General features: G+C 40.0%; 52 protein-coding genes and 1 pseudogene (2 of these 53 running past the window's edge). 29 read left to right on the forward strand and 24 right to left on the reverse strand.

Annotated features, from left to right (window positions below; translation table 11 throughout):
* Window positions 1-925: the 5' portion of an AMP-binding protein gene (locus Q0976_RS09505; RefSeq protein WP_299493323.1), read on the reverse strand. The gene continues 719 nt to the left of window position 1, outside the view; 925 of the gene's 1644 nt are visible here — the first part of the coding sequence; the start codon lies at window positions 923-925; the stop codon falls past the left edge of the window.
* 93 nt (window positions 926-1018) lie between these two features.
* Complete coding sequence (locus tag Q0976_RS09510) at window positions 1019-1612, reverse strand: LysE family translocator (protein ID WP_299493325.1); 594 nt, start codon at window positions 1610-1612, stop codon at window positions 1019-1021.
* A 101-nt stretch (window positions 1613-1713) separates the two neighbouring features.
* On the opposite strand from Q0976_RS09510, the gene Q0976_RS09515 reads away from it, so the two are divergent.
* Together Q0976_RS09515 and Q0976_RS09520 are read left to right on the forward strand one after the other, a co-directional pair.
* Window positions 1714-2166 carry an Lrp/AsnC family transcriptional regulator gene (locus tag Q0976_RS09515; RefSeq protein ID WP_299493327.1) on the forward strand — a complete coding sequence of 151 codons (453 nt, stop codon included), beginning with the start codon at window positions 1714-1716 and terminating at the stop codon, window positions 2164-2166.
* Window positions 2167-2451: 285 nt separating this feature from the next.
* Window positions 2452-2784, forward strand: coding sequence for a PAAR-like domain-containing protein (locus tag Q0976_RS09520; protein WP_299493329.1), 333 nt, complete (start codon window positions 2452-2454; stop codon window positions 2782-2784).
* Between the two features lie 54 nt (window positions 2785-2838).
* Here the strand turns inward: Q0976_RS09520 and Q0976_RS09525 are convergent, their stop codons facing one another.
* Window positions 2839-5034, reverse strand: coding sequence for a multicopper oxidase domain-containing protein (locus Q0976_RS09525; RefSeq protein WP_299493331.1), 2196 nt, complete (start codon window positions 5032-5034; stop codon window positions 2839-2841).
* A gap of 431 nt (window positions 5035-5465) precedes the next feature.
* Between Q0976_RS09525 and Q0976_RS09530 the strand changes: the two genes are divergently transcribed.
* The 3 genes from Q0976_RS09530 to Q0976_RS09540 all read left to right on the forward strand — a co-directional run bounded on the left by Q0976_RS09530 (window position 5466) and on the right by Q0976_RS09540 (window position 9526).
* Complete coding sequence (locus Q0976_RS09530) at window positions 5466-7124, forward strand: hypothetical protein (protein WP_299493333.1); 1659 nt, start codon at window positions 5466-5468, stop codon at window positions 7122-7124.
* A 257-nt stretch (window positions 7125-7381) separates the two neighbouring features.
* Window positions 7382-9010, forward strand: coding sequence for a hypothetical protein (locus Q0976_RS09535; protein WP_299493334.1), 1629 nt, complete (start codon window positions 7382-7384; stop codon window positions 9008-9010).
* An 81-nt stretch (window positions 9011-9091) separates the two neighbouring features.
* Window positions 9092-9526 carry a secondary thiamine-phosphate synthase enzyme YjbQ gene (locus Q0976_RS09540; RefSeq protein ID WP_299493336.1) on the forward strand — a complete coding sequence of 145 codons (435 nt, stop codon included), beginning with the start codon at window positions 9092-9094 and terminating at the stop codon, window positions 9524-9526.
* Window positions 9527-9751: 225 nt separating this feature from the next.
* Here the strand turns inward: Q0976_RS09540 and Q0976_RS09545 are convergent, their stop codons facing one another.
* From Q0976_RS09545 to Q0976_RS09560, 4 genes are read right to left on the reverse strand one after another with little or no spacing between them, the layout of a single operon-like run.
* On the reverse strand, window positions 9752-10066 hold the full coding sequence (locus Q0976_RS09545; RefSeq protein WP_299493338.1) for a metalloregulator ArsR/SmtB family transcription factor: 315 nt from the start codon (window positions 10064-10066) through the stop codon (window positions 9752-9754).
* An 8-nt stretch (window positions 10067-10074) separates the two neighbouring features.
* Window positions 10075-10506 (reverse strand): YeeE/YedE family protein, encoded by a 432-nt coding sequence (locus tag Q0976_RS09550; RefSeq protein WP_299493340.1) that lies wholly within the window; start codon window positions 10504-10506, stop codon window positions 10075-10077.
* 3 nt (window positions 10507-10509) lie between these two features.
* Entirely contained in the window at window positions 10510-10926 is a 417-nt protein-coding gene (locus Q0976_RS09555; RefSeq protein WP_299493343.1) for a YeeE/YedE family protein, read from the reverse strand.
* An 8-nt stretch (window positions 10927-10934) separates the two neighbouring features.
* Complete coding sequence (locus Q0976_RS09560) at window positions 10935-11795, reverse strand: MBL fold metallo-hydrolase (protein ID WP_299493345.1); 861 nt, start codon at window positions 11793-11795, stop codon at window positions 10935-10937.
* A 179-nt stretch (window positions 11796-11974) separates the two neighbouring features.
* On the opposite strand from Q0976_RS09560, the gene Q0976_RS09565 reads away from it, so the two are divergent.
* Genes Q0976_RS09565 through Q0976_RS09575 form a run of 3 tightly spaced genes read left to right on the forward strand, consistent with a single transcriptional unit; the run spans window position 11975 to window position 14946 of the window.
* On the forward strand, window positions 11975-12751 hold the full coding sequence (locus Q0976_RS09565) for an alpha/beta hydrolase (protein WP_299493347.1): 777 nt from the start codon (window positions 11975-11977) through the stop codon (window positions 12749-12751).
* Window positions 12752-12809: 58 nt separating this feature from the next.
* The gene (locus tag Q0976_RS09570) at window positions 12810-13904 is read left to right on the forward strand and encodes a hypothetical protein (protein ID WP_299493349.1); all 1095 of its coding nucleotides are present in this window, start codon (window positions 12810-12812) and stop codon (window positions 13902-13904) included.
* Window positions 13897-14946, forward strand: a complete 1050-nt coding sequence (locus tag Q0976_RS09575) for an FUSC family protein (RefSeq protein ID WP_299493350.1) — start codon at window positions 13897-13899, stop codon at window positions 14944-14946. The genes Q0976_RS09570 and Q0976_RS09575 overlap by 8 nt, the downstream gene beginning before the upstream one ends.
* 100 nt (window positions 14947-15046) lie before the next feature.
* On the opposite strand, the gene uvrA is transcribed toward Q0976_RS09575, so the two are convergent.
* Window positions 15047-17881: an excinuclease ABC subunit UvrA gene (uvrA, locus tag Q0976_RS09580; RefSeq protein ID WP_299493352.1), complete on the reverse strand. Its 2835-nt coding sequence runs from the start codon at window positions 17879-17881 to the stop codon at window positions 15047-15049.
* A 348-nt stretch (window positions 17882-18229) separates the two neighbouring features.
* Between uvrA and Q0976_RS09585 the strand changes: the two genes are divergently transcribed.
* From Q0976_RS09585 to Q0976_RS09595, 3 genes are all read left to right on the forward strand, one after another.
* Window positions 18230-18709 (forward strand): hemerythrin domain-containing protein, encoded by a 480-nt coding sequence (locus Q0976_RS09585; protein ID WP_299493354.1) that lies wholly within the window; start codon window positions 18230-18232, stop codon window positions 18707-18709.
* A 399-nt stretch (window positions 18710-19108) separates the two neighbouring features.
* Entirely contained in the window at window positions 19109-21475 is a 2367-nt protein-coding gene (locus tag Q0976_RS09590; protein ID WP_299493356.1) for a phosphoketolase family protein, read from the forward strand.
* 92 nt (window positions 21476-21567) lie between these two features.
* Window positions 21568-22056 carry a hemerythrin domain-containing protein gene (locus tag Q0976_RS09595; protein WP_299493358.1) on the forward strand — a complete coding sequence of 163 codons (489 nt, stop codon included), beginning with the start codon at window positions 21568-21570 and terminating at the stop codon, window positions 22054-22056.
* A gap of 49 nt (window positions 22057-22105) precedes the next feature.
* Here Q0976_RS09595 and Q0976_RS09600 read toward each other — a convergent pair whose 3' ends face one another.
* Window positions 22106-22456 (reverse strand): hypothetical protein, encoded by a 351-nt coding sequence (locus Q0976_RS09600; RefSeq protein WP_299493360.1) that lies wholly within the window; start codon window positions 22454-22456, stop codon window positions 22106-22108.
* Between the two features lie 260 nt (window positions 22457-22716).
* On the opposite strand from Q0976_RS09600, the gene Q0976_RS09605 reads away from it, so the two are divergent.
* Together Q0976_RS09605 and Q0976_RS09610 are read left to right on the forward strand one after the other, a co-directional pair.
* A complete protein-coding gene (locus Q0976_RS09605) occupies window positions 22717-23061 on the forward strand; it encodes a hypothetical protein (RefSeq protein WP_299493362.1) in 345 nt (114 codons plus the stop codon).
* A 156-nt stretch (window positions 23062-23217) separates the two neighbouring features.
* The gene (locus tag Q0976_RS09610; RefSeq protein ID WP_299493364.1) at window positions 23218-24750 is read left to right on the forward strand and encodes a DKNYY domain-containing protein; all 1533 of its coding nucleotides are present in this window, start codon (window positions 23218-23220) and stop codon (window positions 24748-24750) included.
* Between the two features lie 50 nt (window positions 24751-24800).
* On the opposite strand, the gene trmH is transcribed toward Q0976_RS09610, so the two are convergent.
* The 5 genes from trmH to gmk all read right to left on the reverse strand — a co-directional run bounded on the left by trmH (window position 24801) and on the right by gmk (window position 29081).
* Window positions 24801-25496, reverse strand: coding sequence for a tRNA (guanosine(18)-2'-O)-methyltransferase TrmH (gene trmH / locus Q0976_RS09615; protein ID WP_299493366.1), 696 nt, complete (start codon window positions 25494-25496; stop codon window positions 24801-24803).
* 90 nt (window positions 25497-25586) lie between these two features.
* Window positions 25587-25970, reverse strand: a complete 384-nt coding sequence (locus Q0976_RS09620; RefSeq protein ID WP_299493368.1) for a RidA family protein — start codon at window positions 25968-25970, stop codon at window positions 25587-25589.
* A 22-nt stretch (window positions 25971-25992) separates the two neighbouring features.
* Window positions 25993-28098, reverse strand: coding sequence for a bifunctional GTP diphosphokinase/guanosine-3',5'-bis pyrophosphate 3'-pyrophosphohydrolase (gene spoT, locus Q0976_RS09625; protein ID WP_299493370.1), 2106 nt, complete (start codon window positions 28096-28098; stop codon window positions 25993-25995).
* 13 nt (window positions 28099-28111) lie between these two features.
* Entirely contained in the window at window positions 28112-28396 is a 285-nt protein-coding gene (rpoZ, locus tag Q0976_RS09630; protein ID WP_299008236.1) for a DNA-directed RNA polymerase subunit omega, read from the reverse strand.
* 61 nt (window positions 28397-28457) lie between these two features.
* On the reverse strand, window positions 28458-29081 hold the full coding sequence (gmk, locus tag Q0976_RS09635; protein WP_299493372.1) for a guanylate kinase: 624 nt from the start codon (window positions 29079-29081) through the stop codon (window positions 28458-28460).
* Between the two features lie 613 nt (window positions 29082-29694).
* On the opposite strand from gmk, the gene Q0976_RS09640 reads away from it, so the two are divergent.
* The 4 genes from Q0976_RS09640 (at window position 29695) to Q0976_RS09655 (ending at window position 33426) form a co-directional block, all read left to right on the forward strand.
* On the forward strand, window positions 29695-31023 hold the full coding sequence (locus tag Q0976_RS09640; RefSeq protein ID WP_299493374.1) for a hypothetical protein: 1329 nt from the start codon (window positions 29695-29697) through the stop codon (window positions 31021-31023).
* 66 nt (window positions 31024-31089) lie between these two features.
* Entirely contained in the window at window positions 31090-32190 is a 1101-nt protein-coding gene (locus Q0976_RS09645) for an aminoglycoside phosphotransferase family protein (protein WP_299493444.1), read from the forward strand.
* A gap of 69 nt (window positions 32191-32259) precedes the next feature.
* Entirely contained in the window at window positions 32260-33078 is an 819-nt protein-coding gene (locus tag Q0976_RS09650) for a class I SAM-dependent methyltransferase (protein WP_299493376.1), read from the forward strand.
* Between the two features lie 9 nt (window positions 33079-33087).
* A complete protein-coding gene (locus Q0976_RS09655) occupies window positions 33088-33426 on the forward strand; it encodes a hypothetical protein (protein WP_299493378.1) in 339 nt (112 codons plus the stop codon).
* 29 nt (window positions 33427-33455) lie between these two features.
* On the opposite strand, the gene Q0976_RS09660 is transcribed toward Q0976_RS09655, so the two are convergent.
* The gene (locus Q0976_RS09660) at window positions 33456-34400 is read right to left on the reverse strand and encodes a hypothetical protein (protein ID WP_299493380.1); all 945 of its coding nucleotides are present in this window, start codon (window positions 34398-34400) and stop codon (window positions 33456-33458) included.
* Between the two features lie 300 nt (window positions 34401-34700).
* On the opposite strand from Q0976_RS09660, the gene Q0976_RS09665 reads away from it, so the two are divergent.
* Genes Q0976_RS09665 through Q0976_RS09675 form a run of 3 tightly spaced genes read left to right on the forward strand, consistent with a single transcriptional unit; the run spans window position 34701 to window position 36233 of the window.
* Complete coding sequence (locus Q0976_RS09665) at window positions 34701-35168, forward strand: hypothetical protein (protein ID WP_299493382.1); 468 nt, start codon at window positions 34701-34703, stop codon at window positions 35166-35168.
* 15 nt (window positions 35169-35183) lie between these two features.
* The gene (locus Q0976_RS09670; RefSeq protein ID WP_299493384.1) at window positions 35184-35606 is read left to right on the forward strand and encodes a hypothetical protein; all 423 of its coding nucleotides are present in this window, start codon (window positions 35184-35186) and stop codon (window positions 35604-35606) included.
* A 60-nt stretch (window positions 35607-35666) separates the two neighbouring features.
* Entirely contained in the window at window positions 35667-36233 is a 567-nt protein-coding gene (locus tag Q0976_RS09675) for a methyltransferase (RefSeq protein ID WP_299493386.1), read from the forward strand.
* A gap of 31 nt (window positions 36234-36264) precedes the next feature.
* Here Q0976_RS09675 and Q0976_RS09680 read toward each other — a convergent pair whose 3' ends face one another.
* Window positions 36265-36876, reverse strand: a complete 612-nt coding sequence (locus Q0976_RS09680) for a TetR/AcrR family transcriptional regulator (protein WP_299493388.1) — start codon at window positions 36874-36876, stop codon at window positions 36265-36267.
* Window positions 36877-37144: 268 nt separating this feature from the next.
* Between Q0976_RS09680 and Q0976_RS09685 the strand changes: the two genes are divergently transcribed.
* From Q0976_RS09685 to Q0976_RS09695, 3 genes are all read left to right on the forward strand, one after another.
* Window positions 37145-38392 carry an efflux RND transporter periplasmic adaptor subunit gene (locus Q0976_RS09685; RefSeq protein WP_299493390.1) on the forward strand — a complete coding sequence of 416 codons (1248 nt, stop codon included), beginning with the start codon at window positions 37145-37147 and terminating at the stop codon, window positions 38390-38392.
* A 13-nt stretch (window positions 38393-38405) separates the two neighbouring features.
* Complete coding sequence (locus tag Q0976_RS09690) at window positions 38406-41555, forward strand: multidrug efflux RND transporter permease subunit (protein ID WP_299493391.1); 3150 nt, start codon at window positions 38406-38408, stop codon at window positions 41553-41555.
* A gap of 160 nt (window positions 41556-41715) precedes the next feature.
* Entirely contained in the window at window positions 41716-42033 is a 318-nt protein-coding gene (locus Q0976_RS09695) for a hypothetical protein (RefSeq protein ID WP_299493393.1), read from the forward strand.
* 44 nt (window positions 42034-42077) lie between these two features.
* Here Q0976_RS09695 and Q0976_RS09700 read toward each other — a convergent pair whose 3' ends face one another.
* Both Q0976_RS09700 and Q0976_RS09705 read right to left on the reverse strand, forming a co-directional pair.
* Window positions 42078-43118, reverse strand: coding sequence for an HNH endonuclease signature motif containing protein (locus tag Q0976_RS09700; protein ID WP_299493395.1), 1041 nt, complete (start codon window positions 43116-43118; stop codon window positions 42078-42080).
* 272 nt (window positions 43119-43390) lie between these two features.
* Entirely contained in the window at window positions 43391-44365 is a 975-nt protein-coding gene (locus Q0976_RS09705) for a hypothetical protein (protein ID WP_299493397.1), read from the reverse strand.
* 869 nt (window positions 44366-45234) lie between these two features.
* Between Q0976_RS09705 and Q0976_RS09710 the strand changes: the two genes are divergently transcribed.
* Together Q0976_RS09710 and Q0976_RS09715 are read left to right on the forward strand one after the other, a co-directional pair.
* Entirely contained in the window at window positions 45235-45534 is a 300-nt protein-coding gene (locus Q0976_RS09710; RefSeq protein WP_299493399.1) for an XRE family transcriptional regulator, read from the forward strand.
* Window positions 45531-46823, forward strand: coding sequence for a type II toxin-antitoxin system HipA family toxin (locus tag Q0976_RS09715; RefSeq protein WP_299493401.1), 1293 nt, complete (start codon window positions 45531-45533; stop codon window positions 46821-46823). The genes Q0976_RS09710 and Q0976_RS09715 overlap by 4 nt, the downstream gene beginning before the upstream one ends.
* Window positions 46824-46840: 17 nt before the next feature.
* Here Q0976_RS09715 and Q0976_RS09720 read toward each other — a convergent pair whose 3' ends face one another.
* The gene (locus tag Q0976_RS09720; protein WP_299493403.1) at window positions 46841-47386 is read right to left on the reverse strand and encodes an HNH endonuclease signature motif containing protein; all 546 of its coding nucleotides are present in this window, start codon (window positions 47384-47386) and stop codon (window positions 46841-46843) included.
* Window positions 47387-47667: 281 nt separating this feature from the next.
* Window positions 47668-50862, reverse strand: coding sequence for a DEAD/DEAH box helicase (locus Q0976_RS09725; RefSeq protein ID WP_299493404.1), 3195 nt, complete (start codon window positions 50860-50862; stop codon window positions 47668-47670).
* A 706-nt stretch (window positions 50863-51568) separates the two neighbouring features.
* Between Q0976_RS09725 and Q0976_RS09730 the strand changes: the two genes are divergently transcribed.
* The gene (locus Q0976_RS09730; RefSeq protein ID WP_299493406.1) at window positions 51569-51760 is read left to right on the forward strand and encodes a hypothetical protein; all 192 of its coding nucleotides are present in this window, start codon (window positions 51569-51571) and stop codon (window positions 51758-51760) included.
* Window positions 51761-51874: 114 nt separating this feature from the next.
* Here the strand turns inward: Q0976_RS09730 and Q0976_RS09735 are convergent, their stop codons facing one another.
* From Q0976_RS09735 to Q0976_RS09750, 4 genes are all read right to left on the reverse strand, one after another.
* The gene (locus Q0976_RS09735) at window positions 51875-52570 is read right to left on the reverse strand and encodes a hypothetical protein (protein WP_299493408.1); all 696 of its coding nucleotides are present in this window, start codon (window positions 52568-52570) and stop codon (window positions 51875-51877) included.
* Between the two features lie 22 nt (window positions 52571-52592).
* A complete protein-coding gene (locus Q0976_RS09740) occupies window positions 52593-53267 on the reverse strand; it encodes a hypothetical protein (protein WP_299493410.1) in 675 nt (224 codons plus the stop codon).
* Window positions 53268-53461: 194 nt separating this feature from the next.
* Window positions 53462-53740 (reverse strand): hypothetical protein, encoded by a 279-nt coding sequence (locus Q0976_RS09745; RefSeq protein ID WP_299493412.1) that lies wholly within the window; start codon window positions 53738-53740, stop codon window positions 53462-53464.
* 1 nt (window position 53741) lies between these two features.
* Window positions 53742-55931: a hypothetical protein gene (locus Q0976_RS09750; RefSeq protein WP_299493414.1), complete on the reverse strand. Its 2190-nt coding sequence runs from the start codon at window positions 55929-55931 to the stop codon at window positions 53742-53744.
* Window positions 55932-56154: 223 nt separating this feature from the next.
* On the opposite strand from Q0976_RS09750, the pseudogene Q0976_RS09755 reads away from it, so the two are divergent.
* The 3 genes and pseudogenes from Q0976_RS09755 to Q0976_RS09765 form a co-directional block, all read left to right on the forward strand.
* Window positions 56155-56360: pseudogene (locus Q0976_RS09755) on the forward strand (IS30 family transposase); the annotation flags it as partial.
* 13 nt (window positions 56361-56373) lie between these two features.
* Complete coding sequence (locus Q0976_RS09760) at window positions 56374-56778, forward strand: DarT ssDNA thymidine ADP-ribosyltransferase family protein (protein WP_299493416.1); 405 nt, start codon at window positions 56374-56376, stop codon at window positions 56776-56778.
* 8 nt (window positions 56779-56786) lie between these two features.
* On the forward strand, window positions 56787-57671 hold the 5' portion of the coding sequence (locus Q0976_RS09765) for a macro domain-containing protein (RefSeq protein ID WP_299493418.1). Its footprint extends 189 nt past the window's final position; the window shows 885 of its 1074 coding nt (coding positions 1-885); its start codon is at window positions 56787-56789; the stop codon falls past the right edge of the window.

The following is a 57671-nucleotide window of genomic DNA, read 5'->3' on the forward strand; positions in this document are numbered from 1 at the left end:
CCGATCCAGAGCCAAACACTTTTGCATTATTTAGCCCTAAGCCTTTTTTTATTTTATTTTTTATTAATGTGCTAACAATGGGGATTTTCAATAAAAGATTGAGTTTACTTGCCCCAATTTTGTCAATAATATTTTTTTGAAATAGGCTCCATAATCGAGGTACAGAAAAGAACAAGGTAGGAGAGGCGCGTTTAACATCATCAACAAAGGTGTCTAAGTTTTCAACAAAGGCGACACTGGCGCCGGAGTAAAAAGAAGCACCCTCAATAATGACGCGCTCGGTGATGTGAGCTAGAGGAAGATAAGAAATCAGCCTATCACTTTTATCGAGAGTCACTTTCTTCACTGCCGCTTCTGCCGTCCAAGAATAGCTAGAGAAAGGATGGATCACTCCTTTTGCTTTTCCTGTGGAACCAGAAGTATAAACAATACTCATAATCGTATCACTGGCTGGCAGTGGGATATCTTTTAGGGGTTGCCCTAAAGTTAATAATTGTGGCCATTGATATTGGGCTGGCATTGTTTCATAAGGCATTGCTAGCCGGAGTATATCACCACTAACCCCAACTTCTTGCTCTGGCCAATTATCGAGTTTCCCAATCATAATAGCTTTAGCGTCGCTGTGCTCTAGTGTATATCGAATGGTATCAGCGTTGGCGGTTGGATAAATAGGGACACTCACATAACCTGCATACATGAGTGTCAAATCAGTGATAAACCATTCTGCACAGTTTTTTGACAAAATGGCGACTTTATCCCCAGGGACTAGGCCAAGATGACGTAATCCCCCTGCCAGTTGCTGTACTTGGTCATAAACCTCTTTCCAAGTAAATTCTTTGTATTGGCCATTTATAGGTTGTTTTAAGTAGACTTGGTCTCCTTGAGTGGCGACCCAGTGCTCGAGCATTTCAATAGGACTTTTCATTAGTGCCCAACTCCGTTTGCTATATTATCCTTAGTCTTTAATCCAGTATGGACACTTTTGTTATTGAAGACAAATAGTTTTGTTAATGACTTTTTAATCAAATAACAGTGGATAAATCGAAGCGATCAGTAACCCTGCCATGATGATATTGAACAGGCGTAGCCGAGCTGGGTTAGACAATACCTGACGAGATTGCCGACCGACTAAGGTCCAAAAGCTCACGGAAGGTAAGTTAACGAGGGCAAAAATGACCGCACAAAGTAAAATCGATTGAACACTGTGAGAAGGGGTATAGGCGCTCATGGCCGTGAGTGCCATGGTCCATGCTTTAGGGTTAACCCATTGAAAGCTAGCTGCTTGTAGAAAGGAAAGCGGTTGAGTTTGCTGCTGATTGTCTTTGTCTACCGATGTGGTTGCAATTTTATAGGCTAAATACACTAAGTATGTAATGCTCACCGTTTTTAATATTGAATAACTCATAGGATAAAGATCGAAAATCTGTATGAGTCCCACGCCCACTAAAAAGACCATAAAGCTAAAACCTAGCCCAATACCTAGCATATGAGGAATGGTTCTAGAAAAACCAAAATTAGCGCCCGAAGATGCCAGCATGATGTTATTAGGCCCTGGCGTAATGGTAGAAACGAAGGCAAAAGTAATGAGTGCGCCGATAAGGTGGTAATCCATATGTGATCTCTTTTTATGTGTTTTATAATATTGCAATTATAATTCTTAATTGGAGGTGTTATCTTGTTTTATAATCCTAATAATGACTATATGAACAATATATGATGAAATTAGACAAAATAAACGCAAGAATATTGCAAGAGTTGAAGTTGGATGGAAGAGTGAGCAATGCAGAGCTTGCTGTTCGAGTCGGGCTTTCTCCATCGGCATGTTTAAGGCGAGTACAGGAATTGGAGCGCTTGGGTGTGATCACGGGGTATAAAGCCGTTTTGGATCAATCTGCTTTGGGGGTGGGGTGTATTGCATATATTGCTGTTGGTCTAAGCGATCATAGTAAAGCGGCGCAGCAAGCTTTTGAAGTGGCCATTACACGATCGAGTGAGGTTATAGAGTGTCATAATATCACAGGATCTTATGAATACTTATTGCGGGTCGAGACGAAAGATTTAGCGACCTATAAGATATTTCATACCGAAACCTTAGGCACATTACCTCAAGTTAATGAAATTACAACCTATGTCGTTATGGACTCTCCTAAGGATGAACGGGCTTGAGATGAGAGACACTTCATCTTTTATATTTTCGCTTCTTTTCATTTCTTGAAATCCTGATGAGTTCACTAGTGATAAGGTTCATTCGTGGTCTGTATCTTGTCGTTTCATGCTTTAAATATCTTAATATACGGGAATGTTTTCGTTAAATGTGAAGCGTGTACCACATCGACTTTTATTATACGAAGCTGTGAGATGGTCATATTGATTTAGCTATATGTACGCGAATACGACATTAGGTGGAAGAAACTATGCTTATCCAGATACTTGCTACACTTTAGGGGAACGGTGACTGCTGCTGTTCTGTATCCTAATATATCTGAAGGCACAATGTGCGATGCTTCAACATCAACGACTACAGTGTTAATTGATGGTGGCCTTTCGGTTACTCAAATATCCAGTATTACCTTAAGTACAGGAGACAGTAGTGGAGTATTGGGTGGCGTTGCTTCGGGTCAAATGATGGGGTCTACCAGTTTCACTTTGGGCTGTACTGCTGTCATGGTGGGAGGGATGCCAGTGCAAAGGCTTACGAGCACGACGGCACCAAATGGCACATCACCTAAGTGTGTGGGGGTGACATTGGTATCTTCACAATATAAAGTGAGGGTATTAAAGTGAATAGTCTCTCGTTCGATATCACATAATGCTTGTGACATCGAACAAGAGATATGTTTAAAATCGGACAGAAATACCTGCTCCACCATAATAATCTGAGTCATAATTAACGGTAAAACTAATGCGGCGTGTCAGCCAATAATTTAACCCCACTCCCCAGCTAGTATAGGCATAGGAGTCATACTCAAATTCAGTGGTTAAACTTAACCTATCAGTAATTTGAAAGGGCTTACTGAGTTGAGTGCGAAGATTGCCACGATGATCAACCCAGTTTAAGCTATCAATATCGAAAGGCAGTAAATAATAGAAACCCAGTACGCCTCTATTTCTATGGGGATCCATGTCAGTATCTGCGTCAAATCCAGCATATAAAGAAAAGAAACGGTTAAAGTAGCGGTAGTAACCGACGCTAAAATCGTATTCATCATCCCAGTTGTATTGCCAGTTTAATGCGACATTATTGCGAGAATTGGTTGTCATTAATACTCCTTCGGTCATTTGACTAAAAAAGCCTGCATCTGACCATGTATACCAAGGATCTTCATAAGCTTTATCACGTTGTGCCATGACATCTGGAGCGACTTCAGTGCCTTCATAATGGACGATACGTTCCATGCCTGACACCATGTGATAGAGGTTGTGACAATGAAAAAACCAGTCTTTTTCTTCATTGGCGGCAAATTCTATGATAGTGGTATGCATAGGGGCGACATCAACTGTATGTTTGAGGGTAGAGTAGTCTCCTTGTTCTGTGACAACTCGAAAGAAGTGTCCGTGGAGATGTAAAGGATGGCGCATCATGGTTTTGTTAGTCATGATGAAGCGAACATTTTCGCCTTTTTTGATGGCAATGATGGCGTCTTCAGCCAAGGTTTTATTATTGAACGTCCAAAGGTAGCGATCCATATCTCCCGTTAAATCAAGCTTTATTTCTCGCCAAGGGCGATTTTTTGGTAATTTTGTTTTATCTATCGCTCTTAATTTGCTGTAAGGAGCAGCAGGTCGCTTATCGAGTGTGCCGCCCGTAAATTGATTTTTCATTATGTCGCTTTTGTCTGCCATGCCTTTCATTTTTGTGTTGGGCATGTTTGTTTTCATGTTTGCCATGCTATTGGCACCCATTTCGGTATTATTGATGTTTGAAGGGGTCTTTATTGTTGTAGTAGGGCTTTTTTGGGGCATACTTTTCATGGCAATCATAGCATTAGTCATATCAACACTGAGCTGGTAAATATCGGGCTGAGGGATATCTGTCGCTGGATATTGTTGACTATTAAGATCGCCTATCCAAGTGGAAGTATAGCCAGTGCCGTCAAAAGAGGTGGCACGAAATTCATACTGTCCATTTTGTGGGATTTTAACGAGGAAGTCATAGCTTTCAGCTGTTGCTATCAATAATCGTTCAAGATTCGTTGGTGTGATGTCAAGTCCATCTGCTGCAATAACCTTAAGGGGCCCACCAGCATAATTGAGGTAAAAATAGGAAGAGGTACTGGTATTGGTGACTCTTAAACGTAATAATTCTCCCGGTTTACCTTTAACTTGCCAATGGGGTTGTCCATTGGTGATAAATGCATCGTAGCCTACATCGGACAAGTCTGCATCGAGTACATTATAAAAGTTTCTTTTAATTAAGTTGCCAAAACTATTGCTTTTTATGGCTCCAGTGATTGTCTGTACTTGATTTTTTTTCAATGTAAAATAAGGACTATTACGTTTTAGACTGCGTAAGTTATGGCTCGGTATTTCATCATTCCAGTCACCAATACTAAGTACGACATCTCTAGGAGCATCTTCTGTTACGGTTTTTGGATGGATAACAATAGTGCCTTTAAGGCCATATTGTTCTTGTAATTTGAAATGTGAGTGATACCAGTAAGTGCCTGTTTGAATAAGGGGGAAACGGTAAACTTCTGTTTTTCCTGGTAGTACAGGTAAAGTGGTGACATAGGGCACTCCATCAACTGCATTGGGTACAAGTAAACCATGCCAGTGAACGGTGGCGGGGACAGATAATGTGTTGGTGACTTCCATTACTGCAATATCACCTTCTGTGAATTCTAAGGTTGGACCGGGCATTTGGCCATTGATGGTAATCGCTTGAATTTCTTGTCCGGTGACATTGACTGGACCTTTGGCGATATTTAATTGGTAGCGTACTTCTTTTGCTTGAGCAAAAAAAATAGAAAACAATAAAACAAGTGAAGATAAAATAAAGAAGCGATTGAGACTGTTCCTTAATTTTGGTGTCATTGTTCATTCCTTGAGACATGTATATGAGGGCGTGCAAGCCTTTTAAGCATAAGAATAGAAAATGCTTTTTGCGAATATTCACGATTAAATAACCTGAACTTCTTTGGCGTCGTCGGCTTGGGTTCCTGACGTCGCTCTACCTTTACCTTCCCTGGTGTCGTCGGCTTGGGTTCCTGACGTTGCGCTATTTTTTATCTACTTCTCAGCGTGATAAAAACACATTTATTTCGAATGTTATTTAACCACGAAAGATAAACAGGCCTAGTAAATGTGTTTTCCTTGTTATTTTAAGTCAGAACACCTGTATACGACTTTAGAATATCTAAGTGATTTTTATGACAATTGAATTAAATTGTGGAAGCAATTAAATGAGCATTTTATAAAATTTTAATCTTATTGGATTAAATCAAAGTAAATGTCGAGGTAGGATAATGGAAGGCTTACAGCTTGGGGGGGCTTCAGCAACGAGTCGCTGGAATACACATTATATTAGCACAGAAGAAATCGCTCATGTGAATAATGTTCGCTTTGGTGAGAAGCTTTGGGATTGGCTATGTGATGCGGTTTGTGGGACCCATAGAGCTGAAGCCAAGGAGTATATTCGACAACTTGATGCACTTGAAAATAAACCGTCTTCTGAAACAAGCAGTGAAAAAAGAGTGCTTTTCTTCAAGCTATCTAACTTAACCTCAAATGATTATATTAATATTGACCGCTCAAACGGAGAATTGAAATATCAAATAGGGTATTTTAAAGGTAATGTTAAAGATTATCAGGTACTCAAAACTTGGACTCGCCCTAAACTTGATAGTAATGAATTATTAGCGCAAGCATCTAAAGCTAAAGGGTTACAAGACAGGTTAGTGAAAGCGTTTGATGTGCAGATACAAAGCCAAGGCAAACCTACTCTTAGGGCTGTGCCTGTTTATATGGCCCATCGTTATGCTTCAAGTGAATTATCTCCTCCTTTGCATGCGTATATTATGGCGGGAGAGCCGGGTTCTAAGCATGCGCAACTTTTTGGTGAAAAAAATGACATGACTCGCTCTAAGGTTGAGCTGAGTGATACGTTTATGACTGAGTTATCAAAAGCAAAATATGTGACGAAAAGCAGCGATGGAACGAAAATGAAAGTGTTTTTTGAGGAACCAATCCTTAAAGCCGTTTCTGCATTAAAAGGCGAAAATTATGCTTTTCTTGATGGGTTTGTGGATGCCATTAAGAGAGAACTGAATAAATTTGATGCAGAAATGAAACTGACAGAGTCACATCGCATTGGATTAGGTTATCTTGCGGCAAAATGTAATGGGCAACAGGGATTTTATAATATGGATCCTCGTAAAGGTTTTACCCATAATGAGGATATGCGTTACTTTGAGCAGCAAAAAGGCCCAGTTAAACAACAGCCTGTTAAATTGACGACAATACAAGAAATCACTCGAGAACAGCGGATTTATCAGGATTACTTAAATGAGAAACTGGGGCTTAATGGGTTAGAGCAACAGCCTAGCGGTGTCAAAATGACCAAAGAGCAACAACAATATGCTCAAGTTATTAATCAGTTAAAGAGAAATAATGGTGAACATGTCATTGCCAAACATGCCCAGAAAATGGAACTAAAAGATCTGGTTCATGAAAAGCATATGCTAACGGAGCCTGAGAGAAAAGCACTAAAAGATCGCACTATGGTGGTTTATACGGCTTTACCGACTAATAGCCCATTTGAATCAAACTGTAATCGAACTGCGGCAACTTACCTTCAAGCGGCAATTAACAGAGAGAAAGGTTTGCCGATAGATGTTTATCAGGAAGTTAAATCAGGTACTCGATGGGCATTAGCGGGCAATACACGAAGACATATCCATAATCCATTGCAAAGTCAAAAAGTGACCAAGGATAGCATTGGCGAGCAGGAATTTCTTGAAATTCAGCAGCGTCATCCACATGTTATACCGCAAGATGAGCAATCAATGGTGTTGGGTAAGAAGCAAGTGGAAGATTTTAAATCACAAAATAGTCAATATACTGGCTATAGCCGATTAAGAGCCGTTGTGAATTCATTATCGAATTTTTTTACTAGTCAGTCTTAATATTAAACATTTTAAGGCAGAAACTATATACATTCATTTTAAAATAATGAGAGTTAGATAGCATTAAAAATTGAATATGTATCATGATGAATTAGATAAAAAATTGCTATGATCCCTGAGCTCTTAATTAGGATTACTTTCTTTAAATTGACAAAGGGAATGTTATTTTTACGACAGTTTGTTTTGTTTTTAGGAAGAAATTACAAGCTTAATCGATTAAGTTTGTAATTTCTTTAATTTAAACATAGGGCAGGAAAATGGCGGGTATTCAGCTAGGGGGAGGAGAGGTAACCCATAATACTTGGGATAAAAACTACATTAGCGCAGCAGAAATTTCTCATATAAATAATATGACGAAGACTGAGAAGATCTGGGATTGGTTGTGTGATACTGTTTGTGGTACCCACAGAGCTGAAGCGAAAGAGTATATCAGACAATTAGATGTGCTGAGCAGTGATGACAATACGCCGGATATGGTTGGATTAAAGAAAGATATTTTTGCTAAGTTAGCAGCTTTAACTTCAAATGACTTTACTAGAACACTGCATTCAAAAGACCAAATTGAATATCAAATAGGCTATTTTAAGGGGCCTGCTAGCACTCACAAAGTTATCAGCACTTGGAATAGACCTGCTTTAGATGAATACCAATGTGAAACTCAAAAATTACAAGCTGAATTTTTAAAACAAAAGTTAGTAAAATCTTTTAATGAGCAGATGAAAGGCATTGTAGAAGCAGGGCAGTCCCAAATTATAGATGGAAAAGAAAAAGTTCAATTAGATAAGGAATTGAATGCTGCCCGTAGTTTAGTTAAGCCCGTTCCTGTCTATATCGCGCATAGTCATTGTTTTGGTAAGTTGTTACCGCCATTGCATGCGTATATTATGACGGGAGAACCTGGCTCTCAAAATGCTAGGCTGTATGGAGAAAGAAACGATTTAACTCGTTCTAAGGTAGAACTTAACGATACCTTTATAAATGAATTGTCAAAAGCAAAATATGTGACCAAAAGCAGCGATGGAACGAAAATGAAAGTGCCTTTTGAGGAACCGATCCGTCAAGCTATTTTGGCATTAAAAGGCCAAAATTATGCTTTTCTTGATGGGTTTGTAGAGGCCGTTAAAACTGAGCTTAAAAGGGCAGGCGATGAAAATTTATTGACTGAATCTCACCGTAGAGGTTTAGGGTATGTTGCCGTTAAATGTAATGAACAACCAGGTTTCTATAATACGGATTCATGTAAAGGCCGTGATTATAATGAAGATATACATAATTTTGAGCATCGAAAAGGCCCAGTGAAACAGCAACCTGTTAAACTGACAACGCTACAGGAAGTCACTCGTGAGCAGCGAGTTTATCAGGATTATCTAGATGAAAAGTTAGGGCTTAATGGGTTAGAGCAAACGAAAGCCAGTATTCTTACAAAAGCAGGCCAAACAGTGTTATCTGAACCTGAGAAAAAAGACTTAAAAGCACAGACTATGGTAGCTTACTCAGTGTTACCGTCTGATAGCGCCATGGAAGCAAATTGTAATCGTATGGCTGGAACGTATTTAGAAGCGGCTATTAATAGAGAAAAAGGCTTACCCTTAGATATATATCAAGAAGTTCAATCGGGTACAAAATGGGCTTTAGGGGTGAATACGCGTAGTCATATCCATAATCCATTGCAAAGTCAAAAAGTGACCAAAGATAGTATTGGCGAGCAGGAATTTCTTGAAATTCAGCAGCGTCATCCACATGTTATATCGAAAGATGAGCAATCAATGGTGTTGGGTAAGAAGCAAGTAAAAGATCTTGAATTGCAAAATAGTCAAGATACTGGCTATAGCCGATTAAGAGCCGTTGTGAATTCATTATCGAATTTTTTTACTAGTCAGTCTTAATATCATTTAATATTGCCTGCCTGTTGCAGGCGATATTTTTATGCTTGAGGTATCATGGGGTAACTTGACTAATTATATTGTATGGAAGATATAATTGTGTGGATCCAAAAAGAAATAAACATAAAAGCAAAAAAAAGAGGTTTCCATCTTATTACTGAGGATATTCTCTCAGCATTACCTGAACTCAAGCAATTGAATATTGGAGTATTACACCTTTTTATTAAACACACTTCAGCTTCTATTGCACTTAATGAGAATGCCGATCCAAGTGTGCGTCATGACTTGGAAAAACACTTTAATGTGCTTGCGCCTGAAAATGCGTCTTATTATAAGCATACGTTTGAAGGGCCTGATGATATGCCTGCGCATATTAAATCAACCTTGATTGGAGTGAGCCAAAGTATACCGGTGAAAAGTGGCTCTTTGAATATGGGGATCTGGCAAGGTATTTACCTTTGTGAGCATAGAGATAGGGGCTCATCAAGAACGTTAGTGTTGACATTAAATGGTGAATAATAGATTAACCCGAATTTGGGATAATACGGGTATAGATTAAATTTTATTAACCAGCAATATCTTAACTTTATGGTTTTGTTGTTATTTATTTCACTTTTTGCTAAATGCCCATATTCTTGTCGATATCAAGGTGGGGTTTAGTGCTTAATAGCCCACTATGAGCAGAAAACACAATACAGATAGAGAGCAAAATAGCGATATTTAATGACGCTGCTTAACCCGAGTTCAGGTAGATTCTTCACAGAAGATCTCATGAAGAAGATCGATGACTTTAATTATATTCTTATCACCGAGTTGATAATGTATCGTTTGTGCTTCTCGTCGGGTTTTGACATATTTTTCTCTTCGAAGCCAAGCTAAATGTTGAGATAATGTCGACTGCGCTATGGGGATCCGTTTATTGAGTTCGGAAACTGATAGCTCATTTTCTTGAAGTAAGCAAAGGATCATTAATCGGTATTTATTACTCAATGCCTTCATGAGAATTTCTGCTTTGGTCGCGTTTGCTTCCAATTCTGCTAATGACAAGGTGGAATTCATTTCTTTGCTTACGTGTTAAATTTTGATGAAAGCATACTAGCATATTTGGGAATGTTCATTCCAATGAGCATCATTAATATAAATACCAAAACTTTAGGTGAGCCACCAGTGAGGTTAACCAGTGCAGGTCCTGGGCAGATCCCTGATATTCCCCAACCAATACCAAATATTATTGCGCCCAATATAAGGGAGAGATCAATAGTGATTTTATTAGGAAAGCGAAAGGTGTCAGTGAATTTAGGTGAGGTCTGCCTTTTGATGATTTTATGATAAACAGGAATAAAAAGGGCGAGTGCAGAAAACATGACAAGGGCTAAGCTGGGATCCCAAAACCCTGTAATATCCAAAAAATTAAGGACTTTATTAGGGGCAACCATTTGTGAAATGGTTAGTCCCATGCCGAATAAAAGACCACATATGAGTGCAATAAATCGTGTCATTAGTTAACTCACCCATTTTAAAATAAAGACAGTTATCATTGCCGTTATCATAAAAATGCTGGTGGCAATAATAGAGCGAATAGATAGGCGGCCAATGCCGCATATGCCATGTCCACTGGTGCATCCAGAACCTAACTGAGTGCCTAGGCCGACCAGAAAACCACCGATTGCTATGGCTTCCCAACTTAGATCTATTTGTGTTGGTAAGTGAAACCCCAATATAGCCGAAAAAAATGGGCTGATAATCAGACCTATAATAAAAAAAATGCGCCAATATTCTTTAGATAAAGACACGCTAAAGCTGCCATATAAAATGCCTGATACGCCTGTTATTCTGCCATTAAAATAAAGTAAAGCTAATGCGGAGACGGACAGGGTTAGCCCACCTAGAATTGCACTCAGCCAGGTTAATTGTTCCATGATGACCTCTAAAGCAGATTGGTATTAAAAGGAGGAGTTGAAAAAATGCTGTTATCAACAGGCCATAAACCCGCTTGAATATTAAAGGGCAATGCTGGGTATAAAAGTTTTGGCGGCATTAAATGTGTATCTCTAGAATGGCGTAATTGTACAAAATGATCCTTTGATGTTTCTTGGCGAATATGAATATTGGACATTTTACTTTCCTTCACACTGGCTTGATAACTGAGTGGACGATTATTCGGTTGATAATCGTGGCACATCCATAATTGGGTGTGTTCTGGTAGAGCGTAAAGACGTTGTATACTTGTGAATAATATTTTGGCGCAACCACCATGAAAATCACAACGAGCTGAACCGCTGTCTGGCATAAAGAGGGTATCGCCAATAAAGGCATTATTATCGATTAAATAAGTCACGCTATCTTGAGTATGTCCAGGAGTTTCCATAACTGTAATTTCTGTTTGTCCAAGAGTGAGTCTATCATTATCTTGCAGTAGTCGATCAAATTGGTGAGTTACAGTGGGTGAGCGTTGATTGGGAACATATTGCTGGTTAAATAGTGTTTGAGTGTTGATGACGCCTTGACTCATTATAATGCTCCCCCCTAACAGGCTTTTAATATATTGGGCGGCAGTAAGGTGATCAGCATGAGTATGGGTTTCAGCTATCCATTTTACTGATAATTTTTTTTGTTGAATGAAGTCAATTTGTTTATCTGCAAACAGAGTGTGTATTGTTTTTGATGGTTTATCAAAATCAAGCACACTGTCGATAACAATCGCTTCAAGAGACACTTTATCGTAAATAATATAACTGATAGTACAAGATAATGGATGAAAAAAAGGTGTGATGATAATGGATGACATAGTATATTCCTTTATTTAATATCTGATAATCGTATATTAACGATATACGATTATCAAGTGTTTTTACGTTAATGTATTTGAGAGAAGACTGACTTTGACTTTTTACTAGTGATCCTAAGATAACAAATATAGGATATGAGCTTCAAAGACTTGAAATTTACTTTATGGAAAGAATGATAATGTCAATAGGAATAGAAGTATTAGGCAGTGGTCCAGTCGTCATTTTATTACACAGTTCTTTAAGTTCAAAAGACCAGTGGAAAAACTTAGTGAAGCAGCTTTCAGCAGGTTTTACATGTGTGAATGTGGACTTGCAAGGATATGGTAGTGAAGCCAATAAGGCTGTCCATTCACCGTATACATTACAATGTGAAGTCGAACGTATTCAACTTTTCTTACAGCAGCAAGCATTATCTGGTCCCTATTACCTCGTTGGGCATTCCTTTGGTGGGGCGGTAGCACTGCGCTTTGCTGATGCACTAAAACAGCAAGTTAAAGCCTTATGTGTCTTTGAACCTGTTGCTTTTCATTTATTAGATGAGGCGCATCAAAATCGCCAGCAAGTCTCAGAGCTGGCTGTAAGAATGAATAATGTAACCGCTATTGAAGCGGCGGCTTTATTTACGAATTATTGGAATGGAGAGGGCTATTTTGCAGCTCTACCTAAGCAGATACAGCAAGGTTTGGCGGGAATGATGCCAAAAGTGGCGCTAGACTTTGAGGCTATTATTAATGAACCAAAAACAGTATCTGATTATGCGGCCAGTATTTCCGCTAATGTGCTATTAATCACAGGTCAGAAAAGCCGAAGTGCAGCCAAAGCTGTGGTGGACGTCATTGAAGGGCATGTACATCATGTGACTAAAATTGAAGTTAATGGCGGGCATATGGCGCCATTAATGCAGTCGAGCTTAGTGAATCCTTTGATTATGGACTATTTATATTCTAATCAGTAATTTTATCAGTCATTGATAACCCATTTATTAAGTTGCAATAATAAAGAGGAAGGTTTGTTTGATTAATGTATTGAGTCAACATGGTAAGCTTGCGATACGTTTTTGGTACTCTCAAAGACAAAATGCGTTTATTCAATCAATTAAAACCTTAGTCATTATTGTATGTGCTTGGTTTCTGCTTGGAGAATATAATCAAAATGCCCAGCTCATTGGCACGTTTGTCGCGGGATTTTTGTCGTTAGTACGTTTTGGCCGCGGTAGAAAGCAACAGTTTTTAACGATTTTTTTCACGGCGATTGCCATGATAGCTAGCAGCGGTTTAGCATTGCAATTTTATCAAATACCTTGGTTAAGTAATGGGGTATTTGTTGTGTTGGTTTTTATTGCATTTTACCTCAGGCGTTTTGGCGGTCGGTTTTTCATGCCTCCATTATTTGTACTCATGTTGTATATTGTGGTATTGCTTTTACCTCGTCCGCCAATATTGAATTTGTGGGAAGGCATTTTAATGGCTACGGGCATTGTTCTTTTTTTCACTTTTTTAATTATACCTATTGATGATCGTAGGCAATTAAATACCAACACACAATTATTATTTAAATTGTCCTCTGAAACGCTGCATTCTTTTTTGGTTATGCCACGTAAAGAAACAATACAGGAAGAAAAACAACGATTAATACCTAAAAAAACGTTTATATCAACATTTGAGATACAGCATAAAAGCTTTATCAGAGGGGCTTTGCAGTTAAGAAAAGACAATACTCGGCTGGTCAATGAGTGTTTATTTTTAGATAACGATCCGGCATTAGAAAGGTTGTATGATTTTCACTATCGTATGACAAAGACGTTTGGCATGCTGTTTGAAAGTTGCCAGCAATTAATAGCGAGTGAAGAATTAAACCTTCAAACACAAGAAGACATCTTGAGAGTTGCGAATGCTTTATTCTTAGTATTAACGTTATCTAAGATAAATCATATGCAAGTGACTTTGGTACATATGCAGCAGTTTAAGCGTGAATATGCGTATTTTAGCCAATATCCTTTTGAGATTGATTTAACCCATCCAGTGTCCATTCATATTTTTAATTTTTCTTTAAGTATAAAGAGGTTAATTGAAAATTTTGACTTGTGGGAGGAAAATATTGATGCATAATGCGACTCGTCAAGCTTTTCAAGCCTCTATTGCGGTATTATTGACACTTATTATTGCACATGGCTTTTCGCTGGAAAGGGGGATTTGGGCGACGTTAACGGCGATTTTATTAGTGTCGAGTACGTTTGGTGAGAGTATAAAAAAAGCCAAAGAACGGGTTAGTATGACTTTGGTTGGTGGAGCGCTGGGTACTGTTATTGTATTGTATTTTTTACCTTTATTTCCAAAAGAAAATGCATTTTTATTAGTCATATTTTTGTTTACAACCATTCTTGCAATGGTATATTTTCTGCCTCGTTCTTATGCTTGGGCGAGCTTCTTTATTACACTATTTGTTGTTTTTTTATTTTCTATATTAACGGGTTGGAGTTTGTCGTTATTAGCGGTTAGAGCTTATGATACCTTAATTGGCGCATTAGTGGCTGTACTTGTATCAGGTTTGATCCTTCCAAACCGCAGTCATGTGGATGTACAAGCTCACTATTTAACGATGCTAAAGCAACTTGATGGCTTTATTGATGATATTTTCTATGCTGTCGCATCGTCAGATCCGCAATATATGTGTCAACTTATGGGATGGCATCAGAAATTATACCCCAGTTGGGAAGCATTAAAAAACAAGCAGTTGTTTAATGAATTTGAATTAACTTTTTCTAGACATAAGCGTCAACAGCTTAGAACTTATCAATTTGGATTTGATTTATTATTTCATTACTTGACAAATATTTTGGCACTGCTTGAAAAAGAACCGAGTCCATTATGTGCAAAATTTGAAAAAGAATTATTACAATTTCAAGGAGTGATAAAAGAGAATTCAGAATTACTCTCTAAGCTAATGGCAGGTGAAATAACAGGAGAAGTGGAATATGAAGCTCACTCTTTAGATGTCATTCGATTACAAATGCGTCAGAAAATAGCCATGTTATATAAAGATAACCCTATGCCAGATTACGCTGAAATTGAGCATTTCTATAGCTTAATTTATTATTTACGCAAAGTGAATCAATTGCTGACTGATTTGATTGATAGTACGCATCGTTAAGATTTTGACGCCCAGTGCTTTCTAAAGAAAACGGAGGTCAACGGTTTAGCCGTATGGCTAAACCGTTAGGATATACTGTTAATAGTTACGAAAGTAATGGTTACGCAAGCAATGGTTTTAAAAAACGAGCTGTGTGTGACGTGGGGTGCTCAGCCACTTCTTCGGGGGTGCCACAGGCTAAAATCGTGCCGCCACCATCACCGCCTTCAGGACCTAGATCAATAATCCAATCCGCTGTTTTTATGACATCAAGGTTATGTTCGATAACCACTATGGTATTACCATGGGATTTCAAGCGATGTAATACGTCCAATAACATTTGAATATCGGCAAAATGCAGGCCGGTTGTGGGCTCATCTAAAATGTATAAGGTTTTTCCGGTATCCCGTTTTGACAGTTCTTTGGCCAATTTAACCCTTTGTGCTTCTCCACCAGAAAGTGTCGTCGCACTTTGCCCTAGACGAATATAAGACAAACCAACATCCATCAAGGTTTGTAATTTTCGAGCAACAGCTGGAATGGCATCAAAGAAAGGGCGGGCTTCTTCGACGGTCATTTGCAGCACTTCATGAATGTTTTTACCTTTGAACTTCACATCTAAGGTTTCACGGTTATACCGTTTGCCTTTACAGGTATCGCATGGGACATACACGTCAGGCAAAAAGTGCATTTCGACTTTAATTAATCCGTCGCCTTGGCAAGCTTCGCAGCGGCCGCCTTTTACGTTGAAAGAAAAACGACCGGGTTGATAGCCTCGAGTCCTGGATTCTTGTGTTGCGGCAAAAATTTCACGGATAGGCGTGAATATTCCTGTGTATGTGGCAGGATTAGAGCGGGGTGTGCGGCCTATGGGGCTTTGATCTATGTCGACCACTTTGTCGCAATGATCCATACCAGTAATACTTTTATAAGGCGAAGGTTCATCAACGGTGGCGCCATTTAATTGAATATGAGCAATCTTATAAAAAGTGTCGTTGATTAGGGTCGATTTTCCTGATCCTGATACACCAGTAATACAGGTAAATAGGCCCACAGGGATCGTTAAGTCGACATTCTTGAGGTTATTTCCAGTGGCACCATTGAGCTCAATCAGTTTTTCTGGATTGTATATGACTCGTTCTGAGTCAATATGGATAGTTTTACTACCCGATAAATATTGCCCTGTGATAGAGTCTTTCGATGTGAGAATATCGCTAAGTGTGCCTTCACTGATGACTTCGCCGCCATGAACGCCCGCACCGGGACCGATATCAATGACATGATCGGCCATACGAATAGCATCTTCATCATGCTCAACCACAATAACGGTGTTACCCAGATCCCGTAAATGCAGTAAGGTTTTCAATAATCGTTCATTATCTCGCTGATGCAGTCCAATTGAGGGCTCATCTAAGACATACATGACGCCGACTAAGCCTGCACCAATTTGGCTGGCAAGGCGTATTCTTTGGGCTTCACCGCCAGATAAGGTTTCTGCTGAGCGAGATAAGCTTAAATAATTTAATCCCACATTCACTAAGAAGCCTAAACGATCGCGAATTTCTTTTAATATTTTATCGGCAATTTGTGCACGTTGCCCGTGTAATGTGAGCTTGTCAAAGTAGGCCATTGCTTCACCAATGGACCATTGGTTAAGCTTAGGTAAATTTAAATCTTCAATAAAGACATTACGGGCTTCTTCACGTAAGCGTGAGCCGTCACAGGTTTGGCAGGCCTGAGTATTAATGAATTTGTTAAGCTCATCGCGAACAGAGTTTGATTCTGTTTCACGATAACGCCTATCCATATTGTTCAAAATGCCTTCAAAAGGGTGATTGCGCACAACGACATCGCCTCTATCATTAATATACTTAAACGCGATGCTTTGCTTCCCTGAGCCATAAAGGATAATTTTTTGGGTAGGTTTATCTAGTTGCTCAAAGGGTTTTTCAATATCAAACTCATAGTGCTCAGCTAACGATGTGAGCATTTGGAAATAATAAAAATTGCGTCTATCCCACCCCCGTATTGCACCGCCAGCTAAAGATAATTCGCTGTTGGTGATGACACGGTCAGGATCAAAGAATTGCTGTACTCCTAAGCCATCGCAAGTTTGGCAAGCGCCTGCTGGATTATTAAAAGAAAAGACTCTAGGCTCGAGTTCAGCCATGGAATAGCCACATGTAGGGCAAGCGAAATTGGCTGAAAATACCTGTTCATTATTGTCTGCTTTATCATTCACATCCATACTGGTGACCACCGCGAGGCCACCGGATAATTCTAATGTGGTTTCAACCGATTCAGCGAGTCGTTGCCCGATATCGTCGCGGACCTTGAAGCGATCAACCACCACTTCAATGGTGTGTTTAATGTGTAGATCCAATGTTGGTGGATCGGATAAATCACAGACTTCACCATCAATACGTGCTCGTATATAGCCTTGAGCGGCGAGACTATCGAGTAATTTTACATGTTCGCCTTTTCGATTATTCACCACAGGTGCCAACAACATCTGTCGGCTACCCTCAGGTAAAGTCAATATTTTATCGACAATTTGGCTCACGGTTTGAGCGGCAAGAGGTAAACCATGGGTGGGACAACGAGGCTCTCCGACTCGAGCAAATAATAACCTTAAATAGTCATAAATCTCGGTGATGGTGCCGACAGTCGAGCGAGGGTTATGGGAGGTTGATTTTTGTTCAATGGAAATAGCTGGGCTCAATCCTTCGATATGATCCACATCGGGCTTTTCCATGAGACTTAAAAATTGGCGTGCATAGGCCGATAATGACTCAACATACCGTCTTTGTCCTTCGGCGTAAAGCGTATCAAATGCCAGAGATGATTTACCTGAACCCGAAAGCCCTGTGATCACGATGAGTTTGTCTCTTGGTATGGTCAGGTTGATATTTTTGAGATTGTGAGTTCGCGCCCCACGTACTTCAATATTGTCCATCAATCTCTCTGGCTCCGCCGTAAAAAAAGAGACTGATTATGCCACAGTCATAGTTCAGCGCAAAATTATACCTATCCATAAAAATTTACACTGAGTGTTTTGGCATCATTGAGATATTTCAATGAGGGAGCTTATTTCAAGGGAGCATAAAATGAATTGATTGCTGTTCATTGTTTTATTTAGTGGATAATGGTTTTTAATCGGCTATAGGCAGAAGAGAATGTTTTTTTATGCTAACAGTGATATACCGCACAGAACTTAATACTATTTTAAATTAAAGTTTATCTAATTAGTGTGCTTAGCTCATCATTTTAAGTGGTCGATTAAGATCTATTTGAGAGGGGAAATATGCATCCATTATTGCAAGAGCTTTATGATTATCATCATGGTGCATCTCAGATCATTGATGAGCTTTCTAATTTACTTATTCAAGTGAAGCATAAACCCTTATCAGTGCCAGATATACAGCCAATATTTAACTTACTTGCTATTTTACATTCCGATGAAGAGCAATTGCATCATCAAAATGAAGAGTTAATTCGCCAGCAATTGGTGGCAACGGATCTCCCTTTACACCCTCGAATACAGGATTTAGAAAATGATCATCACGGTTTTGATCGTATTGCCGATCATCTTAAGTTGCTGGTGGATTCTGAGTTAAGCCTTAGGGAAATGGCAGCCATAATCGATGATTATATTCGAAAATATTATGATCATATTGATGGAGAAGAGAATATTTTCTTCCCTATGGCGAATAAATATTTAACGGATAAAGATTGGGAAATGATCCAACAACGTTGGCAGACCAATGAAATGATAACAGAATAAATATCTGAACTGGGTTACATATCTTCCAATTTGGATTATATAGTTGACAATGAGGGTAGAACCTTGCCTTGAACTCGATAAATCTATCTACTTAGATTTTGATTTGTTTAATCAATAATTTGAGAGTTAGTCATCCTTAATTTACTGCCCATAAAGTTATCCCACCTATTTAAAATACATTTAAAATTCTGTTTTTAATGGTTTTTTTGTTTTTGCGGTTCAATGCCATTCAACTATACTTTTATCCTGTTTAACTATTTTTATAAAGTCAGAGATTGAGCACATTTTTATTAAAAAAAGCACAATATAGTGATTGTATAGTTCCCCATTGGTTGAATTTAATACCTGCAATTAATAGGGATCAGTCTATTCTTTTTTCGTGAGGTTATGGTGAAAATTATGATTGAAGTTCAAGATATCATTGCGCTAAAAAAATATGTTCGAGTTACTAATTTTTTAGCTACGTCGCAAATCTACTTAAAACAGAATGTATTACATAAACGCCCTTTGACTCATGCTGATATTAAACCTAGATTATTAGGTCATTGGGGAACCTGTCCTGGGATCAATTTTGTTTATGCCAACATCAATCGCCTTATTGTAAAATCTAAGCATGATTTTATTTATTTAGTCGGGCCTGGACACGGTTTTCCAGCCATTCAGGCTAATCTCTTTCTTGAGGGATCCTTAAGTCACTTTTATCCGGAAAAAATTCCCTACAACGAAAAAGGCGTAGAAGATATTTGTAAAAAGTTTTCAGCAGCCTATGGTTATCCATCACATGCTAACCCTGAAGCACCCGGGCAAATTTTAGAAGGTGGAGAACTGGGATATTCCTTATCTGTGGCGTGGGGAGCTGTGCTTGATAACCCAGAGTTGATTGCTGCAGTGTTAATTGGCGATGGGGAGTCTGAAACGGGACCGCTGGCAGCATCTTGGTATGCCAACCGATTGGTGTCGCCCAAGACTAATGGTGCAGTATTGCCTATTGTGCATATTAATGGCTATAAAATTTCAGGTCCTACTCGTATGGGAAGGATGAGCCATGAAGAGTTAACCTATGAATTTAAAGGGCTAGGCTACCATCCCATCATTGTTGATGATGGGGATGAAGAAGATGTCTTTGTGCAAATGGCCCAGGCTATGGATATGGCTTATGACATGATAAAAGACATTCAAACAAGGGCTAGAAATGGTGAAGATGTCGTCAAGCCTAAGTGGCCTGTTATTTTAATGCGCACGGCAAAAGGTTGGACAGGAGTGGAGAGTTATGATGGTGAAAAATTAGTTGGAAATTGTGAGTCTCATCAAGTGATAGTGGGAAAGTGTGCCAGCGATAAAGGACACTTGGACGCATTAGATCAGTGGCTAGCCAGTTATAAAATTAAAGAATTGTATGAAATTGATGCGCAAGGAAAGCTTATTTTTGATGATGATGTTCGCTCTTTACTGCCTCCCAATACACTGGCTTGTGGTCAACAGCGGCTGAGTTATGGTGGGGAAATCGTCAGGGCATTAGCCAAACCGCCACTTGAATTGCTGGCATACGGTCCTGAAACACCACGAGGTCAGCGTGGACGTTCGATGAATAAAATGGGGGAGTGGATGCGAGAAGCGTTTAAGCTGAATCGTAATCAGACAAACTTAAGAATATTCAGCCCAGATGAAACTTACTCAAACCAATTACAAGCGGTGTTTGAAGAAACCAATCGTGCTTGGCAGTGGCCGATTGAAGCTTGGGATAAAGATATGTCTCGAGAGGGGAGAGTGATTGAATTGCTGTCTGAGAATTTGCTGTTTGGTATGTTACATGGATATACGGTGACAGGACGGCATGCTATTTTCCCCACTTATGAGTCTTTTTCTCAAGTGGTATCATCGATGGCCGATCAATATTGTAAATATGTTTATGCCAGTAAAGGTGTACCGTTTCGAAAACCTATTCCTGCGTGTAATGTAGTACTTTCTTCTTTATTAGAGCGACAAGATCACAATGGTTATTCACATCAAAACCCTTCTTTTTTAGGTGCCATGTTAGAAAAACACCCTAAAATTATTTCAGCTTATTTACCTGCCGATGGTAACAGTACCTTAGTGTACACAGAGAGGGCTTTTGAAGGGCGAGACAAGCTTAATATTTTGGTGGCGGGCAAAAAAGACTTACCCCAATGGTTAACGTTAGCCGAAGCGCGTAAACAAGCGGAAAATGGCATCATGATTTGGGATTTTGCGTCAGATAATCATCCCGATATTGTTTTGGCTGCCTGTGGTGACTATGTCACGCAAGAATCAATGGCGGCACTTGTGCTGATAAGACAGCTTTTACCTCGAGTGAATATTCGTTTTGTATCCGTCACAGAGCTCACCAGTAGCGGATTAGGCAGTATTGAATTTCAGGAAAAACCTTGGTTAATGGATGAGATTTTCACTCAAGATAAAGGGGTGGTGTTTAATTATCACGGTTATCCAAATACCATCAAGAAACTGGTTTTTGATTACAGTGGCGCTAAACGCTTTAGAATTAAAGGTTATGAAGAAGAAGGCTCCACCACGACCCCCTTTGATATGGGAGTCAGGAATGCGACGTCTCGTTATCATCTGGTCATTGATATGGCGTATAAATTGTTTCAGCAGTCAGTGATCGATGAAATGCAGCATATTGAAATCACCACCGACATGCTACAAGCTTTGGTTGATCATCGCGCTTATATTAAAGAGAACGGTGTCGATCCTGCCAGTATAGAGAATTGGGTGTGGAGCCGTTGAGTTTATTAATATGCAGATCAGCGGCGGCTAAATAACGGTTTTGAGCTAAACTGGGAGAAAGTTCATTGCTATCATTCATTGAGGTGATAGCAATGGCGCCTTTATTGTTAGGAGAGAATATGCACCCCTTACTTGAAGAGCTTTATGCCTACCATCATAATGCATCGATGATCATCGATGAAGTGAAAATCTTATTGATGCAGTTAACAAAAAATACTTCTCCTTTAAAAGAAAATGAAGATTTATTTCGTTTATTGTCAGTATTACATGATGAAAAAGAGCGCTTACACCATCAAAACGAGGAGTTGATCCGCAAGCGATTAGTGGCTACGGATGTCGCGATACATCCTCGAATTTTAGATTTAGAACGTGATCATGATAGTTTCTATAAAATAGCGGATCATTTAAAATTGTTAGTGGATTCAGAGTTGAGCAGAGCTGAGATCCTAGCCATTATTGAAGATTATATTCGAAAATATTATGATCATATTGATAGCGAAGAAAATATTTTCTTTCCCATGGCGGATAAGCATTTAACTGAACAAGACTGGCAAGAAATTGAAAGTCAGTGGCAAGGTTAATCACGACTGACTTTCTAAATTTGTCAATGTATACCCGTGAAAGGTTAATTTATGGCTGAGGCTTATCCATTGGCATAGGCATATTTTTCTTCATCACTTCTTGGAGTTTTTCCTTCGTGATAGCAGGGTTAGCATTTTGCAAACAAGTCAGCATTGCAGCTTTGTTGGGTTTGTTTCCAGGAGAGACAGGTCTGGCTTCTTGCATACACATTTCCAATTGATCTGATGTCACATCTAACTCTAAGCTCATTTTTGCGAGCGGGAGCTTAGGTGGCATTGGAGCATCTGTTTCAGCTGCAATGGCATGATTGAAAAAAATAAAGCTAATGATAAACGCCATAATCAAAAAGGCACTAATAAATAAACTACTAACAATGAGGGGGGATGAGCGATTAGACATAATACATTCCTTTAGCAAGATAATTCCTTTATTAAGCATATTCTAATTTATAAAAATCGCACTTTTTATGTAGAAAAAAGTATAGCAATACTAAAGGCTATTACTTATTGATTATTATTTAATACGATAATTCAATCACTTTTGTTATTCTTATACTAGGGTCAGTTATAATATCCGTGCTTGTTGCAATAGAATGAGTAATAAAGCATTGAGTATTAATTATATAAAAGTATAAAAGGGTTAAAAGAAGAATGATAAAAATGAAAACAACCATACTGGCTATCAGTATGGGATTGAGCGCACTCTTTAGCGCTGCCAGTTTTGCCTCTTTTCACTGCGATGTATCTTTAAACCGTATACTGGTTTATAAAGACGGCAAAGTGAATGTGTGGCATTCTGGAAGGGGGGATTATACCAATATTTGCAATTTAAAAACGGAGAATAATGGCGTATCCATTGCCACCTGCGCTATGTGGACCAGCATGCTGCAATCCATCAAGAAAGACAATGGTAAAGCGATTTTTTATTATGCAGGGGATGGGAGTTGTGCCACGTTACCGACTTACAGTTCCAGTCCAACACCTGAATATATCGGTGCAATTTAGTTTTTAATTGTAACTCAGTTTGAGTGGGATACCTTTTTCTCACTCGTATCAGTTTGTCTCATCATACAGATATTTACTCAATTGATTTTATTCTATAAAATCGCCAACCTTTGTTTTAGCGTGTTTTCTACAACACCTTTATTTGGATTTTTTATTATGGATATGCCATTGCGCATGATTCACCTTGCTAAATTATTGATTGTGCTGTTTGTTGTTATACTAACGGGTTGTGCTAGGCCGAATACTTATCAGATAACTGAAAAAGAGGTGAATTGGTTAGCGCCCAAGTACATATTTACAGGTAGCGGGCTTCAAGAACGTGCATCGGCTAAACGTTTATTCGATGCGAATGTCGAACAGTTTCAATCATTAATGGGTAAATTATACGGTAAGGATGACAGGTACGTTTATTATCGAGGGTATCCGGTTGCCTTTGCCGATGTTTCAAGTTTTACGGCATTATCAAAAAACTATGGCATTGATAATAAGCGGGTATTTTTCAAGGGGAAGCCTTTGTTGGGGGCAAATCCGAAACAGTTTAAGGTGATTAAAGATAGCAGTTCTTCTTCATATGCTATCAGCGGTGATAAAGGTTATTTTGAGTCTACTCAGTTTGATCTCTGTGAGCCTAATAGCTTTAGATTATTGAAATCATCTAAGTGGGCAAGAGATAATGCTTGTGTATATTACAAAAATAAAGCGTGGGTTATAAACAATCCGGTCAGTTTTAAACTTTTCGATTTTACTTATGCTGTTGATGATGAGTATATTTACTATGAAAATAAGCGAGTTAAGCCTCAGGATATAGGATCTTTTGAGCAAATAAATCATTATTATGCGAAAGATAAACATGATGTGTATTATCAAGGGAAAAAAGTGATAGGTGCGGATCCTAGTAGTTTTAAGACTGTAGGCTATTTCATTCTTGGAAAAGGTAAAGACGCACAATATTGTTTTTTAGATGGGAAAAGAAATGATTGTAATACGCCTAGTAAAAAAACATGGTTAAGTGAACAACGTACTGAGAAAGAAATTAATCAGCAAGCTGAAAAGTTAGCAATGGGCTGGATTGAAAAAGATCAACTAAATAAGAATGAAAAAGGCGCTAAACGGCTTCAAACAACTGCATTTATAGTTAATCAGTTAGAAAAAAATATCCATACGCCAGCTAAAAAATTGCATATTAATAATATTCCTGAAAAATATGCTTTTGTATTGCTAGAAGCAGCCGGGTTATTTCCCAATAAACTGACCTATATTGTGAGGAAAAATACAGGCGAACAAGTCAGTGTTGAGATTTTTAAATCTGATTTTAGAGGGGTAATGACAGAAGTTAGGGATCAAGATATGCGGCTTAAACAAGGGGTTTATTCGTCATCTAGACGTTGGGCACCTGTTTTGTATCAACCTGTTAACTGCGAATTTGCATTAGGTTCTTGTATTGAAAGAAAGGTAAATACCTATTTTACCACTGGAGAAGAGAAGGTTAACCAATTTGAAGTCACCTACAAAAATGGTGTTTGGCAGTATCATAGACAACTTGATGAAGAACGTTGGCAAGATGAATATCGCATTTATGATCAATATGGCTTTATTGTGTATGAGGCAGAATTTTCAAATGATGAATTACGCCATGAATATATTCGTGAAGGCTTTGTACCCCCAGAAGTCAGTGTAGCATTGCAGTAATACATGCTTAACGAAGGCAAACAATAAGCCGTTTGTCTTTGTTGATGAGCTTAGACCTCTTCCGCACTTGGCGCTCGCATGGCTTGCCACCAAGCCTCGTCAGCGACAATTTGCCCTTGATTGTCGATGGCAGGATAAGGCAGGTTTTTACGCTTGCAGGCTTTAGCGTAAATGGGGTGGCCTTGTTCAAAGAGTTTTATCTGACAATAGTCATGACTGAGTTTGCACTCTCCATACATGCCTGCTACTTGGCGTTGGCGCTGGGCTTCATACATGACCAGTGCAGCGGCAACTGACACATTGAGCGATTGCACCATGCCTTGCATGGGAATAATAATATGTTGATCGGCGCTTTCAATGCCCTCTTGGCTCACACCGTCACGCTCGTTTCCCAGTAATACAACCGTTGGGCGAGTATAATCAATCTCTCTAAAGTCTATCGCTGTATTCGAGAAGTTGGTGGCTAAAATTTGCATGCCTTTGTTGCGAAAGGCACTGACGGCCTCATCCATATGATGGTGTTTTACGGTTTTAACCCATTGCTGGCTGCCAGATGCCGTATTGCCAGAGACGCGCATTTCAATGTCAGGCCAAACCGCATGGATTTCATGAATGCCAACGGCGTCAGCGGTACGGATCACCGCCGCAATATTATTGCACTTATGAACCTTGTCTAAGCAAAGAGTAAGATCAGGCTGGCGATTATTGAGCATGGTATTGATGCGATTGAAGCGTTCTGGACTCATGATTTATTATAGTATTCTTGTTGTGAAAGTCGGTGATACAAAAAGAGCGCCTTAGCGCCCTTGTTTTATGGTACTTGAAGATAACAGAGATTAAAGCTCCATTATGCCATCCATTTCAACCAGTGAATCTTTTGGCAGTTGCTTGACACCAATGGCAGCGCGAGCGGGGAAAGGTTGTTTAAAATATTGCCCCATGATTTCGTTAACGGTAGCAAAATGACTTAAGTCAGTTAAAAAGATATTGAGTTTTACAATATCGCTCAGTTGACCACCAGCGGCTTGGCATACTGCAGTTAGGTTTTCAAACACTTGCACCACTTGAGGGGCAAATTCTTCACTGACCATTTGCATGGTGTCAGGCACGAGTGGGATCTGCCCCGATAAATACACAGTACTGCCCACTTTGACGGCTTGAGAATAGGTGCCAATTGCTTGAGGGGCTTTATCCGTTGCAATAATAGTTTTTTCTGCCATGACGTTCTCTCTAAAAAGTTGATTATCGATTTCGTGAAGTACGCAAAACTTCAGGGAGCACCCGAATTCTGCGCATGACATTTGCTAAATGAATACGATCTTTCACTGAAACACGTAAATTAATTAAAAATACGCGACCATCCCGCTCTTCAGTGCTGAGATTATGAATGTTCGACCCTTCAGCGGCAACAATCGAGGTGATTTTGGCTAACGCACCTTGATGATTAACAATTTCAATACGCAGATTAGCTTGGTATTCTTCACCGTCACCAGTATCCCATTCAACCGCAATGTATTTATTGGGTTCGTCCTGATAACCGCGAATATTGGCACAGCTTTCCATGTGGATGACGAGCCCTTTTCCTGGGCTGACATGGGCAATGACCGCATCACCGGGAATAGGGCGGCAACAGTTGGCAAACGTCACCAGCATGCCTTCGGCGCCGCGAATAGACATAGTATGGGTATCTTTGTCTTTTGCATCTTCGATGTGCGCGCCAATGAGACGTTGGGCAATCACAATGCTCATGGCATTACCTAAACCGATATCGGCGAGTAGTGTCTCTAGAGACTCATGTTTGGTATCGGTGAGCACTTGATCTATTTGCTCTTGAGGAATGCAATCTAGGCTATGCTCACCCAGTGCGTGATTGAGTAAACGCTTGCCTAAGGTCACCGCATCATCGGCTTTGAGGTTTTTCAATAAATGACGAATTTTAGCGCGGGCTTTACCTGTGACGACAAAATTAAGCCAAGCGGCGTTGGGTCTGACCCCTTTTGCCGTAATGATCTCGACGGTTTGCCCTGAAATAAGTGGCTGACTTAATGGATAAGCTTGGCGGTTGACGCGAGCGCCAACACAGGTATTGCCCACATCGGTATGTACTTCATAGGCAAAATCGACAGCGGTGGCACCAACAGGCAGTTCTAAAATACGGCCTTCAGGGGTGAAGACATAAATTTCTTCAGGAAAGAGTTCTGTTTTAACGTTTTCAACAAATTCAAATGACGTGCTGGCACTTTGTTGTAGTTCTAATAAGCTTTGCATCCACTTACGAGCACGAAGCTGGGTTGTCGTGCCTTGCTCTTGAGCGCCACCTTTTTTATAAAGCCAGTGTGCTGCCACCCCTTTATCGGCCATTTGGTCCATATCTTCGGTACGAATTTGTATTTCAACAGGTACGCCTAATGGACCAAAAAGTGAGGTATGTAATGACTGGTAACCGTTGGCTTTAGGAATGGCAATATAATCTTTAAAACGGCCGGGCCTAGGTTTATATAAGCCATGCATAGCGCCCATCACGCGATAGCAAGTATCGATGGAATCTACAATAATACGAAAAGCATAAATATCCATGACCTCTTGGAATTGTAGCTCTTTGTTTTTCATTTTATTGTAGATGGAATAGAGGTTTTTCTCGCGGCCTTTGACTTTACCAATAAGTTGCGTGTCTTCTAAGCGAGTACCAATGGCTCCTTCAATGCTAGCAATGAGCTCATTGCGATTGCCCCTTGCCGCTTTAACGACTTCTTTGAGTACGCGATGGCGCATGGGGTAATAAGCTTGAAAGCCTAAATCTTCCAATTCAGTCTTGATATTGTGAATACCGAGACGGTTGGCGATGGGGGCGTAAATCTCTAAGGTTTCGCGAGCAATTCGGCGTCGCTTATCGGGACGTAAGGCCCCTAAGGTGCGCATATTGTGCGTTCTATCGGCGAGCTTAATCAGAATGACACGAATATCTTGTGTCATGGCCATCATCATTTTGCGAAAGTTTTCGGCTTGAGCCTCTTTCTTATCGCGAAATTTAAGCTTATCGAGTTTCGATACTCCTTCGACTAATTCAGCAACGGCGTCACCAAAAAGCTCAGCGAGTTCTTCTCGCGTAACAGGTGTGTCTTCAATGGTATCGTGGAGTAAAGCGGCCATCAGCGTCTCATGATCGAGACGCATCTCAGCCAGTATGCGGGCAACCGCAACGGGATGGGTAATATAAGGTTCGCCACTCGTGCGCATCTGACCTTCATGGGCAGCATGTGCTACCTTGTAGGCCTTTATGAGTAATTCTAGCTGCTCTTGCTCTAAATAAGCGGAAGCAGACTCCCTAAGACCTTCAAACAGATACAAGTGGCACTACTCCTTATATGATATGGCTACGACCTTCAGCAATGGCAGCCACAGCAGCAATTTCAGCCGCTTCACGTTCACGAACGGTTTGGCGTTCAGCAGCATCCAATGTATCTGCTGTAACAAGGCCTAATTCGATTTCACGTAAAGCAATAACCGTAGGCTTATCGTTCTCTTCATCAACCATAGGGTCTTTACCCTGAACGGCGATTTGGCGAGCACGACGCGCTGCAACTAGGATCATGTCAAAACGGTTGCCGATTTGTTCTACGGCGTCTTCTACAGTTACGCGAGCCATGTGATGAAACTCCAATGTGTTATCGATTGAAAAAATGACGCAGAATTGTACACTATGCGAGCTACTCTGCCAACAGATCTTTAAGCATACCATCATGTGCATGAATTTGGCTAGTCGCCGTAAGCCTTTGGCTGTGAATAATGGCCAATAAATCCTGTTGTGCGGTAATAAAGTTGTCATTGATGATGACATAATCATATTCATCATAATGGGACATTTCTGATACGGCTTGTGCCATGCGACTGCTAATGACCTCAGCGCTATCCTGTCCACGTCCGGTTAAGCGGCGTTCGAGTTCGCTTTTTGATGGGGGTAAGATGAACACGCCAATGGCGTCGGGCATGATTTTTTTGACTTGTTGTGCCCCTTGCCAATCAATATCTAAAAAGACATCAATACCTTGATTTAATGTATTTTCAATTGCAATCCTAGACGTCCCGTAAAAATTGCCGAACACTTCAGCCCATTCAAAAAAGGCGCCTTCTTCGATCAGTGACTTAAAATCATCAGGGGCTACAAAATGATAGTGCGTGCCATCCACTTCACCTTGCCGAGGTTGGCGGGTGGTGTGAGACACTGAGACCTGCATATCGGTTGGCTGATTTTCCAGTAAAGCAGAGATAAGCGATGATTTACCTGCGCCACTGGGGGCTGAGACAATAAATAAATTTCCGCGAGCGGTCATTGAAGAATACCTGATAATGAAAACCTGAATATGATCTGAGCAGTATAATATGGGTGAGACTTTGAATGCTATACCTACTTTTATGACACTGTTTTTTTACTGTTAAAGCAGAAAACAGTTTGGTTACTAATTGTCGCTAACTTGTTACTGAAGCATTTTAAAATCGGACCATGCATAAACAGAGGTAAAACAATATGAATTTCTGGAGAAAAATAACGATGGCACCTGACTTTTTGGGTTTTATTCGCTAGGCTATTTCCGCCGGAAGTGTATTTCCCCTGTTACGGAAGGAGCACTTCCGTATCTATACCCGTGATACTTCAAGCTGCAGGATTCAGTTGGAATGAAAAGTCTTTTAGACAAGGCATTAAACATCGAGCCTAGTCATTCTAAGTTGATGTTGAATAACACAGTATAAAAGGCTTTTAAACCAGTCCTTTGGAAGTGTGTAAAATCACCTACTTCTGCGTTGTATTATCTTAAAAGGCCATAGCATTTCGGTAATAATACGCCTTGAATTAGGCACTTTTACACACTCTGAAAACATGCATCTTGGAGTATCACGGGTATATAATAATTAATAAGCCTATTTTTAGAGTGAGTGAATAACATTATGCAGTTTATCTCTCTTTGGTGTGTGAAAGGTTATGATAATGGTGTAAGAAGTGCAGTTATTACTGGGAGTATTTACTGTATTATTTTGTTGTTGAGTTTATTATTAGGACCAACAGCTTGGTTATTTTTTTTCGGTGTTTTATTGACGCCTATTTTACTATTGACTCATCGGCGTCGTTTACGAGATAGCGATTATCCAGGGCAATGGATTTGGCTTCCTTTATTGCCTTTTATTGGTGTCATCGCCACGCTTGTTACCAGTGACAATACGGTTTTATTGCTGGTTTTTATCAGTATAGCCGTTGGAATGATGTTATATTTCTCAAGCTTAAAAGCGAATAGAAAACGTGTGTATACTCAAGGGTATGCTGGGCGAAGTATTCAATTACATAGAGGAAACACGGGATTGAGTCAAAACCATAGAAGTAAAAAGCGCGTTGAGCCGACGCTTTCATCTGAGGTTAATCAGCCTTATCAAAGTGAGCAAAGTCAAGACAGCCCTTCTCATTCTTCTTCGCCGCAAGAGATAACAGCAACACAAGCGTTATCCATTCCTTCTGATGACATTAATTCAGCGAAAATAACGGAGCCTGTAGAATCTTCGCTTTTGCAACAGTCTGCCATAGAAAACCATGATGCCGCGGATCAAGGTGAAACATCAGCAGCAAATCAATGTTTCAATTCTGATGGACATGAGCAACGAGAGAGTTGTACACCTGCTGATGAAAGTGCCACTCAACAGACAAAGTGGTCTCGTAAATGGCCATTTATTAGTCAAGATTTACTCAGTAGGCTGAGAGTTAACCTCAATGAAATTAAAGATAAAATTCAAAAAAGCGATCGAAAAGTCATCATTTATGCGTCAAGCGTATTTGTATTGGCTTTGATGCTTGTATTCTGGTTAAGTATTAATCGTGATGGCAGTGCAGAGCTCACGCAAGCCAGTGCGTCATTGCCTGAGCCATTGGTTGAGCGTCATGAAGCGAAGTTACCAGACGGTTTTAGTTTAGTTTTTGAAAATAATATTCTTATTATGCGCTGGTTAGGTGAAGTACAAGATCCACAAGAATTATGGTCATTGGCGCAAGCGAAAGGGGATAAAACCTGTGCTGAACTCACTTTTAATAATGGGGTTAAGTATCGGCCTTTAAGTGTGGTTATTAAGCCCGATACCGCCATAGAAGCGCGTTTTTCCCCGTTAGATAATGCAGCCATTATTACCGATGTCGCAAAGCGCGGGAGCGTCAGTTTATGTGGTTATCAATTCAGTTTAAAAGGCAGTTTAGCCGTACTGGGAAAAAATCCAATCTTTGGGGACTATTTATAAAAAGGTGAGTCTGTCTTAGCAATAACAATAACAATAACAATAACAAGGATAAGCATGGATACGGGGGTGACCCATTTTATTAAGCAAGATGTGTTGCCTCATTTTGGCCTTCAGTGGTTAGAATGGGGCGATGAATTGACCTTGTCCCCATTGGGAAATGGGCATATCAATGACACTTTTTTGGTCAAATGGCCTCAAGGGGCAATGGTATTGCAAAGAATCAATACTCATGTGTTTACTTGTCCCAAAAGCGTGATGGATAATCTTCATCTTATTTACCACAATTTAGTGGAGCAGCCCCAAGCGCATTCAAGTCTACACACTCGTTATCAGCTTAATGTTGCTCGTCCATTAATGACCCAATCTGAACAATCGATGTTAGATTTGGAAGACAAGGGTGTTTGGCGTGGCATGGAATACTTAGAGAATAGTTACTGTATAGAAGAAGTGGAGACCCCTAAACAAGCGGAAATTGCAGCGCAAGCTTTTGCACATTTTAGCCGTCATTTAATGACGGTGACACCCAATAAGATGCAAGAGGTGATCCCTGATTTTCATCATTTAGCCTTGAGATTGGAGCAATTAACACAGACAGTTGAAGCTGATCCTTATAACAGACTGCAATATTGCCGACCTTGGGTTGAATTTGTTAAGGAGCAATCGGGTTTTGTTGATGAAGTGAATGCTGTTTTACCTACTTTGCCCCAACGAATTTGCCATAATGACACAAAAATTAATAATTTACTTTTTAATAAGCAAGATATGACAGCGATGGCGGTTATCGATCTTGATACGTGTATGTCAGGTTATTTGTTGTATGACTTTGGTGATATGGTGCGAGCCTTTTGCTCTACCGTACCAGAGGACTCCGCTGATCTTCATTTGTTAGATGTGAGTGAACCCATTTTTGCGGCGCTTTGTAAAGGTTACTTGTCAGAGTTAGGGGCCGATATTTCTGCAAGAGAAAAGCAAAGTCTATGGCTGGGAGCGAGACTAATGTGTTTTATGCTGGGAGTGCGTTTTTTAACAGATTATCTAGTAGGCGATCGCTATTTTACCGTTCACCGTGCAGCACATAACTTACAAAGAGCTGCCAATCAATTAACATTTTATAAGAAACTCCTTAAACAAGAAGCGCATTTTATTCGATATCTGTCTGATACGTAAATGCTGGGATTGATCTTATCACTTTCATCGGAGTAGCATGATGGCTCTACATGAATTGTGGGCGGTGATATGAATAACTTTAATCAGAGTAGTCATGACTATCAATTAAATGCAATTGGGCAGCAGCGTGCTTTTGATAAGACATTTTCTTTACTTAAACAGAAAGTCACATTACATTCATCTGTGATGGATCTTGGCTGTGGTCCTGGCACTTTTACTCGCCAACTGGCGGATATGACGAATGCAAGTGTCATCGGACTCGATATTTCTTCTAAAATGATTGAAAAAGCCAATCAAACTCACCAAAAATCGAATTTATCGTTTAAGCAGCAAGATATAGAAACACTGGATCTTCATCATCAGTACGATGTTATTTTCGCCAATTCATCGCTTTACTACATTAGAAATCGTATCACGAGTTATGAAAAAATTGCCGCCGCATTAACCGAAAAAGGGGCCTTTATTGCACAAATGGCCTATGGTCCTGATTTCACTTCATGTTTTGCTAAAGCCTTAAACGGTGTACTCATGACCCATAAGGAGATAAGGCAGGTAATGAGGCATTATCAAGCCGATATCTTTTTTTATAATGATGAAACGCAATTAACAAGAGATTTTTTATTGGCCGGACTGAATCTCGTGTCATTGGAGGCTGAAAACCAAGCGTTAATATTGAGTGTCGATGAGACAATGCAGCAATATGATTCCAATGTTTTTTTAAGTATTTTAAATCCCCTAAATTATACCGATCCGAGTTTGATTACCGCAGATTTTTGTCAGCAATTTCGCTCATTGATGCGTACTGAATTTGAAAAAATGACCGATGAAGCAGGCAAGTTGACTGTGGTGTATCCCAGAATGTATATCGTAGCAGAAAGAATGGGTTAAAAAGGAAAAATGATCACAGTGAAAACCTGCCAGTCTTTATCAATATTGCGCTTGCCAAGTATGGCGTTGACCACTTTATTCTTACTTGCGGGATGTGCATCGGATCCCCATGAGGCTGACGCGCCCAAGCTTGGCTCCGGTGCCAGTTTTATGCAAATTGCTTGTATCGATTTTACCGATACGGATAAAGCGAAAATAGAAGCCGATCTGCAAAAGTATCAAAATTGGACCCAAATTTATGCTGTCGACGATGTGACCTTAAATGATGCCATACCGAAAGATGCCAATTTGAACAGTCTTCCATCTCAAGGTATGGTTTGCTTTGAAAAGCCGGAGGAAGTTGATTAGTGGCTTAACAAGGAAGAACCACTGAATATTCAAACAAATTGAATATGAGAATTGTGTTGAAGCGCCACCTTTTGATTTATCTCATCGGCAAAAGGTTGTGATAGTTGATTGTCTTTAGCGTACCAATTAATCATTTGTGTAGCATGGGTTCCCCAGTGATTTTCTAAATCAGTTCTTGGCATCAGAGGCATAATGGTTTGTCGTAGTGCGATATCTTGATCGCCAACAAAATCAAATATTTTCATTTGATTAGCGACCCACTCTTGCACAAGTTTAGGTTCTTGACTGAACTTTATGAGTGTTTCAGGCGATAGAAGATTGAAGTTTAATCTATCTAAATTACCTGAGCGAATGCCTGTTGCTTTAAAATCAGATGCTGTGACTGTTTGTGGGGTTAATTTTTTATTTGGATCTCTTTGAACATATTCAATATGTTTTATGGCATCTTCTGGTGGAAGCTTGCTTAAGTCTTTCGATAAAAATTTGGCGCCATTGGTCAGTGGCTGTTTTTTTATCTCTTCCATTTCCGTTTGATAATTACCAAGTGAAAATGTGCTATTAAATAGATTTTGTTTTTCATTATCGATGAGTTTGATGTTGAGTTCAAAGACGTCAGAGTCAATAATGGGGAGTTCTTGTTGTAATAGCTTCCGATCAAAATGACAGCTGACTTCCAGATTGTCTCGGTATTTTGGCTGCAATGCGTTTCTAAGTGTGGTTAATGCGTCAATTTTTTCAAGTAACTGCTTGCTGGTCAATGGTGTACCACTATCATGAGTCAATGTATACAATGACTCAAAAGCTTTATCTATATGCGTAATTTCTAACCAATCTGTGATTTTAGCAAATATTGTTCTCGCAGCTTTTGCCTCATCTAGCGACGTAGCCTGACTTATTTTACTTAAGCTGTCCTCATCAATATTAGCGTTAAAAGCATTCCAATCATGTGTTTTAATCGTAAGTGCATCTGTCATGTCTAAGAACCTTCATTGAATGAGTGACAGTATTGTTACTCTCAGTTATTTTGATGGCTATCAAAAAAAGCCCTTTTTATCATTTTTGTGTCTTTGTTTTGAGAATACTGTTTTACAGAGCGAATAGATTAATGTGGTTTGCTGCTCTTATTGTTAATAATTCCTCTCGACTAAAGTCGAGTGTGTTTTTTAGAAGTTTGTGATTAATCTGATAGCCCTATGTGGTCGTTTTTGCAACAATAACACTATCGTAAAAGGTGGGGTTGATCGCTAAACAAGGGTATATGAACAGGTTAATGCATGATAGATTTTAGAGATAAATGGTTAAAAGGGCTTAAAATTAGCGGAACTGATCAATTTTTCACGTTTGATGAAAAGGGGATTTGTCAGCTGGCGCTCAATGATGACATGCTTATTACGCTATTTAAACCTGAAGCGGGTTATCAAGTCACGATTTTTGGCCAATTTCATGTGGGAGAGCTGTCACCTTCTATGCAACAAAGTATGCTTATTGCCAATAGAAATAACGCAATTAATTCGACACCTATTATTTCACTGTCTGAAAATGCGAATGCGTTAGAAGTACACCTAGTACTCAATCAGCAAGAACTCAAACTCAAGCCCATTGTGAGTCTTGAAAAAGTCATTAAGTCGCTTAAGCACTGGCGAGAACAGATTCAAAATGAAGTTGGGACACCACAGCGTCTTCAGCAAAATCAAGTCAATAAAAAACAGCAATCCACATCGAATCATATCCACTTTATTTAATTAAGAGAGAGTATTATGTCTGGTATTATGTCCAGTATTATGCCTGATGTAGGTATTAATACTTCCACATCAATGGTTAACTTTTTAGCTGAAGAACAGCAAAAATTAACAGAGACCTTGATCCAAGGAATTTTAGAAGGTATTCCTGATAGTGAATACATTCGGGAACTTAAACAAGCTGCTGTAGCTGAATATATTCAAAAAAGTCAGCAGGTTTCATCTGAATTAACCAGTTTATCGTCAACAACCTATGATTTTTTTGCAACGAAAAGCAATACGGATGGCCATTTAGCTGATTCAAAGTCAACCTATGGAAAAGACATTAAATCCTCACCAAAGCAAGACAGCGAAGAATGGCGTGGGAGAATGCAAAACTTACAGGGAGTGAGAAGTGAAGTCGGTGAAGTGACAGGCGTACAAGATAATAATCGCTTCTAATACCGTTTTTAGGTACATTGGCCACTTCAGCTTGATGTGAAAATTGATGGAAGAGATCTCTTGAATCTATTTGAAGTGGTGTGTTTGTTCCTCACCTTATTGATCGGCATTAGTATTATCATCTCGACATTAAGGACGGGGATTTCACCTATGCCCAGTAGTTATAGAGTGCGTAAAGCGATGCTTGAACAGCTAGATATGACAGCGCAGGTGAGTCATGTGGCCGACTTAGGCTCGGGGTGGGGGCATTTAGGAATAGCGGTCGCTAAAGCGCATCCACATATTCAGGTTATTGGGTTTGAGGTCTCTTTTTTTCCTTGGCTCGTGTCAGTTTTATGGGCCAAATGTGAGGGTTTGAGTAATGTGACCTTTAAGCGACAGAATTTTTTATTGGCGGATCTGCCGGTATTTCAGGTTTATTATTGCTATTTATTTCCTAAAGGCATGCAAAGTCTGTCCCGAGTGCTGCAGCAACAAAAGTTAGCTGAGTTAACAGAAGGAGGCAGTATTGTAATGCCGCCGCGCCATTTGATCAGTAATACTTTTGCGTTACCGGATCATCATCCCAGAAGTATGACGACGATGACCGATATGTATCGCACTAAGGTTTATACCTATCATTTATAGTGATAAAGCAGATGAGCGCTTATCAAGGCATTTAAGATTGCTCAAAAACCTTCAACACCACTTGGGCCACTTTGTCTAATTCCTCTTTGCTGGCACCATTAGTTACTTGCACGGCCATACCTTGTAAGACGGTGACGAGGTATTTTGCTAAAACGCATGGATTGATGTCGTCGGGTAAATCACCTTCTTGATGGGCCCGCACAAATCGTTGATAGAGCTTTTCTTCATTTTCGCGGCGTCGTTGAATGAGTGCTTCTTTGACACTGGCACCCGCTTCACTACAGGCCAAGGCACTTTGTACGATAATGCAGCCTTGAGGATGATCGGTATTGGTTAAGCTCATCGCTGCGCCTTTGAGCATGAATAAGGCGACTTCATAGGCTGTTTCTTGCTCCAGAGCGGGTAGAAAATACCCACATGGGCGTTGCTCATACAGCTCAATTGCTTTTAAAAACAGTTGTTCTTTATTACCAAAAGCTGAGTACAAGCTGGGTTTGTTAATGCCCATTGCCTGGGTTAAATCAGCTAGCGAGGCCCCTTCATAGCCTTTACGCCAAAAAACATCTAATGCTTTTTCTAATGCTTGTTCTAGATCAAAGGCGCGAGGACGGCCGACTGACTGACCATTACACATGGGTGACATATTGTATTCCTCATTTTGGGTCGCATAGGACGCATTCATTGTCATTTAAGAATATGCGGCCATTGCATATTAATTTGCCCGATTGTCCATTCGTTTTTGGCGATTTTGCTTATTTTATCACATAAAAAAGATATTTTCATACCAATCAGTACAAAAAATGTTGACAGAAATTAAAAAATCTTTATATTTACCGATCGGTACATAAACATATTATTCATCTTTGAATTATCTCAGTTCAAGGGGAGAGGATACATTTAGGGGCTTTGTCATGAGTAAACAATACACTGTGAGACTTTTTATTTTGAGCAGCATTACAGCTTTAGTGTTAACTGCTTGTGGCGGCTCTGAAGTGGCAGCACCTGCAGCCGCCGCGATGCCAGCGCCCACTGTTGATGTAGCTAATGTGGTCTCACAACGGATCACCGAGTGGGATGAATTCACGGGGCGTTTACAGGCTCCTCAAACGGTTCAGCTCATGCCGAGAGTATCGGGTTATATTCAAAAAGTGAATTTTAAAGAAGGCGCATTAGTCAGCGAAGGTGAATTATTATTTCAAATCGATGCTGCACCTTTTAAAACAGAAGTGTTACGCCTGCAGGCACAGTTGAAGAGTGCGAAAGCGGCGAAAAAACTGGCTGATAGCGAGTATGCCAGAGCTGATAAATTGTTTAAAAAACAAGCCGTATCTGAAGAAACTCTAGAAGCGCGTTTGGCGACTAAGCATCAAGCTGAAGCGAGCGTTAATTCACAGCAAGCAGCATTGAATCGCGCGCAGTTAGATTTAGCCTATACGCAAATTAACGCGCCTATTACCGGTCGAGTTTCTTATGCACAAGTGACAGCCGGTAACTATGTGACCGCTGGGCAGAGTGAGCTGACGCGTATCGTGTCCACCGAAAAAATGTATGCGTACTTTGATGTGGATGAGCAAAGTTATTTAGGTTACACCCAATTGATGAATAAAGCCCGTTTAAAGGGCGAGCAAACCCAAGGCAGTCAAGTGTATATGGCGTTGGCAAATGATAAAAGTTATCGTCATTTAGGGCATATTGATTTTGTCGATAATGCCGTTAATCCTCAAACTGGCACCATACGTTTGCGTGCCACATTTAATAATGACGATCAAAGCTTATTACCGGGCTTATTTGCTCGTATTAAGTTAATGAGTGGTGATGCTTATCAAGGGGTACTTATTGACGAAAAAGCCATTGGAACGGATTTAAATAATAAATTTGTCTTAGTGGTTAACGATGAGCAGACACTGGAATATCGTCCTGTTGTTTTAGGCGAGAAAATCAATGGACTGCGTATTGTTAGTCGAGGCTTAGCAGCAAAAGATAACATTGTTGTAAATGGCTTGCAGCGTGTTAGACCCAGCATGAAAGTCACGCCAAATAAAGTCGAAATGGCCACACAAGCACAGTTAACTCAATTACAGCGTGAGCAACAATTTTTTGATGCAAATAGTGACGATGCGCTCACAGTTAATACGGCTTCACAACAAAATCGCGGATAAAAGGAGCGGTTGAATGTTTTCGCAATTTTTTATTAAAAGGCCGATTTTTGCGGCCGTGATCTCAATGATTTTTGTGATCACAGGCATGATTGCTGTTTGGCAATTACCCATTACAGAATACCCAGAAGTGGTGCCACCTACTGTTGTCGTGACGGCAAATTATCCCGGTGCGAACCCGAAAGTGATTGCCGATACCGTTGCATCACCACTTGAGCAAGAAATTAATGGAGTAGAAGACATGTTATACATGTCTTCTCAGGCCACCTCTGATGGGGTCATGACACTCACGATTACCTTTGCCATTGGTACCGATGTCGATAGAGCGCAAACACAAGTACAAAGTCGTGTAGATAGAGCGAAGCCGCGTTTACCGCAAGAAGTACAGCGTTTGGGGATCATCACAGAAAAGTCGTCTCCCGATCTCACCATGGTGGTACATTTAACCTCACCAGACGATCGCTATGATATGCTGTATTTGTCTAATTATGCTGCGCTTAATGTCAAAGATGAGTTAGCCCGTATTGAAGGGGTGGGTGCGGTGCGTTTATTTGGGGCTGGAGAATACAGTTTACGTATTTGGCTTGATCCTAATAAAGTGTCGGCTTTAGGTTTATCTCCAACACAAATTATTAGTGCTGTTCGTGAGCAAAACCAGCAAGCGGCTGCAGGAAGCTTGGGCTCTCAACCTAGTGGTGACGCTGATTTCCAATTGCTCATAAACGTCAAAGGGCGTTTAACGACAGTGGAAGAATTTGAAGATATTATTATTCAAGTGGGTCAGCAAGGTGAGGTGACTCGCTTAAAAGATGTGGCAAGAGTTGAGTTAGGCGCATCCAGTTATTCATTACGTTCATTATTGGATAATAAAGATGCCGTTGCTATCCCGATTTTTCAGGCATCAGGCTCTAATGCTATTCAAATATCAGATGATGTGCGCTTGCGAATGGCGCAGTTATCTGAAAACTTTCCCGAAGGTTTAAGTTACTCGATTGTTTACGATCCTACCGTATTCGTTCGGGATTCTATCAAAGCGGTCGTGAAAACATTGCTTGAAGCGGTATTGCTGGTGGTATTAGTGGTGGTGCTGTTTCTACAAACATGGCGCGCCTCGATCATTCCATTAGTGGCAGTACCTGTGTCTTTAATTGGTACTTTTACTTTCATGTACCTATTGGGCTTTTCGCTCAATGCCTTATCTTTATTTGGGCTGGTGCTGGCCATTGGTATTGTGGTTGATGATGCCATTGTGGTGGTGGAAAACGTTGAGCGTAATATTGCCGATGGTTTATCGCCGATTGCCGCCACGCAAAAGGCAATGAAGGAAGTGACTGGGCCGATTGTAGCAACGACATTAGTGTTAGCGGCGGTGTTTATTCCTACCGCATTTATGTCTGGGCTCACAGGGCAGTTTTATAAGCAGTTTGCACTGACCATTACGATTTCGACCTTCATCTCTGCGATTAACTCATTAACTTTGAGTCCTGCATTGTCGGCATTGCTGTTAAAAGGCCGTAATGAGAAAAAAGACATTTTGACACGAGGCATGGATAAAGTCTTTGGTGCTTGGCTATTTACTCCGTTTAACCGTTTCTTTAACCGCGCATCTAACGGTTATGTTTGGTTGGTGAAAAAAGTCATCCGTTTAGGCGCGATTTTTGGTGTGCTGTACATCGGGCTTGTGGGGGTTGCCGGATTACAATTTAACTCAACGCCAACAGGTTATGTACCCGGACAGGATAAGCAGTATTTGATTGCGTTTGCGCAGCTGCCAGATGCCGCCTCGCTGGATAGAACTGAAGCGGTCATTAAAGAAATGTCACGCATTGCCATGGCTCACCCAGGTGTGGCTAATTCGGTCGCGTTTCCTGGCTTGAGCATTAATGGCTTCACCAATAGCCCCAATAGTGGGATTGTGTTTACGCCATTGAAAGACTTTGCCGATCGCACCGATCCCAGTATGTCAGCGAATGCCATTGCAGCGGATTTAAATCGTCAGTTTGCCGGTATTCAAGATGCCTTTATTGCCATTTTTCCGCCTCCACCGGTACAAGGTTTAGGGACGATTGGCGGCTTTAGATTGCAAATTGAAGACCGTGCTAATTTGGGCTACGAAGCATTATATAAAGTCACCATGCAAGTCATGCAAAAAGCGTGGGCCGCACCTGAGTTAACGGGGGTTTTCTCCAGCTACCAAGTGAATGTGCCTCAGCTTGATTTGGATGTGGATCGCACTAAAGCTAAGCAGCAAGGTGTGTCACTCAATGAAGTGTTTCAGACACTACAAGCGTATATGGGATCGACTTATGTCAATGATTTTAATCAGTTTGGCCGAACCTATCAGGTGAATATTCAGGCGGATGAAGCATTCCGTCAAAGTCCGGAGCAAATTAGCCAACTAAAAGTGCCTAATAACCAAGGTGACATGGTGCCACTGGGATCATTTGTGACCGTCAGTAATATTGCAGGGCCCGATCGTGTCATGCATTACAATGGTTTTACCACAGCCGAGTTAAACGGTGGTCCAGCACCAGGTTACAGCTCAGGTGAGGCTCAGGCAGCCATTGAGAAAATCTTAGCTGACACCTTACCAAATGGCATGACTTATGAGTGGACTGAGCTGACATATCAGCAAATATTGGCTGGCAACACAGGTTTGATTGTGTTCCCACTGGTTATTTTACTCGTCTTTATGGTGCTTGCTGCGCAATATGAGAGTTTATCTCTACCGTTAGCCATTATTTTAATCATTCCAATGACCTTATTATCGGCGATAAGCGGTGTCTTGATCTATGGGGGAGATAATAATATTTTCACCCAAATAGGCTTGATTGTACTGGTAGGCTTAGCGACTAAAAATGCAATTTTGATTGTTGAATTTGCGAAAGAGAGGCAAGATGAAGGTGCTACTGCCATGGAAGCCATATTAGATGCGGCACGCTTACGATTACGCCCGATTTTAATGACATCCATTGCCTTTATTATGGGAGTTGTGCCTATGGTCTTCTCAACAGGTGCAGGAGCTGAAATGCGCCAAGCGATAGGGGTTGCGGTGTTTGCTGGTATGATAGGCGTGACAGTATTTGGTTTATTGCTGACGCCACTGTTTTACTTTTTTTTAGCCAGAAGAGGTGAAAAGAGAGTGCAAAAAAGCATTAGCCAGTAACTGGAAAAGCTCTACTCTATTGACTCAATGTTTCTTGTGAGTTCTTCAAAAAATGCGCCTTTAAAGGCGCATTTTTTTATGGGTATTAGCTATCACTCAATTTGGTGAGTCGTTGACAATTCTACTATGCTTAATTTGAGTGATAATAAAGGAGCCCATTATGTATGTTCCCGATATTGATAAAGTAAAAGAGAAAATGACAAAACTCGCGTCATCAGGTGTATTAGCCCAATGGGAGCTGCCTTATGAGAATTTATTAACGCGATTATCGGCGGCTATTTTTTTTGCAGAGGTGTCTGATGAGAGTCAGTTAGAGGCGTTGTCTGCTGATTTTTCTGACTATGAAGACTTTTTGGTGCAAGTTAATCACAAAAAAGAGGATGCGAATACGCTGTCAAGAATGAGTTATCGAATCACTTTTAGTCAAGAAGAGATCGATAGTTATCGAGAAAAATCTGCTGCAGAAAATAACGAATAAAGAACAGAACTCACATTCAGCTTGTGTGAGTTCTGTTATTTGAATTAGTCATGGTAAAACGTATTCGTTTCAATAAACTTATTATTATGTTCTTGAATGTAGCGTTTAAAACGTTCTAGTGAGTCAAAGTCTAAATGAGCGGTACTGAGCATGGTCTCTTTTTCTATGCCTAAGCCTTTCAATTGCATCGGATCGATGTTGGCGGAGACTTCAAGAATATAGCGGCCATTTTTGGGGCTAAAAGTGGCTAAATGATTACTGAATAATTGGCTCACATGGGCACACAGCATGAGACCGTTTGCACCATCAAGCTTTTCTTCTTCACTACAAAGCTCCCAAGATTTAATGTGGGTGGCTGTGAGCATACAGGCGATATCCACTAATGTGACGGCACAATGTTCAGATTGCCATAAATCAATGACGTTACGCCTAAAAATACCTTGTCCAATTCTGTTATTCACCGCCTCAATTTTGTCATTAACGGTGTGTGATGTTTCCAAAATATGGGTTAAATCAAAAGAGAGATCATCTTCAAGTAAATGCTCTTCTTTAAAGTCGGGATCGACTAAATCCATCAGTACATATCGATGGTTAGCATAGTGATGACTAATATCTTTAGGTTCTTTAAACCAGATTAAATCTTTTGGTTTAAATTTGATATTAAATATCGATAAGGCCGGTGTTTCTTTTAATGGGACAGTGTTGATATTTAATTCATTAAGCTGGCCCTGCATTTCGTCTAGCCAACCTTCAGCTTGGTAAGTATCCAATGTGGCTTGAGCATCTTTTTCGGCTAAGCACTGTACTCTTTTGATGTAGCCGACGCAAAGCTTGCGATTATCTTTTAACGTGTATAACCAAATATTCCATTTATTACCTTTTAATCGATTATTTTGGGTATCGATAGCGGGTAAAAAGGCATATTTGAAGCCGTCAATCTGTTTGCTTTGCTCGCCTAACCATTCTTCAAAACTGTAACCCTGGTTATTCTCAAGGCTTTCTTTATCTTGGCTTTTTCCTTCCATGCCAGAAGGGAATGCCCAATGATGGCTATTCCAGCAAATGCGCGTAATTTTATTATCCATATTAAGCTTATCCTTCTCGCTGTTTATTCATACCCATAATTTTAAAAATGAGTTTTAAAAATGAGTATTGCTTTCCTCATACTGCTGCTTTTATAAGCTAAAGGCAAAGCCTAATTGATAATGGTTAAAGGTGCGAGTGAATTTTGATTTTTTTTAGCAGAAGGGATCGAGAGGATAGGGGGAATAACATAGCAGTCAAAGTAAAAGGATGATACTGATATACCCGTGATACTTTGACTGTATCGCAATTTATGCTTTGATGGGAAACAAGATTATTTAGCTTTTGCTGTCTCTTTGCTTGTTTCTACTTTGTCACTGGCAATGCACTGATAGGTATGCAATGACACTTCGCCGAGCTGACGGTTATTCACCGATTGACACTTCTCTGTTGCAGTGGAGAATTGAGCAATGTAGCTGTCAAAAGCGGCTTTATTATCATCAGAACCAAATGCAAACATTTGACCCGATATGTCTTCTTTTTTCACCGGAACGGTATTGTTGTCAGCATCGCTAGCAGAAATCACATTGAAGGTTTCTTTTTTAGGATCGATAGCAACTTGTGCGCTGCCTATGGGTTCATGATTGGCATTTTCAAACTGAATATTCATGTGTAAGCCAATACCATCATAAATCTCATAAGGCAGTTTAAAACTGATTAATGCTTTTGACAGTGTACTGAAAAGGTAAGTGGTATAGTTGTCACCAAAATACTCATGATAGGCCTTATTGCGTAAATAAGAGGCTTGCATGAAGTCATACACATTGGCTTGCTGTTTGAAGCTACCATAGTATAGATATTGGTAATCGAAGTTAAAGGAAGGCTTAGCTTTCAATGTGTGAGCATGAAAATGTGATTTCGTGCCATCAGTACCTTCAGTTGATTCTGGGTTAACCACAACCGACTCTGGCATGAATGCAAGCAGTGCTTTACGGGCTTCAATGACAGCATTGATATTGTCTGCTTCGTCAGTTGTTAGCTCGACTGTGGTGAGTTCATGGACGGTTTTACCGTATTTATTGGTGACTGCATTGACTTGGAATTTACTTGCCTGTTCATTTTGGTAATCGACAACCGCAATAAATTCATCCTTGTGTGTTCTTAAGTGGTGTTGTGTTACCGCTTCCATTTGAGTCGGCGAGCATCCATTGCAAGTCAGTAGGGTGGTTTCTGTTGCTGCAGAAACGTTAAAAGCGCTGAACAATCCAGTTGTTATTAAAGAAAGTGTCAGTGGTTTCATAATTTGCATGGGTAGCCTTAATGATAATTTAATAGTTTCATGACGTTAATCACGTCACCTCGATATAGTAGTAATGAGTCATAGATTGGCGCAATGAGGCTTAAGTCGAACTTTTTTTAATAAGCTGTAACGCAATAGTTAACTTTATCTGTGTAGGTGATGATAATAATTCTCATTGATGTTGTTCAATTAGCATTAGGTCGATTAACCTTAAGTCTTAATTAATTAAGTTGTGGCAAAGTGGATGATAGGGGGCAGTGTGAGGAGGGGAAGGGAGTGTGAGGAGGGAAAAAGGGGAGAGAGGTTTGATGTGAGAGTAGAGTTAAATGTAGGACTATATTCCCATTAATACTCTTAAAATGGGAATATAGTCCTGTTTTTGTATAAGCCTGTTATAGCCAGCTTTATTTTACAAAGGCTTCATCGAGTTGTTTATGTACCCAAGCCACTCGAAGATACATGTTTGCAGAGCCTAATAAAGTATGTCAGTTAAAGCGCATTCTTTTGCAAGAAAGAGTGGGGTTTAAACCAGAAGGCGGTGTTTCATTGGCTCCCAAGGGCTGGCCTCCTCATATGTAAAAGCAAGGCCTTTTATACTACGTTATAGAGTATCAGTTTAGAATCACTAGGCCCGCTGTTCAGCTAACCATCATGGTCGTTCATTCACATTCGTGTGACCACGACATTTTTTTATCCATAAACATTAGATGATGGGAATGTCACTTATGCATGAGTAATCAAAGCCTTGCCTAAAAGCGTTTTAATGTCAGCTGAATACTGCATCTTGAAGTACCAAGAGTATAAATGGATCTTATAGTATCCATTTTATACTAATTTAGCTTATAATGGCTATAACTGTATCCATATGGTGTTGTCTTATGCATGATGTTACGAACACGCTTTCGCTTTTATCCGCGAGTGATATACAGCAATCTTTTGCTGTATATCTTAAACAACAACGTAAAATAAAAAAATTATCACGCAGTGTATTGGCTGAGCGCAGTACAGTGCCCATGAGTACGATAAAAAAATTTGAAACGACGGGGAAAATCTCATTACGACAATTACTGTTACTTTGGCAAAGTCTTGACGATCTAACTCGTTTACAGGCCTTGCTTAATTCCGTTGAGAGTAAATCAAGTTTCCCGAAAACGATTGATGAGGTGTTAATTTCATGAGCTTTTTACCCACGAAGAAACTTGAAGTGTGGCGGACGCTTTTGAGTGGTCAGCAGGTAATGGTGGGCTTGCTGGCACAGAATAATCAAGGTGTTTTTTTCCAGTATAGTGATGAATATATTAAATCTTTTTCTAATTTATCTCCTTTTGGCTTGAAGCTGGATAATGAATTACAGTTAGCACCAAAACAGCCTCATTACGGGCTACATGGCGCGTTTATTGATTCTTTACCTGATGGGTGGGGTTTACTGTTAATGGATCGAGTATTTCGCCAGCAAGGTATTTTGTCTAATCGTGTAACGAGTATGGATAGACTTTCTTTTGTAGGTGATTCAGCACTCGGAGCGTTATGTTATCGACCTATGTCTACACTTGTTCCTGAAGCCAATGAGCAAACAATTGGACTGGCGGATTTAGGCTTGCAGGCGCAAGCCGTTTTTGATGGACAAACGGATGAAGTGTTGAGCGCTTTAGTGGCAGCAGGAAGCTCAGGAGGGGCGCGTCCGAAAGCACAGATATATATATATGAAGGTCAATTCGATAAATGTCGAACACAGCCTAAGTCAAATGATGAAGCCTGGTTAGTCAAATTTACATCTCAAAATTTAGCGCTTGGATACGAAGAAGGTTTATGTGAAGCAGTTTATTTGAAATTGGCCCAACAAGCGGGGTTAGCGGTACCTGAGTGGCAATTAATACCCGCACCAGAAAAGTCAGGTGCTAGCTTTTGGTTAGCGCTGAAACGTTTTGATTGGGTAAGTCATAGCAATGGACATCATGGTCGGTATCATATGCACAGTGCCTGTGGATTACTCGATGCCGATTTTAGAAGTCCAAGTTTAGATTATCAAGACTTGATTAAGGCTAGCAGTATCTTGTGTAAAAGCCCTGTGGTAGGGCAAATTCAATTTCGGCGTGCTTTATTTAATTTATTTGCTTTGAATCAAGATGATCACAGTAAAAACTGGGCCTTTTTACAAAATGATCAGGGAGATTGGTCTCTGGCGCCTTTTTATGATGTGACGTTTAGTGCAAATCCTTATGGGGAGCATGCTACCGCTTTTGGTGGTTATGGTAAAAAACCGCCATTAAAAACCATTCAACAACTGGCAACGATAGCCAACTATGCTAATTGGACGGAAGCTAGAATTGCTCTGCAACAGATAGTGGATAGTCTCTCGAATTTTTCAACGGAAGCGAAAGCCGTAGGCGTGGAGCAATCGACGATTAAATTGATCCAGCAACAGTTAAATCGTAGCTACCAAGATAATAAAGGCCTGCTGATCTAAGCCCGTTATCGCCAGCTTTATTTAACAAAGGCTTCATCGAGTTGTTTGTATAAATCTAGCGATTTTTCTGGCTCGGTTTTGATGTTGTCATAGAGACTACTAGCAATCACGCGGATCGCGTGTTGCTCGTTTTGATTGAGTTTGGGGTAGCTGTGTTTTTTAAAATTAGCCAGTATGTTGTCTTTTCTTGCTTGAACTAAATGGCTTTCATCACGCTTTTGACAGACGGTTATGAGATGCTGCTCCCAATCACAAAATGATTTATCAGCCAATCGCTCTCTTTTGTTGCATTCTTTACAACAAGGAATAATGTTGCCCGGATGATGCAGACCAAATTCAGTGCGATTAAACATAATCACATGTTCGATTTGTAACTTGTCTTTTTTCTCGCCGCAGTAAGCGCAGCATCCATCAAAATCATCATCTCGAATGGCAAGCCATAAGGCTTTGCCTTTACCACTGCCTGTATTGAATACGTGACCTAAATAATGTTCACCCACTTTGGTGAGAAAGGCTCTAACAGCCGTGTTTGCAGAGTCAGATGCGGTATTGTAAGTTGTCATTGTTATAATCCTTATAACGTGCTGATTGGGCGCCTACACGGCGCTCAGTTCCTTGTTTACTATAAGATAACGAGTAATGATAAAGAGGGCTAGGGTTTGTTATGTTCTACTTGTGTATCTTTTCATCTATATGCTTTGTTGTTTTTTCCATTCAGTAGTCGATGGTATGGCAAAGCATATAAGTTTAATAGAATTCGTAATTGAACAGAAAGAGCAAAAAAAGGATTCAATACCCTCAAACCTGCCTCCACCAAAAGAATATTCTCCTTCTGTTCAGCGAGCTAGCCTATGGCCAATTTTGCTGTATCTGTCCATAGGTATGCAGGCATAGGGTGTTTGAGTTTCCATGTAATATTCATTGGTTGGCTGCCTTCATATTTGACGAAGTCGATAGGGCCAAAATTAATAAAGCCCATGGTTTTATTATGTTTATCTTTGGCTTTCTCTCTTACAAATAACAAAATGACTTTATTGGTTTTTTTATGCTCAATATAACTTAAGCCTTTACCTGTGCTTGGTTTAGCACTGTTTTGTGTTTGCCAATGAAATAGCGTAGGGCTGATAGCATAGTCATGGTACATAGTGGTTGCAGAAAATTGTTTTTCACATTTATCCAGCGTAACAAATAACAATTCAACATTTGCGTTTTTGATATTCAGTACCCCTTCACGACTGGAGGATTTTTTATTAAATAGAGTGTCTCCAAAGGCGATCAGAATATGTTCCTTTGGGTAGCGGACGTGCATTTTCAGAGGTGATGTATCAACGGTAATATTGTGAGTTTTTGGCATTGTAAATTCAATAACATCGAGTCGACTAATCAGTATTGAAAGCACAGTGGTTAATTCTTGTTGGAGCTTATGATGTCTTAAACGTGATAAACTTTCAGTAATACTTTTGAAATTAAGGCTGCTACCTGTTTTATCCCAAAAATCATAGTGACACATCAGCAAAAACTGCGTGAGATGATTATTTGATACTGTGTTAGGTAATGTCTCGATGTTAAAGTCGTGTTCACATAATGCTTGAATGAATCTCAGGTAAGTTATCGAAGTAGACTGTAATAGACGATTATTAATTGCACGGTAATAAGCGGCATAAATATCATTTTCTTCGGGGTTTATGCTTCTTTCTTTGCTTTCACCCAATAATGCCGACCAACCGCCAAATTTACCTATTTTGATTTTATAAATATCCTCAAGTTGGATATTGGTGTGTATGTGTAAAAAGTTTTTCAAAGTTAAGGGTAAATGAGTAATGTGATTAAAGTTATTTATGAGGCTAATAAGCCTATTTCTTCTGAGTATTGCCTGTCTAATATTTCTTAAAATCATTGCTTGTGTTTGTTGCTGTAATTCTATCTGACACCCAAGTGGTAAATGTGGAAAATTCTGCTCAATTTCTTTTTCTATTCCTTGAGTTGTCTTCCCTACTAAGGCTCTGAATTTATCAGAAAAATTATATTCTGGCCTAGAATTACCCACAAAATCGAGAATAGTACAAAATTGTTTTCCATCGACAAGACGAAGCCCACGACCTAATTGTTGTAAAAAAATAGTCAAACTTTCCGTTGGTCTCAAAAACAGCAAAGTATCCAATTCAGGGATATCCACACCTTCATTGAAAATATCGACAACACATAAGATATTTATTTGTTTAGATTTTAAGCTTTGTTGTAGTGAGTCACGTTCATGGGCATTATCACTTGTTAACACCTCACTGGCTATTCCTCGTGAAGCAAATTTTTCTGCCATATATTTTGCGTGTGTCTTACTTACACAAAAAGCAAGTGCGCGCATTTGAGATAAGTCAGTTATGATCTCATATAAACTATTCAATATTTGGTTCACTCTTTGATCATTACTCGTATATACGTTTGTGAGCTCAGCAATGTCGTAACGTCCTTGAGACCATTTTATTTTTGTTAAATCCGTATGATCATCAACCGCAAAATATTGGAAAGGGGTCAAATGACCTTGGTTTATGGCTTCGGGTAATCGTATTTCTGCTGCTATCACATCATTAAAATCATTAAGTATATTAACATTGTCGTGTCGCTCAGGTGTTGCTGTCAGTCCTAATAATATTTGTGGGGTAAAATACTCTATTATAGGACGATAACTACTGGCTGAAATATGGTGCACCTCATCAATAACAATATAATTAAAGTAATCCTTGCTTAGCGATAAACTATTTATTTGATTATTTAAGCTCTGCACAGAGGCAAAAAGATGTTTATGATGTTCGGGCTTGTGCTCGCCTACCCACAATTCACCAAAACCGCTGTTTTTGAGAACTCCCCGATAAGCGCTTTGCGCTTGCTTTAAAATTTCTTTTCTATGCGCTACAAATAAAAATGTCGCTTCCTGATTTTGTTTATAAAAGGCAGCAAAATCAAAAGCAGAAATAATCGTTTTTCCGGTACCCGTAGCAGCAACAATTAAATTTTTATAGCGAGAGTGCAGAGTACGTTCAGTTTGTAATTTATCTAAAATGCACTTTTGATAAGTGTGAGGTGTGATGTCGAAATGAAAATGCTGCATTGATTCATTGGTGATGCCTTTTGCCTCACGAAGAGCATTGCTGAGTTTTTCTTTACTTTCTATGTTCCCATCAAATACTTCAAAATCAGGAGACTCCCAATAAGTTTCAAATGTGCTGAGGGACTTCTCAATAATATGTGGGATTTCTTGTGACGTAATTTTGAGATTCCACTCTAACCCATTGGTTAGTGCAGAATGTGAAAGGTTTGAGGAACCAATATAACCCGTATGAAAGCCTGTGTTACGCATAAATAAATAGGATTTAGCATGTAGCCGTTCTCTGTTAGTGTTGTAACTCATTTTGACTTCTGTGTTGGGAAGGCTTGCTAAAAACTCAACCGCTTTGGCATCCGTTGCCCCCATGTAAGAAGTTGTAATAATTTTGAGTTGTTTACCGCTACGTGTAAAGGCCTCTAATTCATGTTTAAAGATGCGGATCCCCGTCCACTTTATGAAAGAAACGAGCCAATATATAGTATCTGCGGACTGTATTTCTCGTTTGATTTCAGTTTCAAGTGAAATTCCAGCATTACTGCCACAAAACAGTTCACTTTGAGTAAGTCCTGTAAGTGGCATGATAGATGTTACATGTTTAGATAAATCGACGGCAACAGGGTTGTTTTTCTCAAATAGAGCAGTGAGTATTTTTCCTTGGCTATCAATTAAGTTTTCTGTGATCAATTCAGGATCTTGAATGTGGTTGCTCAGCCATTGGATAATGGTGTTAGCTAAGCCTATTTGGGTTGTCACTCGCTCGTTACCTTGAGGGACTGAATCCATGGCGATTTCAATGATACGGGTTAAAAATCGTGACAGCCATGTACTTGCTTCACCAGCTTCTAACTGTCTTTCACCCACATAAAAAGTATCACTATCCAAACTTTGTTTAACTAGTTGTGTGATGAGTTGTTCATACAAACCGGACTGAACCATAAAAAATCCTTTTATATCATTGATTATCAGCCAGTATATTATTCGAAAAGAATAATCAGCGATAGTAGGGGAAGGTTTTAAGCCATTTTGATCAAATAGCTAAAGTTTTCTCGCTTTAACATCACTATCCGCTGGTTAGTTGAGCGCACTACAGCACCAATAAAACCGATCTTACTCTGAGCTTATACACCAACATACCGCGTCTAGTGATGGAATAGTTTTCTACCGTCAGCTATGAGCTATGACAAGAGAACCATAACTCTCTACTAAAGCCTGGCCTTTTATTTTAGATGATTAATATGTAGGTGAGGTTATAGTAAAATATCATAAATCGATAGTGCGGGGGATGACAGCGATCATTTATTTATTAGTATAAGGAAAGGTGTTCAAAAAAATTGGCTTAACTCGACCGCTTGTTCAGTGTTAAACACGATTTCTGTGCTGGCCGCTTTTATATCTTAGTTCTTGGCTAGCATCTTATTCAAACCTTCTTGAAAACCCTTCTTCAAAACCCTTCTTCAAAAAAATGACAAGCTGTGTGATTAACGCTTTACTGGCATCACGTTGAATTCAGCTGATGTTATATTATGTAGTGGCTTTTTCTTTCTGAGTTGATAGTGACTATGCCATTGCCTTTTTATTTGATTACCACGGCATTCTCGCTGCCTTTGTATGGGGCGGATTTTCCCACATTTTAACCGATGCCATGACGGTTTCTGGCGTGCCCTTTTCCCTTTACAGTGACAGGCGGTTTCATTTGTTTGGCGGCCGATTTAGAACGGGGGATCCGGTGGAGTACGGCATTAGCTTTGTGGTTCACTTTATGATGAGCAGGCTGTGCATTTTATTGATGAAGCTAATTGGCGACAGTGGCTTTGTGCCGTTTAGCTTTTTATAAACTATGGGACTGGGCAGGCAACCATTGACCTTATGAAAAGTACCAAGGCATCATCGATGCCTCGGAGTGGAAGAAAAACCGCTTCAGGATTTTGTGATGGGCAATTGAATAGGGTTATTCAAACCCCATCAAGGTCCATTCATCGGCTACATCCCAGAAATTGAGATCTAACATAGGAGCATCACTACTCCACCAAAGTAAAGCAGAAAGATCCTTGCTATCTTTAAACTCAAAACACAAATAACCGCCAGCGCCGTTGGTGTACACTGCTAATGTTTTAGAGAGATCTACAGGAGGCATGTCAATGTCATCCAAAATACCCCATTCTTCATCGGCTAAAAAGAAGAAGTCTTCGACAGGTGATAAGCCCATGGAACCTGATGCTAAACAATACCAACCATTATGGAATTGCTCATAAAACTGACGCATGTTCTCTGGCAATAATAACCATGAATCCGCTACTGCAGAAGACATTTGCATTGTTTTTGGATTACGTGCTTCATAGTAGGTAATATCAGGATCATCTTCAGATATCACCCCATACACTAAACAGTAGCCATATTGATGGTGAACTAAATCAATACTCACGATATTATTATCTAAATAAAACAAAACCTCTGACATCTCAGAGGCTATGGGTTGCCAATAGCTAAGTGCTTTAGTGAACCGTTCTTTCCCCTCCAGAGCCAAAATACTTAGCCAGCTTTGCGGGATTAATTTTTGCTCATCTAATGTAAGTTGAGATAAGTTTAAAACCTTAGGCTCACTTACATAATCATTTAAATAACTCAACAAGTTATCTTCACTCATTGTTAATATCCTTTAATTTTATTTATTGGACTAACTTGTCAATTTTGACTTGCAATTCAACTTCTACTTTCTTTTCAACTTCCATCATTTTAGATCTGAATTCTGGATTTACTGGTGTACCTGTTTTCTTATGCTCTGTCCATTCTGCGTATGTCTTTGCACCTTTAGACGTATTAGCTGAGGCACTTAAACCAATAAAATTCTCAGGTGTATTTAACACATCAACTTGCTTTTCAAATGTTAATTTTTCAAACCCATCCATACGGGTGATTTTTTCCATAGGAACAATATGATCGGCTTGAAGTTTTTTAGTCACTTCCATACCTGGTAATGCTTCATCAGGGAATGGAAGGGAAACACCTTTATTTACTTCTTTACGCATCGCTTTATTTGGCGTTTTCTTTCTAAGATCCGCATATAGAGCATCTGAGATCTTACGCTTACCTAAACGCGCACCAGTTGGCTTAGTTGCTGTGGAATTTACAGTATTTTTATCCTCAGATGTAGCTAAATTTTTATTGGTATCGCTATCATCACTCTTACTACCGTCACTATTCTTCGCTGGTGCCTTCTCTTTCAAAGGCGTCACAAAGGTACGAGTATTGAGATCCGCTTGATGGTTAGGGATGGAGGGATCTTTTTTGTATAGCTGTTTTTTGGGGTTGTTGTTACGCACCACTTTTAGGGCGTCTTTCATCTCTCCTAGGACTTCAACGGTTTCTTCCCCTCAGGTTTTAAAAGAGAGTTTGCCCGCCTTGCGGCCGTTAGCGGCAAGCAAGAGTGAGGCGCAGGCGATGGGGACTTTTTTCGGCTTGGCTGGTATATCTAACCAAGGCATCGATACCTTGGTTGTATCCATAAAAACGTAACAAATTAAAGAATATTTAAATACTAAAATTGAGAAAAATCACCAAATGTAACTGTTAGCTTAAATAAGGCATAAGCTTCTTCTAATTCCCGGTATTGCGATAATCCCCTTTCAGTAAAACTCATTCTACCAGGGACATCGTCAACATTATCTTTCAAAGTTCCATTCTTAGCTGATTGTAGCAGTTCTGAAAGTGACCTTAACAATGCCTTTGCCGCATCATCTTTTACTGAATATTTAATCAAAAGTCGCTCCAAGTTTTCAGCTAACTGTTTTAAGTTATGTTCAGTAACTTTGTTCATATTAATAACCTTTATTGTTATTTATGACTTCTACAAACACAGGATCTGTAAATTGCGATCTCTGTGGAGTAATAATCTGTAATCCACCTGCATTCGTTTTAAATACTCCCCCTAATTCTGTAGTAGGTGCAACATTGGAAGCAAATACAGTGGCTTTAGTGTGAGGTTTTATTTCAAAAATACCATATCTATCAGCATCATTAGTAGCTGGCAACCCAAAATAGTCAGTAAAAGAGCGGCCACTTTTGACGGCTGCGTTTAATTCATTCTGGGTCGTAAAGAATGGAGAAAAGCCAGATAACTCCCCACCAGATGGAACAAGCTTTATCAATGGCTTATCTATTGTCATTGCTTGAGGTAAGGAACTACCTGACCGTACCAAATCAATAGCCCGACTTGTTAAAATAGTATCACTAGCTGAAGGATCTGACTTACGTAACGTTTCTATCAAGAGTTGGCCTTCTGAAGATTGAGTGACATATTTATATGCATCAGCCTTGTTTACTCCTAACGTTTTGAAAGTTGAAACATCATCAATCAACATTTTATCAGATTCCGATAAATTAGATATTTTTTCACGGAATGATTGATTTTCAGGAGTCAAACTAGCGTTATCTTTTTTATCTTTAGAGGCTCCCTTCTCTTTCAAAGGCGTCACAAAGGTACGAGTATTGAGATCCGCTTGATGGTTAGGGATGGATGGATCTTTTTTGTATAGTTGTTTTTTGGGGTTGTTGTTACGCACCACTTTTAGGGCGTCTTTCATTTCTCCTAGGACTTCAACGGTTTCCTCTAGCACTTTGCCTGCCTTGCGGCCGTTAGCGGCCAGCAAGAGTGAGGCGCAGGCTATGGGGCCACCGACGCCACCTGCAAGGGTGCCTAATGCTGTACCGCCACTGACTACGGCGGTGTCCATACCCAATTGCGTGGCATGATACGCACTCATTTCTACCACTTTGTCACGGGGCAATGCCGCCAACATACGCGCCGGTAAACTGGCAATCAACTCACGGCCTTGGCTGTCGCTGAGTAATAAAATCAGCATTTCCATGGTTTGTGTGGCTTCCCACAGGCCTTGTTTACCGCGCTCCTTCCAAGCTTGAAATTTTGCCTCTAACGCATCCACATCACCTGTGGCAATGGCCTCGATGAGCATGGTGACATTAATGTCTGCCGCATCCAGCAGCTCACCAAAATCCCCTAAGTCGGGTAAGTATTCGGTCACGCCACTGGTGGCACCGGATTGGGTGGCCTTGGCCATGTCCCAAGATTGACTTAAAAAAGACTGATTATTAAACGCCTGACTTTGTTGATTAAGCTCATCAAGTTTGTGATTAACGGCATCGGCAAAGGCTTGGGTGACGGGTACCTTTTCTTGCTTATTTAGCGTATCAAAGGCATGTTGAGCGCTTTGTTTGGCTTTGTTGTTAATGGCGTTATCGAGCTTGGTATAGGCGTTATCAAGTGTGCTTTGCGCCTCAGCCGCTAAGGCTTCATTGCCAAATAAAATATAGGCCGCATGGTTAGTGTTTGGCTGCACATCCGCTTTGCCATGTTTGTCGAGTGTACCCGTGATTTGGGTATTTTTGCCGTCTTCCATGATGACCGTATAAGGCACATTGGCCGCCTTGGTTTGCTCTTTATCGTCGTACACCAATTTAAAAATAAGCCGATTAGGTGCCATGGCAAAGGTATCGGCCACCTTCTTTTTGGGTGGCTCAGACTTAGGATCTGCTACTAACGGCTCTTTCGTACGTTTAGGCATTTCCGCGGGAGGATGCAGGTTATCCGATGAGGGGCTTTTGTACGGATTGCCGCCAATAGTGATCATGCCTCCTGCAGTGCCTAAGCGATTATCAATGGCTTTAATCACGTCCTTTGGATAGTCATTATTGATGGCAGGATTCACTCGCCTGACTTGCACAGGCTTAAGGCTGTGAAGAATGACCTTTAGTCTATCTTCCATGCTGAGTTCGGTATCAGCGAACCTCATAATGAACATAGGTTTTGTGGGTTTATCGGCCAGTAAGAGTTTTTCACCGCGAGTGAGGGCGGTTTTAAGACTAGATAATGACTCGCCGGTAACGATATAGGATTTAAAATCATTATCTTTTAGATGAGTAAAATCCGTTTCGACCTTTAACGCTTCATGCTCCATCAATTGATGAAGTTGCACTACCTTCCCTGACATACTGCTCCTTAATTCCCTTATTTAAAGCACGCCTATTTCAAGCCCTGCTTACTTAATCAAGATCACTTCGCGCATCCTTTCCCTAAGGGCGATAATTTACCACAATTGATTAATAATAAAAGGGATTTATTTGTCCTTTTATGGAAAATGTGAATGTTCTATTACTTTGAGAATAATGAAAAGATAAGGTTATACCACTGAAGCTAATTGCGAAGAAAAAACTGCTCATTCTTATAGCTCTTTTGAGCGCGGCTTAAATGAAATTTTAATGGTCTACTGAGACAATACTTCCCTAAAGGTATGGATTTAAGTGAGGTGACAGAGAAAGAAGTCAAAGCCGTTCAAGAGCGGTTAAATTTAAGGCCAAGAAAATGCCTTGGTTATAAGCAGCCTAAAGTCGTATTAGAGGAACTACGACAGGCTGCATAGGGGAGTATTGCACTTGCGAGTTGAATCCGCCATGCTGTTTGTGATCCATAAAGGCCATCCAGATTTTCAATGTGGGCAAGACAGGGTGATACACTTAATCAGTGATGTGGATACTATTCGGTTGAGCAATCAGTATTGCTTTTTCACTGATATTCATGCTGATTTAGACTATGCAGAACAGATTGAAGATTTTGGCCGTATTAGTGAGCTAGAGATTAAACGAATCATTAACGAGAAATACTGGCAAGATTTTAAAGAAGAAAAACAAGCAGAGTTTTTGGTTTTTGAGTCTGTACAATGGAACACTATTCGACAAATTGGCGTTAAGACACAAGCTATTGCAGATGAAGTAAACGCTTTACTTTATACTTCGCTGCATAAGCCTGAGGTTGTTGTTCGACCTGAATGGTATTTTTAGAGGTTACTATGATCACTTATCAAACTGGGAATATTCTGCATGATCAGGCGGATGCCATCATTAATACTGTTAACACAGTAGGTGTGATGGGTAAGGGGTTAGCTTTGCAGTTTAAGAAAGCCTTTCCTGAGAACTTTAAAGTATATAAAAAAGCCTGTGATGATAAATCTCTGGTAACAGGTCAAGTATTAACGGTGCCTCTTGATACAATGAATGCGCCTTTTTACGTGATTAACTTCCCTACCAAAGCGCATTGGAAGGGAAAATCGAAGCTTGAGTTCATTGAACAAGGCTTAGATAGTTTGAAGGTGGAAGTAAACCGATTGAAGCTTAAATCGATAGCGATACCTGCACTCGGTAGCGGTCTAGGGGGATTACCTTGGCAACAAGTAGAGCGGCTGATTCAGGAACATTTGGCTGATATGTCCGATGTTGAGTGGAGGGTTTATCCACCGCAAGCGGCACCACAGGCAGAAGCTATGCCAAATAAGACTAAACGACCTGCTATGACAGCTGGCAGAGCGGCTGTGCTTGGTTTAATAGATCGCTATGTGTCGACGGGTTTTGGTTATCGCTTGTCTTTATTAGAGGTGCAAAAATTGGTGTATTTTCTTACTGCAGTTGGTGAACCCCTAAATCAGGTCGTTTTTAAAAAGCATCATTATGGGCCTTACGCTGATGTACTTCGTCATGTACTGGATAAAATGGAGGGGCATTTCATTACAGGCTATGCTGATGGTCTCAATAAACCAGACACACCCATTGAGCTTAAAGGTGATGCAGCAACAGAAGCGCTTAGTTATCTTGAGCAACATCAAGATACTAAACAACGTTTCGATAAGGTTGCTAAGTTAATTGAAGGGTTTGAGTCTCAAAATGGTATGGAGCTACTG

Source organism: uncultured Shewanella sp., assembly GCF_947501665.1.
Classification (GTDB): domain Bacteria; phylum Pseudomonadota; class Gammaproteobacteria; order Enterobacterales; family Shewanellaceae; genus Shewanella.

Coding starts and splice junctions, on each gene's coding strand:
- Q0976_RS09705 (WP_299493397.1), bottom strand. CDS start 44,365: ATGCAAATTATGAAACCACTGACACTTTCTTTAATAACAACTGGATTG.
- Q0976_RS09745 (WP_299493412.1), bottom strand. CDS start 53,740: ATGAACAAAGTTACTGAACATAACTTAAAACAGTTAGCTGAAAACTTG.
- Q0976_RS09680 (WP_299493388.1), bottom strand. CDS start 36,876: ATGTCACCCATGTGTAATGGTCAGTCAGTCGGCCGTCCTCGCGCCTTT.
- Q0976_RS09710 (WP_299493399.1), top strand. CDS start 45,235: ATGCATGATGTTACGAACACGCTTTCGCTTTTATCCGCGAGTGATATA.
- rpoZ (WP_299008236.1), bottom strand. CDS start 28,396: ATGGCTCGCGTAACTGTAGAAGACGCCGTAGAACAAATCGGCAACCGT.
- Q0976_RS09750 (WP_299493414.1), bottom strand. CDS start 55,931: ATGTCAGGGAAGGTAGTGCAACTTCATCAATTGATGGAGCATGAAGCG.
- Q0976_RS09655 (WP_299493378.1), top strand. CDS start 33,088: ATGATCACAGTGAAAACCTGCCAGTCTTTATCAATATTGCGCTTGCCA.
- Q0976_RS09585 (WP_299493354.1), top strand. CDS start 18,230: ATGCATCCATTATTGCAAGAGCTTTATGATTATCATCATGGTGCATCT.
- Q0976_RS09690 (WP_299493391.1), top strand. CDS start 38,406: ATGTTTTCGCAATTTTTTATTAAAAGGCCGATTTTTGCGGCCGTGATC.
- Q0976_RS09535 (WP_299493334.1), top strand. CDS start 7,382: ATGGCGGGTATTCAGCTAGGGGGAGGAGAGGTAACCCATAATACTTGG.
- Q0976_RS09670 (WP_299493384.1), top strand. CDS start 35,184: ATGTCTGGTATTATGTCCAGTATTATGCCTGATGTAGGTATTAATACT.
- Q0976_RS09510 (WP_299493325.1), bottom strand. CDS start 1,612: ATGGATTACCACCTTATCGGCGCACTCATTACTTTTGCCTTCGTTTCT.
- Q0976_RS09605 (WP_299493362.1), top strand. CDS start 22,717: ATGAAAACAACCATACTGGCTATCAGTATGGGATTGAGCGCACTCTTT.
- Q0976_RS09540 (WP_299493336.1), top strand. CDS start 9,092: ATGGAAGATATAATTGTGTGGATCCAAAAAGAAATAAACATAAAAGCA.
- uvrA (WP_299493352.1), bottom strand. CDS start 17,881: ATGGACAATATTGAAGTACGTGGGGCGCGAACTCACAATCTCAAAAAT.
- Q0976_RS09730 (WP_299493406.1), top strand. CDS start 51,569: ATGACGGTTTCTGGCGTGCCCTTTTCCCTTTACAGTGACAGGCGGTTT.
- Q0976_RS09740 (WP_299493410.1), bottom strand. CDS start 53,267: ATGAAAGACGCCCTAAAAGTGGTGCGTAACAACAACCCCAAAAAACAG.
- trmH (WP_299493366.1), bottom strand. CDS start 25,496: ATGAGTCCAGAACGCTTCAATCGCATCAATACCATGCTCAATAATCGC.
- Q0976_RS09575 (WP_299493350.1), top strand. CDS start 13,897: ATGCATAATGCGACTCGTCAAGCTTTTCAAGCCTCTATTGCGGTATTA.
- Q0976_RS09525 (WP_299493331.1), bottom strand. CDS start 5,034: ATGACACCAAAATTAAGGAACAGTCTCAATCGCTTCTTTATTTTATCT.
- Q0976_RS09620 (WP_299493368.1), bottom strand. CDS start 25,970: ATGGCAGAAAAAACTATTATTGCAACGGATAAAGCCCCTCAAGCAATT.
- Q0976_RS09595 (WP_299493358.1), top strand. CDS start 21,568: ATGGCGCCTTTATTGTTAGGAGAGAATATGCACCCCTTACTTGAAGAG.
- Q0976_RS09530 (WP_299493333.1), top strand. CDS start 5,466: ATGGAAGGCTTACAGCTTGGGGGGGCTTCAGCAACGAGTCGCTGGAAT.
- Q0976_RS09560 (WP_299493345.1), bottom strand. CDS start 11,795: ATGTCATCCATTATCATCACACCTTTTTTTCATCCATTATCTTGTACT.
- Q0976_RS09550 (WP_299493340.1), bottom strand. CDS start 10,506: ATGACACGATTTATTGCACTCATATGTGGTCTTTTATTCGGCATGGGA.
- gmk (WP_299493372.1), bottom strand. CDS start 29,081: ATGACCGCTCGCGGAAATTTATTTATTGTCTCAGCCCCCAGTGGCGCA.
- Q0976_RS09545 (WP_299493338.1), bottom strand. CDS start 10,066: ATGAATTCCACCTTGTCATTAGCAGAATTGGAAGCAAACGCGACCAAA.
- Q0976_RS09515 (WP_299493327.1), top strand. CDS start 1,714: ATGATGAAATTAGACAAAATAAACGCAAGAATATTGCAAGAGTTGAAG.
- Q0976_RS09610 (WP_299493364.1), top strand. CDS start 23,218: ATGGATATGCCATTGCGCATGATTCACCTTGCTAAATTATTGATTGTG.
- Q0976_RS09735 (WP_299493408.1), bottom strand. CDS start 52,570: ATGAGTGAAGATAACTTGTTGAGTTATTTAAATGATTATGTAAGTGAG.
- Q0976_RS09640 (WP_299493374.1), top strand. CDS start 29,695: ATGCAGTTTATCTCTCTTTGGTGTGTGAAAGGTTATGATAATGGTGTA.
- Q0976_RS09600 (WP_299493360.1), bottom strand. CDS start 22,456: ATGTCTAATCGCTCATCCCCCCTCATTGTTAGTAGTTTATTTATTAGT.
- Q0976_RS09685 (WP_299493390.1), top strand. CDS start 37,145: ATGAGTAAACAATACACTGTGAGACTTTTTATTTTGAGCAGCATTACA.
- Q0976_RS09725 (WP_299493404.1), bottom strand. CDS start 50,862: ATGGTTCAGTCCGGTTTGTATGAACAACTCATCACACAACTAGTTAAA.
- Q0976_RS09555 (WP_299493343.1), bottom strand. CDS start 10,926: ATGGAACAATTAACCTGGCTGAGTGCAATTCTAGGTGGGCTAACCCTG.
- Q0976_RS09660 (WP_299493380.1), bottom strand. CDS start 34,400: ATGACAGATGCACTTACGATTAAAACACATGATTGGAATGCTTTTAAC.
- Q0976_RS09650 (WP_299493376.1), top strand. CDS start 32,260: ATGAATAACTTTAATCAGAGTAGTCATGACTATCAATTAAATGCAATT.
- Q0976_RS09695 (WP_299493393.1), top strand. CDS start 41,716: ATGTATGTTCCCGATATTGATAAAGTAAAAGAGAAAATGACAAAACTC.
- Q0976_RS09700 (WP_299493395.1), bottom strand. CDS start 43,118: ATGGATAATAAAATTACGCGCATTTGCTGGAATAGCCATCATTGGGCA.
- Q0976_RS09565 (WP_299493347.1), top strand. CDS start 11,975: ATGTCAATAGGAATAGAAGTATTAGGCAGTGGTCCAGTCGTCATTTTA.
- Q0976_RS09590 (WP_299493356.1), top strand. CDS start 19,109: ATGATTGAAGTTCAAGATATCATTGCGCTAAAAAAATATGTTCGAGTT.
- Q0976_RS09665 (WP_299493382.1), top strand. CDS start 34,701: ATGATAGATTTTAGAGATAAATGGTTAAAAGGGCTTAAAATTAGCGGA.
- Q0976_RS09715 (WP_299493401.1), top strand. CDS start 45,531: ATGAGCTTTTTACCCACGAAGAAACTTGAAGTGTGGCGGACGCTTTTG.
- Q0976_RS09720 (WP_299493403.1), bottom strand. CDS start 47,386: ATGACAACTTACAATACCGCATCTGACTCTGCAAACACGGCTGTTAGA.